At 61.5% G+C, this 57,671-nt stretch carries 47 protein-coding genes; 14 read left to right on the top strand and 33 right to left on the bottom strand.

The genetic code is table 11. The features are described 5' to 3' along the window. A partial coding sequence (locus tag ACQUQ1_RS09920) for a hypothetical protein (protein WP_435064131.1) occupies positions 1-762 on the bottom strand: 762 nt, incomplete at its 3' end. A 427-nt stretch (positions 763-1,189) separates the two neighbouring features. Here ACQUQ1_RS09920 and ACQUQ1_RS09925 point away from each other — a divergent pair. The 3 genes from ACQUQ1_RS09925 to ACQUQ1_RS09935 are packed head-to-tail and all read left to right on the top strand — an operon-like array spanning position 1,190 to position 5,084. After that, positions 1,190-3,631 (top strand): tubulin-like doman-containing protein, encoded by a 2,442-nt coding sequence (locus tag ACQUQ1_RS09925; protein ID WP_435064132.1) that lies wholly within the window; start codon positions 1,190-1,192, stop codon positions 3,629-3,631. Between the two features lie 50 nt (positions 3,632-3,681). Then, the gene (locus ACQUQ1_RS09930; RefSeq protein WP_435064133.1) at positions 3,682-4,488 is read left to right on the top strand and encodes a hypothetical protein; all 807 of its coding nucleotides are present in this window, start codon (positions 3,682-3,684) and stop codon (positions 4,486-4,488) included. 17 nt (positions 4,489-4,505) lie between these two features. Further along, positions 4,506-5,084 carry a hypothetical protein gene (locus tag ACQUQ1_RS09935; protein WP_435064134.1) on the top strand — a complete coding sequence of 193 codons (579 nt, stop codon included), beginning with the start codon at positions 4,506-4,508 and terminating at the stop codon, positions 5,082-5,084. Here the strand turns inward: ACQUQ1_RS09935 and ACQUQ1_RS09940 are convergent. From ACQUQ1_RS09940 to ACQUQ1_RS10005, 14 genes are all read right to left on the bottom strand, one after another. Then, positions 5,032-5,349 (bottom strand): lamin tail domain-containing protein, encoded by a 318-nt coding sequence (locus tag ACQUQ1_RS09940; RefSeq protein ID WP_435064135.1) that lies wholly within the window; start codon positions 5,347-5,349, stop codon positions 5,032-5,034. The two genes, ACQUQ1_RS09935 and ACQUQ1_RS09940, sit on opposite strands and share 53 nt — an antisense overlap. A 167-nt stretch (positions 5,350-5,516) precedes the next feature. After that, positions 5,517-6,059: an Lrp/AsnC family transcriptional regulator gene (locus ACQUQ1_RS09945; protein WP_435064136.1), complete on the bottom strand. Its 543-nt coding sequence runs from the start codon at positions 6,057-6,059 to the stop codon at positions 5,517-5,519. Between the two features lie 67 nt (positions 6,060-6,126). Continuing rightward, positions 6,127-7,230, bottom strand: a complete 1,104-nt coding sequence (locus ACQUQ1_RS09950) for a DUF917 domain-containing protein (protein ID WP_435064137.1) — start codon at positions 7,228-7,230, stop codon at positions 6,127-6,129. After that, positions 7,227-8,324: a DUF917 domain-containing protein gene (locus ACQUQ1_RS09955; RefSeq protein WP_435064138.1), complete on the bottom strand. Its 1,098-nt coding sequence runs from the start codon at positions 8,322-8,324 to the stop codon at positions 7,227-7,229. The genes ACQUQ1_RS09950 and ACQUQ1_RS09955 overlap by 4 nt, the downstream gene beginning before the upstream one ends. Next, complete coding sequence (locus ACQUQ1_RS09960; RefSeq protein ID WP_435064139.1) at positions 8,324-9,871, bottom strand: hydantoinase/oxoprolinase N-terminal domain-containing protein; 1,548 nt, start codon at positions 9,869-9,871, stop codon at positions 8,324-8,326. Before ACQUQ1_RS09960 ends, ACQUQ1_RS09955 begins: the two co-directional genes overlap by 1 nt. Further along, positions 9,868-10,953, bottom strand: a complete 1,086-nt coding sequence (locus ACQUQ1_RS09965; protein ID WP_435064140.1) for a DUF917 domain-containing protein — start codon at positions 10,951-10,953, stop codon at positions 9,868-9,870. Before ACQUQ1_RS09965 ends, ACQUQ1_RS09960 begins: the two co-directional genes overlap by 4 nt. Then, positions 10,950-12,092 (bottom strand): ABC transporter ATP-binding protein, encoded by a 1,143-nt coding sequence (locus tag ACQUQ1_RS09970; protein ID WP_435064141.1) that lies wholly within the window; start codon positions 12,090-12,092, stop codon positions 10,950-10,952. The genes ACQUQ1_RS09965 and ACQUQ1_RS09970 overlap by 4 nt, the downstream gene beginning before the upstream one ends. Before the next feature lies 1 nt (position 12,093). Continuing rightward, positions 12,094-13,284, bottom strand: coding sequence for an ABC transporter ATP-binding protein (locus ACQUQ1_RS09975; protein ID WP_435064142.1), 1,191 nt, complete (start codon positions 13,282-13,284; stop codon positions 12,094-12,096). Further along, complete coding sequence (locus ACQUQ1_RS09980) at positions 13,281-14,207, bottom strand: ABC transporter permease (protein WP_435064143.1); 927 nt, start codon at positions 14,205-14,207, stop codon at positions 13,281-13,283. The genes ACQUQ1_RS09975 and ACQUQ1_RS09980 overlap by 4 nt, the downstream gene beginning before the upstream one ends. Before the next feature lies 1 nt (position 14,208). Continuing rightward, a complete protein-coding gene (locus ACQUQ1_RS09985) occupies positions 14,209-15,234 on the bottom strand; it encodes an ABC transporter permease (RefSeq protein ID WP_435064144.1) in 1,026 nt (341 codons plus the stop codon). Continuing rightward, entirely contained in the window at positions 15,231-16,973 is a 1,743-nt protein-coding gene (locus ACQUQ1_RS09990; protein WP_435064145.1) for an ABC transporter substrate-binding protein, read from the bottom strand. Before ACQUQ1_RS09990 ends, ACQUQ1_RS09985 begins: the two co-directional genes overlap by 4 nt. A 524-nt stretch (positions 16,974-17,497) precedes the next feature. After that, complete coding sequence (locus tag ACQUQ1_RS09995) at positions 17,498-18,826, bottom strand: hypothetical protein (RefSeq protein ID WP_435064146.1); 1,329 nt, start codon at positions 18,824-18,826, stop codon at positions 17,498-17,500. Between the two features lie 87 nt (positions 18,827-18,913). Beyond that, positions 18,914-19,234, bottom strand: a complete 321-nt coding sequence (locus tag ACQUQ1_RS10000) for a hypothetical protein (protein WP_435064147.1) — start codon at positions 19,232-19,234, stop codon at positions 18,914-18,916. Further along, positions 19,231-19,362, bottom strand: a complete 132-nt coding sequence (locus ACQUQ1_RS10005; protein WP_435064148.1) for a hypothetical protein — start codon at positions 19,360-19,362, stop codon at positions 19,231-19,233. Before ACQUQ1_RS10005 ends, ACQUQ1_RS10000 begins: the two co-directional genes overlap by 4 nt. Positions 19,363-19,832: 470 nt before the next feature. Here ACQUQ1_RS10005 and ACQUQ1_RS10010 point away from each other — a divergent pair, with 470 nt between their 5' ends. From ACQUQ1_RS10010 to ACQUQ1_RS10020, 3 genes are all read left to right on the top strand, one after another. Beyond that, on the top strand, positions 19,833-20,318 hold the full coding sequence (locus tag ACQUQ1_RS10010) for an Lrp/AsnC family transcriptional regulator (RefSeq protein ID WP_435064149.1): 486 nt from the start codon (positions 19,833-19,835) through the stop codon (positions 20,316-20,318). After that, positions 20,311-20,643, top strand: coding sequence for a HalOD1 output domain-containing protein (locus tag ACQUQ1_RS10015; protein WP_435064150.1), 333 nt, complete (start codon positions 20,311-20,313; stop codon positions 20,641-20,643). Before ACQUQ1_RS10010 ends, ACQUQ1_RS10015 begins: the two co-directional genes overlap by 8 nt. A gap of 223 nt (positions 20,644-20,866) precedes the next feature. After that, positions 20,867-21,253 carry a hypothetical protein gene (locus ACQUQ1_RS10020; RefSeq protein ID WP_435064151.1) on the top strand — a complete coding sequence of 129 codons (387 nt, stop codon included), beginning with the start codon at positions 20,867-20,869 and terminating at the stop codon, positions 21,251-21,253. 299 nt (positions 21,254-21,552) lie between these two features. Here ACQUQ1_RS10020 and ACQUQ1_RS10025 read toward each other — a convergent pair whose 3' ends face one another. Genes ACQUQ1_RS10025 through ACQUQ1_RS10045 form a run of 5 tightly spaced genes read right to left on the bottom strand, consistent with a single transcriptional unit; the run spans position 21,553 to position 24,829 of the window. Then, positions 21,553-22,251 (bottom strand): DUF2270 domain-containing protein, encoded by a 699-nt coding sequence (locus ACQUQ1_RS10025; RefSeq protein ID WP_435064152.1) that lies wholly within the window; start codon positions 22,249-22,251, stop codon positions 21,553-21,555. Beyond that, on the bottom strand, positions 22,248-22,664 hold the full coding sequence (locus ACQUQ1_RS10030) for a helix-turn-helix domain-containing protein (protein WP_435064153.1): 417 nt from the start codon (positions 22,662-22,664) through the stop codon (positions 22,248-22,250). Before ACQUQ1_RS10030 ends, ACQUQ1_RS10025 begins: the two co-directional genes overlap by 4 nt. 58 nt (positions 22,665-22,722) lie before the next feature. Then, the gene (locus ACQUQ1_RS10035; protein ID WP_435064154.1) at positions 22,723-23,196 is read right to left on the bottom strand and encodes a DUF6691 family protein; all 474 of its coding nucleotides are present in this window, start codon (positions 23,194-23,196) and stop codon (positions 22,723-22,725) included. Continuing rightward, the gene (locus ACQUQ1_RS10040; RefSeq protein ID WP_435064155.1) at positions 23,193-23,657 is read right to left on the bottom strand and encodes a YeeE/YedE family protein; all 465 of its coding nucleotides are present in this window, start codon (positions 23,655-23,657) and stop codon (positions 23,193-23,195) included. Before ACQUQ1_RS10040 ends, ACQUQ1_RS10035 begins: the two co-directional genes overlap by 4 nt. Further along, positions 23,657-24,829 carry an MBL fold metallo-hydrolase gene (locus ACQUQ1_RS10045; RefSeq protein WP_435064156.1) on the bottom strand — a complete coding sequence of 391 codons (1,173 nt, stop codon included), beginning with the start codon at positions 24,827-24,829 and terminating at the stop codon, positions 23,657-23,659. Before ACQUQ1_RS10045 ends, ACQUQ1_RS10040 begins: the two co-directional genes overlap by 1 nt. Positions 24,830-25,052: 223 nt before the next feature. Between ACQUQ1_RS10045 and ACQUQ1_RS10050 the strand changes: the two genes are divergently transcribed. Both ACQUQ1_RS10050 and ACQUQ1_RS10055 read left to right on the top strand, forming a co-directional pair. After that, the gene (locus ACQUQ1_RS10050) at positions 25,053-25,304 is read left to right on the top strand and encodes a sulfurtransferase TusA family protein (RefSeq protein ID WP_435064157.1); all 252 of its coding nucleotides are present in this window, start codon (positions 25,053-25,055) and stop codon (positions 25,302-25,304) included. Next, complete coding sequence (locus ACQUQ1_RS10055) at positions 25,301-25,891, top strand: DsrE/DsrF/DrsH-like family protein (protein WP_435064158.1); 591 nt, start codon at positions 25,301-25,303, stop codon at positions 25,889-25,891. The genes ACQUQ1_RS10050 and ACQUQ1_RS10055 overlap by 4 nt, the downstream gene beginning before the upstream one ends. 627 nt (positions 25,892-26,518) lie before the next feature. On the opposite strand, the gene ACQUQ1_RS10060 is transcribed toward ACQUQ1_RS10055, so the two are convergent. From ACQUQ1_RS10060 to ACQUQ1_RS10080, 5 genes are all read right to left on the bottom strand, one after another. Beyond that, the gene (locus ACQUQ1_RS10060; RefSeq protein WP_435064159.1) at positions 26,519-26,860 is read right to left on the bottom strand and encodes a PemK-like protein; all 342 of its coding nucleotides are present in this window, start codon (positions 26,858-26,860) and stop codon (positions 26,519-26,521) included. Continuing rightward, positions 26,857-27,216 (bottom strand): MarR family transcriptional regulator, encoded by a 360-nt coding sequence (locus ACQUQ1_RS10065; RefSeq protein WP_435064160.1) that lies wholly within the window; start codon positions 27,214-27,216, stop codon positions 26,857-26,859. The genes ACQUQ1_RS10060 and ACQUQ1_RS10065 overlap by 4 nt, the downstream gene beginning before the upstream one ends. A 159-nt stretch (positions 27,217-27,375) precedes the next feature. Then, complete coding sequence (locus tag ACQUQ1_RS10070; RefSeq protein WP_435064161.1) at positions 27,376-27,978, bottom strand: HD domain-containing protein; 603 nt, start codon at positions 27,976-27,978, stop codon at positions 27,376-27,378. Between the two features lie 38 nt (positions 27,979-28,016). Beyond that, a complete protein-coding gene (locus ACQUQ1_RS10075; protein WP_435064162.1) occupies positions 28,017-28,634 on the bottom strand; it encodes an SIMPL domain-containing protein in 618 nt (205 codons plus the stop codon). 77 nt (positions 28,635-28,711) lie between these two features. After that, on the bottom strand, positions 28,712-29,626 hold the full coding sequence (locus tag ACQUQ1_RS10080) for a metallophosphoesterase family protein (RefSeq protein ID WP_435064163.1): 915 nt from the start codon (positions 29,624-29,626) through the stop codon (positions 28,712-28,714). 207 nt (positions 29,627-29,833) lie between these two features. On the opposite strand from ACQUQ1_RS10080, the gene ACQUQ1_RS10085 reads away from it, so the two are divergent. After that, on the top strand, positions 29,834-35,227 hold the full coding sequence (locus tag ACQUQ1_RS10085) for a carboxypeptidase regulatory-like domain-containing protein (RefSeq protein ID WP_435064164.1): 5,394 nt from the start codon (positions 29,834-29,836) through the stop codon (positions 35,225-35,227). Positions 35,228-35,261: 34 nt separating this feature from the next. On the opposite strand, the gene ACQUQ1_RS10090 is transcribed toward ACQUQ1_RS10085, so the two are convergent. Both ACQUQ1_RS10090 and ACQUQ1_RS10095 read right to left on the bottom strand, forming a co-directional pair. Continuing rightward, positions 35,262-35,933: a hypothetical protein gene (locus ACQUQ1_RS10090; protein WP_435064165.1), complete on the bottom strand. Its 672-nt coding sequence runs from the start codon at positions 35,931-35,933 to the stop codon at positions 35,262-35,264. Positions 35,934-35,987: 54 nt separating this feature from the next. Next, the gene (locus ACQUQ1_RS10095) at positions 35,988-36,272 is read right to left on the bottom strand and encodes a hypothetical protein (protein ID WP_435064166.1); all 285 of its coding nucleotides are present in this window, start codon (positions 36,270-36,272) and stop codon (positions 35,988-35,990) included. A gap of 105 nt (positions 36,273-36,377) precedes the next feature. Here ACQUQ1_RS10095 and ACQUQ1_RS10100 point away from each other — a divergent pair, with 105 nt between their 5' ends. Continuing rightward, a complete protein-coding gene (locus tag ACQUQ1_RS10100; RefSeq protein WP_435064167.1) occupies positions 36,378-36,695 on the top strand; it encodes an RPA12/RPB9/RPC11 RNA polymerase family protein in 318 nt (105 codons plus the stop codon). Positions 36,696-36,897: 202 nt separating this feature from the next. On the opposite strand, the gene ACQUQ1_RS10105 is transcribed toward ACQUQ1_RS10100, so the two are convergent. After that, positions 36,898-38,244, bottom strand: a complete 1,347-nt coding sequence (locus ACQUQ1_RS10105) for a hypothetical protein (protein ID WP_435064168.1) — start codon at positions 38,242-38,244, stop codon at positions 36,898-36,900. 265 nt (positions 38,245-38,509) lie between these two features. Here ACQUQ1_RS10105 and ACQUQ1_RS10110 point away from each other — a divergent pair, with 265 nt between their 5' ends. Further along, on the top strand, positions 38,510-38,734 hold the full coding sequence (locus tag ACQUQ1_RS10110; RefSeq protein ID WP_435064169.1) for an antitoxin VapB family protein: 225 nt from the start codon (positions 38,510-38,512) through the stop codon (positions 38,732-38,734). A 487-nt stretch (positions 38,735-39,221) separates the two neighbouring features. Here ACQUQ1_RS10110 and ACQUQ1_RS10115 read toward each other — a convergent pair whose 3' ends face one another. The 3 genes from ACQUQ1_RS10115 to ACQUQ1_RS10125 all read right to left on the bottom strand — a co-directional run bounded on the left by ACQUQ1_RS10115 (position 39,222) and on the right by ACQUQ1_RS10125 (position 41,981). After that, complete coding sequence (locus ACQUQ1_RS10115) at positions 39,222-39,407, bottom strand: hypothetical protein (protein ID WP_435064170.1); 186 nt, start codon at positions 39,405-39,407, stop codon at positions 39,222-39,224. Positions 39,408-39,444: 37 nt separating this feature from the next. Then, entirely contained in the window at positions 39,445-39,858 is a 414-nt protein-coding gene (locus ACQUQ1_RS10120; protein ID WP_435064171.1) for a PadR family transcriptional regulator, read from the bottom strand. A 140-nt stretch (positions 39,859-39,998) separates the two neighbouring features. Further along, a complete protein-coding gene (locus tag ACQUQ1_RS10125) occupies positions 39,999-41,981 on the bottom strand; it encodes a pentapeptide repeat-containing protein (protein ID WP_435064172.1) in 1,983 nt (660 codons plus the stop codon). 537 nt (positions 41,982-42,518) lie between these two features. Between ACQUQ1_RS10125 and ACQUQ1_RS10130 the strand changes: the two genes are divergently transcribed. From ACQUQ1_RS10130 to ACQUQ1_RS10140, 3 genes are all read left to right on the top strand, one after another. Further along, on the top strand, positions 42,519-45,584 hold the full coding sequence (locus tag ACQUQ1_RS10130; protein ID WP_435064173.1) for a hypothetical protein: 3,066 nt from the start codon (positions 42,519-42,521) through the stop codon (positions 45,582-45,584). 240 nt (positions 45,585-45,824) lie between these two features. Then, positions 45,825-48,419, top strand: coding sequence for a PD-(D/E)XK nuclease family protein (locus tag ACQUQ1_RS10135; RefSeq protein WP_435064174.1), 2,595 nt, complete (start codon positions 45,825-45,827; stop codon positions 48,417-48,419). Then, the gene (locus tag ACQUQ1_RS10140; RefSeq protein WP_435064175.1) at positions 48,416-51,259 is read left to right on the top strand and encodes a UvrD-helicase domain-containing protein; all 2,844 of its coding nucleotides are present in this window, start codon (positions 48,416-48,418) and stop codon (positions 51,257-51,259) included. The genes ACQUQ1_RS10135 and ACQUQ1_RS10140 overlap by 4 nt, the downstream gene beginning before the upstream one ends. A gap of 151 nt (positions 51,260-51,410) precedes the next feature. Here ACQUQ1_RS10140 and ACQUQ1_RS10145 read toward each other — a convergent pair whose 3' ends face one another. After that, positions 51,411-55,913, bottom strand: a complete 4,503-nt coding sequence (locus ACQUQ1_RS10145) for a HEAT repeat domain-containing protein (RefSeq protein ID WP_435064176.1) — start codon at positions 55,911-55,913, stop codon at positions 51,411-51,413. Further along, positions 55,910-57,661, bottom strand: a complete 1,752-nt coding sequence (locus ACQUQ1_RS10150; protein ID WP_435064177.1) for a vWA domain-containing protein — start codon at positions 57,659-57,661, stop codon at positions 55,910-55,912. Before ACQUQ1_RS10150 ends, ACQUQ1_RS10145 begins: the two co-directional genes overlap by 4 nt. Between the last annotated feature and the right edge of the window lie 10 nt (positions 57,662-57,671).

Consider the following 57,671-nt stretch of genomic DNA (forward strand, 5'->3'; position numbering starts at 1 on the left):
CTGGTCCGCTAACTCTCGGTCATCGTTGGTTTCGACAGAGTCCAACAACTCCTCAAAATCCTCCGTACTATTGTTATCAGACTGGGATACAGACTCAGTCGATTCACTGGAGGTTGGCCAGTCCTCGAGCGTCTCAGCTATCTCTGCGATCGTCTCCGCATGCGAGTGAATCTCCTCCAGAAGTCGTTGAGAGATCTCCTGATCGCCCTCTTTCACCTCTTGCTGGATTCGGTCAGTGATCGTATCCAACCGCCAGACGCACTCATCGAACAGATCTTCGACAGGCGCCTGCGTTTCATGTACCGAGTCGACCCCATAATTCACCGAATGGGTGGCGACGAGTCGTCCATCTGACCGTCGGAATTCGATCTGCGTTTCTGTCCAAGGCTTATTCGGCCGATGGGCACGTTCATCGAGGAACGCCTCGAGCCCGTCGGCGATCCACTTCATCTCTGCCCACCACGTCAGAAATCGTTCTCCAGCTTTCTCTGTGAGAAGATCTGCCCCCACAGCCGCATCTATCACCGTTCTGATGTCATGCTGGTCGGTCACAAACGCGACCGTTACCAGGGGAGGACAGTTCCCATAGACCTCTGATAGTTCTGACTGCACGTGCTCGCCCCGCAGCTGCTGTTCACGAAGGGCGGTGAGCGTCTGGGTCAACGACTGTCGATTAACCAGACACCACCTGACTGCGCGAACGATGTGCTCGAGGCCCGATTCAGTAAGGGTGTCTTCCAGTTCTGGCTGGTGGTCCGTCATCCTTCTGTTGTCTGATTGCCAGGGTAGCCTACCTTGTCCTCACCTCCTGATTGTCCCGCAATACTATTAGCCACAATTCTGGGCGACAGTATTTGTTCAAACGGGCTCTTCAGTGTGTTCTCTCAGTTACACTTCCTACACACGTTGTTCAGTAATACTGCCCAAGAGAAGTGAACAGGGTTCTTAATTGCAGCTCAAATACGGGTCTGGCTGTGTGTTCAGTTATTATAGACAGTATGACTGCACAGTATTACTGGTCAGTTTGAATATTTGCTCAACTCTCTCTTGAGGGAAACCACCTCACGGAACTCGCGGCAAGGGTAGCGTGAGGAAGCCAGGTCATGCAACGCACCCAGCACGGGGAAGACTCCGCTGAGGAATCCGGACCGAGCAACCCGACCGAAGCAGCGATACCCACCACCATCCCATGAGCACGACCACTCACAAGTCCCGACTCGACACCACGCCGACTATCGTAATCGCGATCGGAGACAGCGGCATCCGCGATGCCCGAGAGATCTACCACAAGGCGAAAAAGGAGGGCGTGGCGGACCAGCTCCTCGTCATCTGGATCAACAGCCGAAGCGAGTTTCCCGAACACGACGCGGACGGGATCAGAACCTTCCGTCTCGAAAAGCCGGGTACCGAACACATCGAACGAGACCGCGAGGCACGAGCGTACGTGAGTGCCGGACGGGAGATCCGGGACATCATGGGTGCCAAGCGCTGGCGAGAGGTCGCACGATACTACCTGGACACCGTCGAGAACATCAGCCGGCTCGAGGGGTTCATCGAGACCCGGATCACTCGGTTCATGAAGGAGTTCCTTCAGGACCAGAGTATCAAGGGCCCCGACGCGGCGAACGTCATCCTCACGGCGGGTGCCGGAGGGGGAACCGGCAGTGGAGGGATTCCGATGATCTCGGCGATGGTCGACACCATCACTGACGAGCTCAGCGCCGACGGTGCGCTAAGTTCGGTGAACTTCCACCTGTGGGGGATCGTGAGTGTGGCCACCGTCGATAACACCGTCAGCAACGGGCCGGTCCCGGATGTCAAGCCGCGATACCTGTCAAACACCGCCGCGCTGCTGTCCGAACTCCGGGCGATGGCCGGACAGGGGGACGCCTCGTATCCCCTCGAGATTCCGCTCGTGTCGGCACAGGAGGGTGCAACCATCCGGCGCGACTCCTACACCATCGAGGAGAACCCGTTCGACGGTGTCTACCTCGTCAGGTACGTCCAAAACCACGACGGTGACGTCGAGGCCTACCGGCGGGGCGTCAATCGGACTGCAGCGGCGATCGCCTACCGCTGGATGCGACAAGACCTCGAGCAGGATGACGTCGAGAACGCGGCGGACGACCTGAACAGCACCTTCTTCGAGGCCCGTGCTGTGACCTTCGAGGCCCCGACGGACGTCATCAACGAGCTGTTCGAGGAGCGGCGTCGGATCGAGTCCCGCGAGACGACGCTGGAGCAGCTCACGTCCACGCGTGACAACTACCGGGACGCGGCTCAGCAGATCCAGCGCCTCCAGTCGCTAGCCAACATCGACCTGAATCTCGATGAGTCCGAGGTGGCGACGGCACAGTTGGATACCGAAGAGGGTGAGCCTGTCGAGGCTGACGGCGGGAACCGCACCCCGCCACGCCAGGCGCATGAACTCGCGCTCAAGACCGCCAACAGCATTACCCCCGGACAGGTATCCGAGGAACTGATCGAGGACCGCGTCGAGACGGTTCAGATCCAGCTCACCGACAAGTTCCACGATGCTGTCCCGGCGAACGAGCTGATCGCGGCCGTCACGCTCTCGGCCATCGTCGACACCTTAGCCGAGACGCGGGAGGATCACGCCTTCCCCGAAGCAGTCCGTGACTTCGTGGACTCCCACATTGACGCCCTGGAACAGTTCAACGGGGCCTTCGACCAGACCGCACCAGTGAGAGTCCTGTACTCGGAGATCGTCCGTCCTTTCCTCAAGGACCGACTGTCCACGCTCCGATCGAAGCTGGACGCGACGACGCCGATCGTCGACTACGGGGAGCGCTCGACGCTGAAACAGAAGATCGCGAACACGGAGCAGACGCTCGAGCGGCTGGACCGGCTCAACGCCGAACACAGGCGGATCGTGGAGGCGCTCGAGTCGACTCAGGAGCGACTCGTGACCGCTCGTGAATCCCTTCGGGAGGTCCTCGAGACATTCCACGGCGACTTCCAGTCGGTCCAGACGCGCATTGAGTCGACGGAGACGAAGCTCCGGAAGGCCCGCTCCCGGAGTGAGCGCCTCCGCTCGGAGTTGCTCAATCCGAGTATGGGCCGCTCGGTTACGTTCCCGGTTGTCGACCCGGAGCAGCTGGACCCGTCGATGTTCGAGGGGTCGCCCGGACTCGCGAAGTTAGTCCGGGAAGGCGTGATCGACCAGGACCGGGCCGCTGCCAACCTCAACACGGCGCTTCGGGCGGAGGAAGGGAGTGCTCCGCTCGACGATAAGTTGATGACGGAATCGGGGGCTCGGTCGCCCGCCCGCGGACGGCCCATCGTGTTTGCGAGCGACGACGCCATGGACCCGCTTTGGGCCAACGCCGCTGCAAGCGATTCCGTGACTGCGACGGCGAACTCCGAGTTCAGCCTGGCTCCCAAACGGATCACGCATCAGTCGACGGATGAACTCACCATCCTGGTCGAGTACGGCGACATCCACTTCGAGAATTTCCTCCATCCCGTCGGTGCGGATGCGATTCGGGATGGCGTCTCCGACCTTGTGGGGCTCGATGTGGACCTGCGTGAATCCGTGGCGTATCACGAACTGCTGGGGCTGGAACCACAGCCGGATAGCACTGACACCACCACCGACTCAGACTCATGAGTAGAGACAGACGGCCAACCTTGACGCGGCGTCGAGCACTCCTCCTCGGAGTGCTCGTTGGAGTCATCGGTATCACCGTCATCCTGGCACTCGGCGTCGGATCGGGGATGGCAGTCACTGCTGATTCCGAGGCCCCCATCACCATCGACTCAGAATACAACGGAACAACCACGAGTGCAGATCACGTGTTTGTGGTCCGTATCACGCTCTCTCCGTCGAAGCGAGCACTCAATCGGAGTACTATCGACATCTCGGCCACCGAGGGGGCCTTCATCAGTACGAGTAGCGTCGAAACCTCCCAAAGCACCACCGACGGCCGACAGGTCATCTCACGGGTCGAGGACCGAGCGATGAGGTTCGAGATCGACCGACTGGGAACCGGCGAGTCGGCGACCATCGAACTCCGAGTGTACCCGAAGAAGCTGGTTCCGGAGGGGGAGCCCCTCGCGATCGTCGAAACTACGGTCCAGTACCAGAACAACAACGAGATCGTCACTCAACAACGGACGGTAGCGCCTGCTGTGTCCGACAGTGAGGTGGGGATCGTCTCAACTGGCACTGTTCCCGACGCAGTCTACGCTATCGGGGGCGCCGTGGCCGGCGTCCTCTTGACGGGGCTTGCGACTGGGATTATCTGGCGCCGTAAGCGGGCGCGACTCCGGAGCATCGCACGTGACCTCTCCGGTGCGGTAGTGAGTAGTGAGGCCCGCCAACTTGTCCAGGACCTCCGCGCGCAACTCGGCGAGTCCACCGGGGAGGATCGGGACGATCACGGTGACGGTGGGTCGTCCTCGGTTTCGTCCACTGAGACTGAATCTGACGAGGACGACGTCCATCTCGAAATCTCGCTCGAGTAACCTCAGAACACCGACCAATGCCATCCATTGGAACGCATCTTCGTGTTGCCGGTGCCGTCCACTGTATCGTGGTTCTCCCGGCCGGTGCGTACGTCCTGGCGACAGTCGTCGCATGGCCACTCGCCGTCTCGTATGCGCTCACTGCTCTTCCAGCGACGCTGGTGGGTGGGATCGCGCCGGACGTCGATCATCCCTCGTCGCACGCATACAATTTGGCCCACCGCTGGCTGCCTGTTCTGGTCGGAGGCTCGGTTCTATGGGCGTCTGTCCTGGCGACTGGGGTACTACAGGACGGATTTACACAGACGAATGTGAGTGACACGTACGCGCTAGGTGTTGTTTCGGGTGTCGCAGCCGTAAGCACGTGGTATACGACGAGAGAGAGTATTCCGAAGCTCCGTCCACCTCATCGGGGAATCGTGCATACGGCACGCGTGGGGATCCTGTTCGGGACCGTATTTGGAGCGTATATCACGTGTCTCCTCTGGACGACTCACATGTCATCAAGTCCAGAGATCGGGACTATGTGGGGCGCTGCGTTTGTTATCGGCTACCTGAGCCATCTCTGGAGAGACGGTGAACTGTCGTACCAATGATGCGACGTGGACGGTTGACGAAGCAGATATCGCCATTCGAATTCGAATCGGTTCCGTCGCCGGTATGGAGTCTCCCAGTCCCGCCGGCTGTGAGTATGTAGATATCGGTGACTTGATTCTTGTGTCCGGCTTCTTCCGCGACGGTCCAACCCGTCAAACCGATATCCGCAGTCGTCGTATCTTCGAGGTCGACCCACTCGGCGTTGAGCGTCGTCCCGTCCTCGTTGACCTGTGTGACCGGTACATCGGGCCCAGAACTCGACAAGGAGGGGCCATCCGAGGCGATTGAGCCTCGTTGTCGTCTAGCTAAACTGTATCGAGCGTTGGAATCTCTAACAGGTCTTCCATCCGGGTAGGGGGGTCTCGTGCCTGACTACCGATGTATTGGCGCGATAGGATAGCGATAGCTCCCGAGGAAGCCGAGTGATCTTCTCAGTCCTCAGTCGGCCGGTCCAGTTTCCGATTCCAAGCCTTCCAGGTTTTCACGACGGGGGTAATGTCGTACGCATCGACAGCCGGATCGTCGTCGAGTAGGTCCCACACATACGATTTCACGTCGTTGAGCGTGCTATGCCAGGTGCGAACGAACAGGTCATAATCTCCCAGGCAGGAGTCGACCGAGTATACCAGCTCGGCGTCTATCAGGCGCTCGATGAGCTCGTCCCGCTCGGTCCGGTCGACACTTTGGTCCACCGATACACGAACATCAGCGTATGCGAGATCTGCCTCCTGGAGGACGATAACCGCCAATATCTCTAGGATACCGGAGTCGGTCAGGTTCTCCCGTCGTCGTCGGACCGCCGTTCGGGAGAGGCCGACCCGGTCTGCCAACTCCGTGTCGGACATCCTGCCGTCCTCGTTCAGTGCCTCGAATATCTGGTAGTCGTGGTCATCGAGATGTGCACGGAGGATGGCCTCCGGGGTGTCGGCCGCGGGTTGATCAGTGTCGGTGTCCGTTGTGGTCGTCCCGCTCATATTGTCGGATCCCATGGTTCCGGAACCTTGGCTGCATCGTTTCCACCGATTCGGACAGTGACCCGCATCACTCCACCCGCAGCGGTTCGTACGTGAGGTCGTAGCCGAACGCCTCCGGGCCGATGACGTCGAGTGCGTCATCGGTCCGGAGTAACGCCGGTGCCGGCACGCCCAGTACTGTCACCCGCTGTCCGTACCGGAGTGCATCAGTCGTGATCGGGAGGCCGGTATCCTTGTCGACGAGACAGATGAGGTCGGGGACCGATGCCAGCACGTCCCCCTCGTCGTTGCGGGCAACGAGGAACTCGTTTTGGAACTCGATCGTGATGTCCTCTGTCCCGTCAAGTTCCGCCAGCGTGACCTCTCCGTTCGCGAACCCGGCCTCGTTCCGGCGGTACACGTCTGTCACCTTCCCGGTGAACAGCTGTGTCCCCCCGACCACCTCGCACGCGGTTTCGATGGGATCGCGGCCATCGGTCTGAGCGGCAAGCACCGCCGTCCCGAGCTCGTGCGCCAGCGACAGCGTGTCCAGGATGCTGTAGTCAGCGACGAAGGAGCCGTCCATCAAGGGGAACGCGTAGCCCGCTCGGCCGCCCATGTCGACGGTCGCTGCACGGGCGAACGATTCCAGGCGTTCGGCGCTGTCGACGTCCTGGTACGTGATCGTGTTGCCCCGCTCGTCGCTGATCGCGGCGTAGTTGACGGGATGGCCGTAGATGAAGAACGTATCCATCTGTAACTCGGGGAAGGCGCGGCCCATCCCGTCGGCATCCAGGACGGGCAATCCGGTCATCGCCCCGACACACAGCGGCACGATGCTGTTGACCCCGCCGATCTCGCCCGGGATGAGCGCATCGACAGTTCGCCCGCTTGCGGTCTCTATCGCATCCAGCGACCGGATCTCTTCCCGGCCGTTCGGGAACTTCTCGACGCCGATGGTCGGAGCACCCATCCCGCCGACGCTGGCGACGGTTGCATCCGCGGACAGGTCCTCGGGACGGATCACCTCGACCGCGTCGGGATACGTCGGGTCCTCGAAGATCGTCCGGAGACGGAGCTTCCCCACGCGTGGGTGCCCGCCCCCGCCCGTTCCGAGTATCCCGGCGCCCACGCCGAGCGCTTCCAGATCGTCGATCGTTACCGTCTCCAGCGGTGGTGCGTCGAAATTCATCGTGCAAGTGGAACGAACTGCGTATCCAGGCCGAACGTCTCGGGGCCCCAGACGTCGAGGGCCGCGTCCGTGCGCATGATCTCCGGCGTCGGAATCCCCAGTACCTGAACCCGCGCTCCGTATCGCAGGGCTTCGGTCCTGACCGGGTCGCCCGTCTCGCGGTCGAGGACGGTGATGAGATCCGGGACGGTCGCGACCCACTCCCCGGGGTCGTCGCTGCCGGCCGCTCGAACACGGGCTCCGAGGTTCTCGTTCTGGAACTCGATCGTCATCTCGGTCCCGTCGTCGGGACCGAGTCCGTCGATCTCGACTGTCCCGACGACGAACCCGCCCTCGGTCCGGCGGCGCACGTCGACGATCTTCCCCTCGAAGAGCGTCCGAGCGTCTCCGTAGATGGAGTTCGCCGTCGCCGACCGTATCGCCGCGACGGGATCGGAGTCGGCGGTTCGGATCGCCCGGCCGATGTCCATCGCGAGCGACATCGTCCCGTGGATGGCCGTGTCGTTCACTTCCCGGCCGGACATCGGGTAGTCGGTCACGTACGCGACGCCACCCATTCGGATGGTGATCCCCCGAGCGAGCCATTCGAGCCGCTCGTTCGTATCGGTCTCGAGGAGGGTGGTGTTGCCGTGTTCGTCTCCGACAGCCGCCGGTGTCCCGTCGACGCCGTAGACGTTGAACGTCTCGTGCTGGAGTTCGGGAAAGGCTCGCCCCATGCCGTCGGCGTCCACCAGCGGGATGCCCTTCCGCGCCGCCACGGCGAAGGGGAACGTGGAGTTGATGCCGCCACACTCCATCGGCATCGCGTAATCGGCCGTCCGACCGAGTTCCTTCTCGACCCGCTCGACGGAGGTGACCGGCTCGTGCCCGCCGGGCAGCTTCTCCACTGCGACAGTGGGAGCACCCATCTGGGCGGAAACGAGGACGAGTTCGTCGTCGTCCACCTCGCCGGGGTGAACCATCTCGACCGGGCCACAGTCCTCGATCGCCTGCTCGGCCACCAAGCGCCCGACGTGGGGATCGCCACCCCCACCCGTCCCGAGGACGGTCGCCCCGAGCGCGATGTCCGCGAGTTCGTCGGTTCCGACCCGCATCAGTGATCGAGTTCCCCGGCGGCCTTGACTTTCATGCGCACTGCGTTGCCGGGCAAGTACGACAGCGGTACCTCCTCGATATCGACGATGTCGACCGTTCCCTCGTCGGCACCTGCCTTGACCGCCTTGGAGACGGCTTCGCTCTTGGCGTCGTCGAGTGCCTCGTCCCGGCTCTGGTCGTCGAGGCTGTAGATCCGGTCGACCTCGCCGGAGACCTGTGCGATCGCCACGCCGACGGCGTTGGCTACCTCGTAGTGCGACGGCTTGTACACCTCGCTCGCTCCCTCGAGGTCGGACGGGACGAGGATGCTCCCGCCGCCGACGACGACGACCGGTACCGGCTCCGGACTGGTCTTCATCCGGTCGACCGCGCGTTCGACCTCCGAGCGGACGTACGCCCGCGCCTGTTTGACCGTCTCCGGGTCGACGTCGGGCGTGTGGGTGCCGATGTCGATCGTCCCCGCGGAAACCTCGAGATCCGTCGCTGTCAGCGTGGCGCCGCCGAACGAGAGCGCGTCCTCGGTGAGCCGGTACCCGACGCTCGACGGACCGACCGTGACGCCGTCGTCGTCGTGGGCGACGTGTGACCCGCCGCCGATACCGATGCTGATGAGATCCGGCATCCGGAAGTTCGTCTTCACGTCACCGATCTCGACGGCGACGCTGGACTCGCGCGGGAAGCCGTCGGTGACCGCCCCCACGTCGGTGGTCGTCCCGCCGACATCGACGATGATGCCGTCTTCGATCCCGGAGAGGTAGGCGGCGCCCCGGACCGAGTTCGACGGGCCGGACGCGACTGTGAAGATGGGATACTCCAGGGCGTACTCGACGGACATGAGGGTCCCGTCGTTTTGCCCGAAGAACAGGTCGGCGTCGACGTCCCGCTCCTCCATCGCATCGAGGAACGCCTGTGCGGCCTCCGCGGCCACGCTGGTCAACGCGGCGTTCATCGTCGTCGCGTTCTCCCGCTCCAGCAGGCCGACACTCCCGATCTGGCTGGACAACGAGATGGGAACGTCCTCGGAGATCTCCTCACGGATCAGCTCGGCGACGCGCTCCTCGTGGTCGTCTCGAACCGGGGAGAACACGCTCGTGACCGCGAAGGCGTCGACGTCGCTGAACTCGCGGATCTGCTCACGGACTTGCCCCTCGTCGAGGTCGTTGAGCTCTCTGCCGTCGAACTCGTGGCCGCCGTCGAGGATCGCGACGTTGTCGCCGATGGCGTCGGCCAGGTCGTCCGGCCACTCCAGGAGGGGCCGAATACTCTCGGTGGCGGGCGCGCCGAGACGGAGCACTCCGACCTCGTTGAGCCCCCGCCGTTCCGCGATGGCGTTGGTCGCGTGCGTCGTCCCGAGCATCACCGAGTCCAGGTCGTCGGCGCCGACGTCGCTCTCGCTGAGGACGTCATCGAGCGCGTTGACGATCCCCGAGGAGATGTCCTCGGTCGTGGGAGTCTTGGTCTTCGCGATCGGTTCGTCTTCGTCGTCGAGGACGACGGCGTCCGTGTTGGTGCCGCCGACGTCGATACCGAGTCTGTAAGCTGTCATTTGTGGAGTTGTTCGATCGGTGTGTACTCGATGTCGTACTCGAAGTACTGCGGGCCGACGAGTTCCAGGCCCGCGTCTGTACGCCACTTCTCCGAGCAGGGCATGCCGACCACCTGGACACGCTGCCCGTAGGTCAGGCCCTCGGTGGTGATAGGGTCGGCCGTCTCGGCGTCCAGGACCGTGATCAGGTCGGGGACGCTGGCGACGACGCCCGCTTCGGAGTCGCGGGCGACCAGGTGTTCGTTCTGGAATTCCAGGGTCAGCTCCCGACCGTCGTAGCCGTCGAGCCCTTCGACGGTCGCTTCACCGACGGCGAACCCGCCTTCGGTCCGACGCTCGACGTCGGTAACCTTGCCCCGGAACAGCGCGTACCCGTCCGTCAACGCCAGCAACTCGTCGACCGGGTCGACGGAGCGGTCGTTCGCGGTCCGGATCGTCTCTCCGATGTCGCGCGCAAGCGACATCGACCGCAGGATGGCGTGCTCGCGCAGTTGCTCGCCCGTGTGCGCGTAGGTCGCGATCATACACGACCCGCCCATCTCGATGCTGGTGGTCCGTGCGAACTGCTCGGCCCAGTCGTTGCTGACCGTCTCGAGGTAGACCGAGTTGCCCTTCTCGTCGGCGATGCTCATCGGCGTGGCCGAGATCCCGCCCATCGTGAGCGTCACCATCTGCACCTCGGGGAACGCCCGGCCCATGCCGTCGGCGTCGACCAGCGGCAGGTCCAGCTGGGCGGCCACAGCGATGGGGACCGTACTGTTGAGGCCGCCCGCCTCGATGCTCATCGTGGCGAAGGCCTCCTGTCCGATGCCCCGTTCGAGCGATTCGAACGCGGCCAGCGACTCCGTACCGCGGGGCATCTTCTCGACCATCACGGTCGGCGCGCCGAGCATGGCGCTCGGCACGACCAGAGCGTCCGCGGGGACGTCGCTCGGGTCGAGCAACTCGACCGGGCCGTGGTTCTCGATCGCCTGTTCGGCCATCAGCTTCCCGACGTACGGGTCGCCGCCGCCGCCCGTCCCGAGGACGGTCGCACCGGTGGCGAAGTCGTCGAGGTTGTCTGTCGTGATCTGTTCTGTCATTGTTCGGGTGGCTCCGTATCGTCGTGGGTCGGTCCGCGGGCACGCTCCGTTCGCTCGGCCCGCTTCCTCTCGGCTGTCCGTTCTCGCGGGTTCTCATCGCCTCGACTGCCGCCGTCGGCGACGGCGGTCACGTCGGGTACCTCGTCGAACTCCCCCCGATACGCGTCGTCGTAGATGTGACAGCGAACGAGCGGTCCGCCGTCCGACTCGACGAAGCTCGGTTCCGTTTCGGCACAGGCGTCGGTCGCGTAGGGACACCTGGTCCGGAACCGGCACCCGGAGGGGATATCCCGCGGACTCGGGATCTCACCCTCAAGGGGCTCGCGTCGGGGTTTGTAGGCCTCTTCCTCTTCGGACGTCACCGGGATCGCCGACAGGAGCGCCCGAGAGTACGGGTGTCTCGGGTGGTGGAACACCTCCTCGGTGTCGCCTTTCTCCTGGATCTGTCCGAGGTACATCACCGCCGTCTCGTCGGCGAAGTTGCGCACGAGCGAGAGGTCGTGGGTGATGAACAGGTAGGTCAGGTCCAGTTCGCGCTGGAGGTCCTCGAGCAGCCCGATGATCTTCGCTTGGACTGAGACGTCCAGCGCGCTGGTCGGTTCATCGAGCAACAGCAGGTCCGGCTCGATGGAGATGGCACGGGCGATGTTGATCCGCTGTTTCTGCCCCCCGGAGAGTTCGTGGGGGTACTTGTAGAGGTACTCGTCGTTGAGTTCGACCAGGTCGAGGAGCCCGCTGATCCGTTCCTCCCGTTCCGCGGCGGGCACCCCACGGGCCTTCATCGGGACTTCCATCGACTTCCCGACCGTGCGTCTGGGATTCAGACTGGAGGTCGGGTCCTGGAAGACCATCTGCATCTTGCTCCGCATCCGGTCGAGCTGGTCGGACGACGGGTCGGTGATGTCCTCACCGTCGAAGTGGACGCTCCCGCCGGTCGCTTCGTGAATCCCGATGATCGTCTTGGCCACGGTGGATTTGCCGCTGCCGGACTCGCCGATGAGTGCCATCGTCTCGCCGCGTTCGATCTCGAAGGAGACCCCGTCGACGGCCTTCACGTGGCCGATCGTCCGTTTGAGGACCCCGCCTTTGACGGGGAAGTACTTCTCCAGGTCGTCGACTTCGAGTAGCGTCTCTGCCATCTCAGGTCCCTCCAGCCCCGTCGGAGACGGTCGGATCGGTGCCGTCGTTCATCACGCTCGATTCCACGGCCTCGGGTGGCTCGTCGGACCCCCTGTCACTGATCGTGCCCATTCGTGAGCGGGTGTCTTCCAGCGTCGGCTGCTCGTACGGTGACGTCTGCATGTCGTCGTAGAGCACGCACTCGACGCCGGTTTGGCGGTCCAGCGGGAGCATCTCCGGGCGCTCGCTCCGGCACGCGTCGTGCGCGTACGGACAGCGTGGGTGGAACCGACACCCCGTCGGCGGATCCAGGTACTCCGGGACCGACCCGTCGATGCCCTCGGCCATCGCGTCGCCCGTCAACCGAGGGATCGAGGCCACCAGGCCCTGCGTGTAGGGATGCTTCGGGTCGTCGAACAGCCGCCGCGTCGGAGCCGTTTCGACGATGCGCCCGCCGTACATCACGTAGATGCGGTCGCTGACCTGCCTGGCGACGCCCAGGTTGTGTGTGATCATCAACACGCTGAGGTCGTGGTCGTCGATGAGGTCGTGGAGCAGATCCAGGATCTGGTCGTGGATTGTGACGTCCAGTGCGGTGCCGATCTCGTCGGCGATGAGGAGATCCGGGTCGTTCAGCAGCGCCTGCGCGATGAGCACGCGCTGGCGCATCCCGCCCGAGAGCTGCGTCGGGTAGGAGTCCATCACGCTCTCGGGGTCGGGCATCTGCACCTCGTGGAGCATCTCCAGCGCGCGCTCGCGGGCCTCGGCTCGTTCGGAACCGAGGTAGCGCCGGCGTGCGTACTCCAGCACCCCCGTGTCGCTGCGACCGCCGAACTGAGCGGTGTCGACGAGCTGTTCCCCGACGGTGAACGTCGGGTTGAGACTCGACATCGGGTCCTGAAAGACCAGGCTCATCCGACGGCCCTTCAGGCGGTTGAACTCCTTGCGTGGGAGGTCCCGCAGGTGCGTCCCGTCGAAGACGATGTCGCCCTCGATACGGGCCGGCGGTTCACTGAGCAGTCGCAGGATGGCTTTCATCGTCACGGACTTCCCGCAGCCCGTCTCGCCGGCGACGGTGACGACTTCGCCTCTCCCGACGGAGAGGCTCACCCCGTCGACGACGTCCGCGAAGCCGTCGAACGACTCGAAGCCGACGTGGAGGTCGTCGACCGTGAGGAGCGGATCGTCAGCGACCGGCTCCCGGAGGCTCATCGGTTCACCTCCACGTCGAAGACGTCGCGGAGCCCGTCACCGAGCATGTTGAAGCCCATCACCAACACGAAGATGGCCAGGCCGGGGAAGACGGCGAACCACCAGGAATCCGGCAGGTAGCCGGTCCCCTGACTCACCATCGTCCCGAGGCCGGGACGCGGCGGCTGGACGCCGACGCCGATGAACGACAGCCCGGCGCCGATGAGGATGACGAACCCGGCGTCCAGGGTCACCTTCACCAGGATCGGCGACAGGGTGTTCGGGAGGATCTCCCGGAACATGATGTGGACGGGTCCCGCCCCGGACAACTCGGCGGCCTGGACGTACTCCTCGTTGCGCTCGCTGGAGACGATACTCTGGACGAGTCTGGTGTGCCAGGTCCACCACAGCGCTGCGATAGCCAGCATCGCGTTCCACAGCGTCGGCTGGAGCGCCGAGGTGATGGCCAACGCCATCACGAGCGGCGGGAGCGCGAGCGCGGTGTCGGTCATCCGCATGATGATCGTCTCTACCCACCCGCCGTAGTAGCCGGCTACCAGCCCCAGAACGACGCCGACGGGAACGCCGAAGCCCAGCACGACGGCGACCATCATCAGCGAGAGGCGGTACCCGAAGAGGATCCGCGAGAGGATGTCCCGACCGATGTGGTCGGTCCCCAGCGGGTGTGCGACGCTCGGTCCCTGCAACGCGTTGGCGAAGTCGGTGAACTTCCCCGCGTGCTGGGGATACGGCGCGATGTACGGCGCCAGGATAGCCGAGGCGACGACGACGATGATGATCGCGAGGCCGACGACGCTCATCGGGCGGCTGATGAACCGCTTCCAGGCGCGAGCCCACAGCTCGCGGCGCTGTTCGGAGACGACGGCATCGAGCACCGACCCGGAGGTGGCCTCGGCTCCGGTATCCGCAGTTTCGGTGCTCATATCAGGTCGCCTCCTCGACCTGCAGCCGGATGCGGGGGTCGACCCGTCCGAGCAGCACGTCGATCAGGAAGTTGATCGAGACGAACGCGACCCCGATCGTCATCGTGACGCCGACGACCGCGTTGAAGTCGTTGTTCATCACGGCCGTCACCCCGTACAGGGCCAGCCCCGGCCAGGAGAACACCACCTCGATGAGGAAGGCGTTTCCCAGCAGCGAGGCGTACAACAACCCGAGGATGGTCAGCGTCGGGATGAACGCGTTCTTGAGCGTGTACTTGTACGTCACGAGCCAACTGGGGAGGCCGAACCCGCGCTCGGCCTCGACGTAGTCCTGATCCTGGACGTCGATCATCGAGGACCGAGTGATGCGCATCACCTGGCCCATCCCGGCCATCGACAGCGCGAGCCCGGGCAACAGCAGGTGGATCCACACGTTCCCGTGGGCCGCGAGGTTCCCGGCGAGCAGGGTGTCCACCAGCAGGAACCCGGTCTCGCGTTGGACCGTGAATCGACTCGCGATCCGGCCGGTGATCGGGAGCCACTCCAGCAGGTACCCGAAGATCAGCTGGAACATCACCCCGATGAAGAATCCCGGAACGGAGACGCTGACGAACGCGATCATCCGGGTGATGTTGTCCACAGTGCCGTCCTTGTTCTGGGCGGCGATGACGCCCAGCGGGATGCCGAAAACGATGGTGAACAGCATCGCGACGGTGATCAGTTCCAGCGTCGCCGGCAGGTACTGGAGGATGTCCGTCGACACCGCTCGCTTGGTTTCGAGACTCCGGCCTAACTCACCCGTGAGCAACCCCTGCATGTAGTCGACGTACTGTGCCCACAGGGGTTTCGTGAGCCCCATCTCCCGGGATAGCTCCCGGACCTGCTCCTCGCTGGCCATCGCGCCCAGCGCCATCCGAGCGGGATTACCGGGCAGCACCCGGGAGACCGCGAAGATGATGATTGACAGCCCGAGGAGGCTCACAGCACCGCCGCCGAGCCTCCGAACGAGATACTGCCAGTACTTCATCCGTGCGTGTAGTCGTGGAACCAGTAATCGAAGCTCATCGCCGGACGGAACGTGTAGCCCTGCACTTCGTCGGCGAACGCGTGCTTCTTCGCCTGGACGAACACGAACAGGTCCGGGTAGAGCCCGGCGAGTTCGGACTGGAGATCGGCGTAGATCTGATTGCGCTGGTCCGTGTCGACGGTGGAGCGAGCCTCTTCGATGAGGCTGTCGACCGTGTCGTTCTCGAGGTGTTCCATGCTCATCCAAGTCGAGGCCGCCTCCGAGTGGTACTGGTTGTAGAAGACGGTGTCCGGCGAGGGGTAGACCGGCCCGTAGAACACCTGGTTGACGTGCGGGGTCTTCGCGACGCTCGTCGCGAGCTCGGTCATCGTCCCCCACGTCTGGGGGTTGAGTTCGACGTCGATCCCGATCTCGGCCATGTTCTGCTGGAAGAGCAGGCCCATCTTCTCCTCGAGCCCGAAGTCCTTCACGTAGGTGTTCTGGATGGTGATGTCCCCCTCCTCGTAGCCAGCGTCCGCGAGCACCTGCCTGGCGCGCTCGGGGTCGTACGTGGGCTGTTCGATGCTGTCGTCGTGTGCGCCGAAGGACGGTGCAAGCGGCCCCTGTGCCTGCATCGACCCGGGCGCGATCTCGTTTCTGGCCGTCTCGTAGTCGAACCCGTAGGCCAGCGCCTCCCGAACGGCCGGGTCGTTCGTCGGCTCGATCTGGGTGTTGATCTTCATATAGAAGACCGTCACCGTGGGAATGGACTTGACCCGGACGCCGTCCTCCTGTTCGAGGGCCTGGTAGGTCTCCTGGCTCTGGTACTGGCTGGTCATATCGAGCTCGCCAGTCTTCATCAGGGACCGAACTGTGGGGTCCTTCGTGATGATCCGAACCTCGACCGTCTCGAAGGGGTTCCCCTCCCACCCCATCCAGTAGTCGTCGTACTTCGAGAAGGTGATCGACGACTGCCGCTCGAAACTCGCCAACTCGTAGGGGCCCGAGCCCGCGTCGTTGCTGTTGAGCCACTCCTGCCCGTAGTCGCCCCGGTCACCGAACTCCCCGTCGCCGGCGTGCTCCAACACGGCCTTCTTGTCGACGACGAACAACAGCACCAGCGTCGCGAGGAACGGCGAGTGCACGCGGTCGAGCGTGAACTCGACGGTCCTGTCGTCGACGACCGTGACGTTCTCCTTTGAGAGAACGCCCGTCAGCAGGGACGCGTACCCCTGGTTGATGTCGAAGAACCGTTCGACGGAGAACTTCACGTCCTCCGCGCGGACCGGGTTCCCGCTGTGGAACGTCGCGCCGTCCCGGAGTTCGAACGTGTAGGTCCTGTTGTCGTCGGAAACCGACCAATCCGCGGCCAGGTGCGGCTGGAGGTTCCCCTCGCTGTCGGGGAACACGAGCGGGTCGTAGAGGTTCACCAGCGCCATCACCTGCGTGTAGTCCGTCCCCTTGGCGGGATCGACGGTACCGAAGCGCTGGACCGCATTCAGCCGCAGCGTATTGTCCCCGGACGACCCGCTGTCGTCCGTCGAGGTGTCGTCCGAGCCGTCGCTACCGTCCCCGCCCGGCTCGCTCGTCTCCGTCGACTCGTCATCGCCACCGCCGGTACACCCTGCCAGACCGGCGATGCCTGCTCCACCGAGTCCCTTGAGGAACGTCCGCCGGGAGCCTGGGTTCTGTAACGCCTCTGCTATCGAGTCCGTCGATGCCAGTGTCGATCTCAACTGGTCGTTGCCTCCATCTGCCATGGTACGACATAACGTGGTTCCGTATAGGAACATAAGTTTGACTGTTTAACACATTTTCTATGTACAGCAATCAAATCGAAGATCTATGTTGCCATATCGTTCACCCAGTTCGCAATCCTGGTTCTGGTACTAGTTGAAAACGCAACAATTCTATTCGTCCGGGACACTCGCAGTCGAACACGAGATGTCGCGTGCGGGATACCACATCCGTCGAGGGCGCGGCAGTCAAGAGAGAAGTCTATTCACGGGAATAGAACGCGAAGGGCCTACATGAGTCGATGCGAACCTGTGTGGTCCGCATTCGCAGTTGTTGTTATTCTCGTGTGCTCGCGTTTGCAGGCAGGGGGACGGAGAGTCGCCCACAGCGTCCCACTCACGTCCTAATTATCCTAAACCGGCACATTGAGTCTTCCTACCGCGAGAATCTCGAATTGGAAATTGGAACACTACGGCGGACCATTCCCCGGCGGTGCCCGAACGTGTTAGAATCGTATGGTGCGCTATCATATGACAATTGTTTTGATTCATATTCTCATATGGAACCGTAGCGGCGACAGTCTCAGTCTCGGTGTCGGTGGAGGGACTGTCGTCGACCGTGTGGAACTCCTCGTCGAGGTCGTCGGGATCCAATTCGCCACGCTGGAGTGCGAGATAGTCGGCGTCGGTGAGATCGGTGCAGACGACGTCCGGGTGTGGTCCACCCGATTTGCCGCCCGACCAGCGTCCAGACGGAGGGGGCTGCCAGCGACGAGATAGCCGATTCGCTCGACCCCGTGGAACGGCTCTTGGTCACCTGTGCTGTACCGTTCGTCCTCCTCCTGCAAGCGGACGAAGAAGGAGTGGTCGTTGACGCCGAGTGTCCGACTCTGTCGGGTCACGACCGGATCGCCTCCTTGCTTCGTCTGACAGCGGGTGATGATCGGCGGGTCCTCCCTGACCGGGGAGTCCGCGACCGCCTCCGGGTAGGTCGCCTCCGCCCACGACCGATCCGTCTCCAGCGTGTCCACGTGGACGAGCATCCCGTCGTCCAACTGGTGGGTCCCGGCCTCCAGAACGACATAGCCGATCACTTCGCGGGTGTGATGATCGTCGCACTTCCACCCTCCCCATTCCTCGATAGCCACCTTCACCTTCGAGCGCCCCCCGTCCCAGTCCAGCCTCGTATGACAAGATTGTCCCCCGTTGTCCGTCAGGACCTGCGCGAAGGCGACTGGGTTCTCGAGATGACTCGTGTCTATCTCGATGTAGTTCGAGCCCTGTTCGGGTAACCGGATCGAACCGGTCCCAGCGAACCCGATGTCGGCCCCGTCGGTGTCGGTGATGGCTCCCCGCTCGAGTGCCACGCACCCAACTGCCTCCTCGTTGGAGTGTCTGAGTGGTGACGAGGTTCCGTACGGTTCGTCTATCCTGGCCGTGACACCGTAGGGCCCCCACTTGTCGAACCGGACGGTCGCCGCGTCGGACCCGTTGTACGTCTGGATACTCGCGAGCGTGACGGGTGACTCACCGAACGCCCGATTGAAATCGATCCACGTCCACTGTTCGTCCATCGTCTCCTCGGTCATCACCGCGTCGGTCTGCAACGCGTTACCCACTGCGAGATACCCGACTTCTTCGGTCCCGTGTTCGGGGTAGCTGCCGACTCCCTGTAGTCGAAGAGCAACCTCGGGCGGGTCTCTCGGGTAGTTTCGCACCCAGTACGGTGGCGCCTTCTGGCGGGTGACGACCGGGTCGCCGTCCCGATACGTCTGACAGTGGCTGATGACTTTCGGGTCCTGACCCCATCTCGAAGAGAGCGTGACCGAGGACCAGTCGTCGTCGTCCATCTCCTTCGTCCCGGCCTCGACGAGCATGCCGTTGTCGAGGACGAAGGCGCTCTCGTGGGCATCGAAGACGACGTAGCCGATGAGTTCCTCGTAGTGGACCTCGTCTTGGGTCTCTCACTCCTCCACCTTCACGTCGAGGGACCCCGATCCGACGTCCTTGAGTCGTGTGTGGCATGGCTGAGGGCCCCGATGTGTCATCACCTGTGCGAACGCGACGGGGTCTTCGTACCTGCCGTCGAAGTCGCACGTCTCCCACGTGTCAGGGGACGACTGGTCTACCCATTTCGTGCCCGCCTCCCCGGCGATCCGGCCGAGCGTGTCACGGATGTACCCCTCTTCGGTGGCGAGGTAGACTAGTTCGCTCGCGAAGTCCCCCACGTCGTCGATCGTTATCTCGAAGTCTGTGCTGTGGACGTTCTGCAGCCGCGGGCTCACCGGTTTCGCTCGTCGAACGTCTGCACGTTCGCGATCGTCACCGGCTGTTCGCCGAAGTCCGGTTCGAAGTAGACCGTTTCCCACCGGCCACCGACCCGGTCGTCGATTCGCTCCGCGTTCAGTTGCACGTGTTATCACACCCCGGTTCGTATCGTTGACCAGAACGCCGACGCCCACTGGCGCGAACGCTTGGGACATCGAGATGGTAATCGTTTCGAGTATCGTTACACTCGACACAATTGTATCAGAGTGAGGTCGGTATCCGATATGCTTCGTAACCAGTAGATTCTATACATACAGTACTCCAACACGCATGCGTAATTACCACCGGAATATCTCGACTTGCCACCCACAATCCGAGTAGTCTACAGATGAACGAGGCGAGCACCTCGGGGCTTGACCTGGAGGTGGTTCACTAATCTAATGGATATTTCACCTGAAGTGTTGGATATGTGATTGAACAGATCGGATCTAAGTTCTACAAATCAAGAAGCAAAAAGAAATATATTCACTCATTTAGTTGCGATATTTATAAATTTCTCCGTTTTCAACTGCAGAATCTATAAATATTGACCAGGACAACTGTGTATTAGCCAAAATGGAGCTCGATGAGACGAATCGGGCCATCCTCTATCTGTTACAACGAGATGCCCGCCAACTGACAATGAGTGAAATGGCAGAAAAAATCGGCGTTTCAACCAGCACCGTTCGAAACCGGATCAAACAGATGGAAGCTGATGGTATCATCCGGGGCTACCATCCGATCGTCGATTATGACAAGGCTGGCTTGCAGCTACACATGGTGTTCATTTGTAGTGCGCCCAGTCATGAACGCGAAGCGCTGGCACACAAAGCCAGGGAGGTGAGTGGTGTTCTCTCGATCGCTGAGGTCATCGACGGTGACGACAACCTCCAGATCGAAGCCGTCGGTGTCGACACTGACGACATTGCCCGCATTAGCGACGAATTAGAAGCGTTAGGGCTCGATGTTAAAGATTCGAAGATTCTGAAGAGCTATTACACACAACCGTTCGACCACTTCGGTCGAGATCTCGTAACTGAGGAGGGTGATCCCGATGACTGACTACGGAACACCGGTCGAGTATCTCCCCGACCTGGACTGTTACGAGACTACAATCGATCCCGCTGAAACACGGCCAGTGAAAGGCGCCATCTCGCTCGTCGAGACTGTCCAGGAAGCGGAGGACCTCGATCTCCCACCGCTCTACGACGTGATTGACTGTGATGCACTGGATACTCTTTTTATCGGGGGCGAACGGAGAGCGCTCGTAGATCGCATCGAGCTAGCGTACGAGACAGAGGGATTCGAATTGGAGATCGACTACACCAATGGAGCCGCTACGATGCGTCTCTACCCTGACGCAGCGTCATCACTAACGACCAACTAGTCTCCCCGACTTTCTTGTAGTTGGCACTTGTGCTTCTCCGTCCGTTGTTGTGGATCGAGCACGACGACGCCGTTATCGACGCCAAAGAGAGCGAACCAGCCCGCCAATTGACTCTATCATATTCTCTACCGATTGACTAGCAGAAAATCAGCAGGTAGATGATGAAATATCAGTTTGATAGTGAGCCACCACAACTATGCTAATTCGTGAGCGACACAGCGATATGGCAACGAGGATGGTGTCCCGCCTCGAGGAGTTCTTCGAGCAACGGACGGACGGAAATCTCCGCAGCATCGTCAAGTACGAGTCGGATTCCTTCGACATCGTCTATCTCCGCGATGACGTGGCAGAGCACTATTCCGACTCGGAGATCGAAGCCGCGATCGACGAGTCCCGGATGGAATCGCTGTCCGCTCCGATCTACGAGGACACGTACGCGGGGGACCACGGGGAACTCACCTGTCTGGTTCAGTGCTTCGAGAACGTGGTCGAGATGAACTTCGTTCTCGAGGACGGCGTCGGAGCTGCAGTCGCGCTCGATATCGAGGCGATGACCGAGGCTCACGGGCTCGTCGCCGACGCGAGAAAACTCGTCGTCGAAGAGCGATAACGACGGAACAGAGCCATCCTCACCCTCCCCTCTGACGTGGCTTCTGTCGGACTCCCTTAGTACAATCAGATCGTGTCTCACGTACCGCCTGTTGTTCGTCGAGGATACTGAGAAGCTTATCCACGGTCCGGTTTGTGCGACCGAGAATAGGGTATTTTGAGATACCTAATTTTGAACGACCTCCTTCGGAGCTTCCGGTGAGGGGGTCAGCACGCGTTTCACAACTACCTGTCTCGGTCTCTTGTGCCTACCAAACAGAATCCCGATTCTGTCTCACGTCACGCACGGCGGATGGGTCGTCACTCGTGGGGGTTTCTGAGGTCCTCTGTCCGAAGTTCATCGTGGGCCCGCCACCTCCGGGGCTTCACAGCGATGAACACCGTCCCGGCGAACGCCAAGGCGACCGCCCCGGTGACGACGGCTCCGGGAATCATCCCCACCCCTGCGCTCGCCGGCCACTCGGCCGGGCCGAAGGCCGTCACCCGCAGCACCCACGCACCGTTGAGGATGGCAAGCAACGGGAGATACACCCGTCGCAGCCGGTGGGCGATCGCCTCCTCCGCGGAGATCTTCAACGCGGGCTGATGGTAGTCGGCGGCGAGCCGGCGGCGCCAGTCATCGGCCGGCTCCCGGGTCGGATCGAGGCCAACGGCGAAGACGTTCCGCTGGAGCGTCCGCACCCGCGAGCGCCACATGTCGTATGCGCGGTACCGGCGGGCCTCGATGACGAGGAAGAGCCCGACGGCGAGGTTGCCGATGAGCAGGACGTAGTGCGGATTCGACTCGTTCGTGAACGCCCACGTCAGGATGGCCGCGAGCAGGAGCACCGCCCAGTTCGTGGTCCGGTCCAGCCGTTCGCGCCACAGTTTCATCCGGTGGACCTCACCCCGATAGAGGTGTGCCATCGCACCCGACGGACCCATCTCCTCGTCGAGGAGCCCGCGACCGACGCTCGCATCACCAGCCAGCTCGTCAGCGTCGGTGGGTTGCCGGCTCATTCGTGGTCAGGTGGCGCCGCTGGGTCACCGTCGGTTTCTACCTCGTCGTACTTCTCGCGGAACTCGGCGATGAGTTGCCCCATCATCGCGTACCAGTCGTTGAGCAGCCGCTGCATGTCGTCGGCGATCTCGTCCGGGTCGGCCGGCGAGAACACGTGGTAGTAGCTTCCCGACTCGAAGCTTCGCTGGTCTTTCTCGACGATTCCGGCCTCCTGTAGCCGCTTGAGCGACCGATACGCGGTGGTACGTTCGCGGTCGATCTCATCGGCGAGTTCGTCCACCGTCAGCGGCTCGTCGGCGTCGACGAGGAGCCGGAACACCCGGCGGTCCAGATCGTTCAGGCCGTGGAAACAGTCCAGCAGCGACTCACACTCGAGATCCCGCCCCAGCATCTCGGCCATCGAGTCAACCATTACCTGTCACCTCCGGGAGCGGCGCCAAAGACGTTTGTGCGCCCCGACTGCGTCGGCATCACGTCCCCACCTCGGCGGTCGTGCTGGACTCCGCCAGGACAGTCCTGAGCCAGCCCTGGAGGTACGCGCCGGCGAACATTCCCCCGATCGCCCACAGGATCGGCAGGTTGCCGACGCCCAGGCTGGCGTATGCAGCACCGGGACAGATACCGGACAGCCCCCAGCCCACGCCGAACACCGCGCCGCCGGCGAGGACGTTCTTGTCGAACGTCTTCAACCGTCGGCCGTATTTGCGCCCGGTCAGCGGTGCCCGGCGACCGGACCGAACGGCGAGGGAGATCGTCACGGCGGTCACGGTCGCGGCACCGCCCATAACCAGCAGCAGGCCGAAGTCCTCGAACTGGAGGAACTCGAGGACGACCTCCGGCCGGGCCATCCGCCCGACTGCGAGGCCAACGCCGAACACGAGGCCGCCGACGAAGACGACCGGCAGGAACAGCGGATGCTGTTCGTGCTCCGGCCCGCTGCTCACGGCACCACCCCCAGGGCTGCGACGAGTTGGGCGGTCCCGATGGCGATCGCCAGGAACGTGACGACACCGATGATCGAGGTCCGGGAGCCGGATCCCACGCCACAGACGCCGTGGCCCGAGGTACATCCCTTCCCGATCCGGGTGCCGACGCCGACGAGGAGGCCGCCGAGGGCGAGCCGCCACGGCTGGACGTCGGTCGTCCACGGCCCGTCACCGAGCGTGAACGCGTACGCCGCGGCGCCGACGACGATGCCGACGGAGAAGACGACGCGCCAGTCGCGGGACGCCCGATAGCGGCCGAACCGCGACCGGTCGGACACGTACGACAGCGTGGACTCGAGGAACGTGCTCGCGCCGGCCGGGATCGCCGTCGCGAGATAGATGACGGCGGTGCCGAGCCCGATGAGGACCCCGCCCAGCAGGTACGGCAGCCAGCCGTTCGGGAACAGCGCGTCGAGCATCACTCCCCCGCCGCGCAGTTGTTCGGCCCCAGTTCCATCGTGAACGCCTCGTCCTCGTCCGCGCTCGCACGCCCGAGATTCGTCGCGATGATGTCCTCGTAATTGGCCGGGCGCGGCGGCATGTCCTCGAGGACGCGCTCGACGAACGTCTCTCGGTCGAGCCCGAGCAGGTCCAACTCGCCGTGAAGGGCTTCCAGCGACGCGAGGTACGCGCCGTCCGGGCGGGAGGCGGTCGTCTCGCCGAAGTGCGCCGGCGCGACGAGGGTATCGTCCGGCAGAGTCAGCAAACGCTCGTGGAGCGTCTCGTACAACTGCTCGGCAGCCGCCCGAGCGCCTGCATCGCCCTCCTCGAGATCGGGACGGGCCACGCTGTCGATGAAGAGCGTATCGCCGGTCAGCGCGAGTTCGTCGTCGACCCGGTACGCCGTCATCCCGGAGGTATGGCCCGGCGTCGCGCGAACGGACAGCGTCGCCCCGCCGACGGCGATCGTCTCGCCGTCGCGAACAGTCGTCACGGCCTCGGTGTAATTCACGCCGCGGTCGGCAGCCGCCGCCGGTAGTACGGCAGTCGCGCCTGTCGCGCCGGCCAGCTCGCGCAGCCCGCTCACGTGGTCGGCGTGGATGTGGGTGTCGAGGACGTATTCGATGTCGGCACCGAGGTCGGCGGCGTCTGTCTCGTACCGGTCGAGGAAGGCACGAAGCGGGTCGACGACCGCAGCGGTGCCGTCGCTCACGATCATGTACGCCAGACAGCCGGAGGACGGTCGACGGTACTGTCGGACGAGCGTGCCGGTCGGTAGCTCGACGTCCGTGTGTTCGTACAGTCGAGCCCATCCGCGCATCCCGTCCGCAAGGTGTGAGGTATCGTAGCCGGCATCGGCGAGCAGTCCGGCGACGAACTCGCTGGACCGGCCCTTCGCACACGTCACCACGACGGGCTCGTCGGCCGGAACGTCGGCGACCAACTCGTCGTCGACGCCGTCGAGGAACTCGAAGTACGGCACGTTCACCGTCGTGACGCTGTCGCCACCGATGTGCCACGCCTCGAACTCGCTCCGTGCGCGGGTATCGAGGAGGGTGACGTGGTCGCCAGCGTCGATGCGCTGTTTGAGTGATTCGGCGCTCGTCGGCTCGACGTCCGCCTCGGTTTCGGGGAACTCCGGGGTACTCATACCTCCCGCTTACTGACCGGCGTCTAAAAGTGTTGTGTTTATTCTGCAATCTATCTGCACCACTGGATCCCAGCCTTGCCTAGCAAGAAATACGAAGGATAGCGAGAAAGCTATCTATAGTCCCGAAGTAGTGGCTATAGGCGATTTTCTTCTCAGTAAGCAATCACGAACGTCTCGAAATACTCTTGTACTATCGGTCCAAGATTGCAGGTAGAGCGCAATAATGACTTCCGACACACCGACAGAAACGCTGGACGTCACTGGAGAATCGTGCCCGATGCCGGTCGTGAAGACCAAGCAGGCCGTCGACAACCTCGCCGTCGGAGCGCTGCTCGAAGTCCGTGCGACGGACGCGGGGAGTGTCAGCGACATCGACGGGTGGGCGGCCGGAACGCCGGGCGTCGAACTGGTCGAGCAGTCCGAGCACACGAAGGACGATGAGACGGTCTACGTTCACCGGGTGCGAGTTGAATGAGCACAGACACCGAGGCGGACGTAGCCGAGGAGTCACCCGACGATGCTGCGGAGCGCGTTGCAGAGCTGGAGGCACGTATCGAGCAACTGGAAGCTGAATCGGGCAATGCTGCAGTCGCTGAGAGGGACCAGAAGTCGATGGTTATCATCGCGACCCAGGGGACCCTCGATATGGCGTATCCGCCGCTGATCCTCGCGTCGACCGCGGCAGCCTTCGACTGGGACGTCACCGTCTTTCACACCTTCTGGGGGCTCGATATCCTCCACGAGCAACGGTCGTCGGACCTGAAACTGTCAGCGGTCGGGAACCCGAACATGCCGGTTCCGAACGCCGTCGGGGCGCTGCCGGGGATGGACCGGCTGGCGACGACGATGATGGAGCGCCGTATCGCCGACAACGACGTCGCGACCATCGGTGAGTTGCTCGAGACGTCGCTGGAGATGGGTGTTGACCTCCAGGCCTGTCAGATGACGATGGACCTGATGGACTACGACGACGATGCGTTCCACGACGGCGTCACCGTCGGCGTCGGGGCAGCGACGGCCCTCTCACAGATGGCCGAGGCCGATGTTCAGTTGCTAGTCTAGGGCCTCCACGGCTGGGGGATCCGGACCGTCGGTGCTTCCTGATACTCCGTTCACATTTATTCCCATATTAACAAAATATCCGTAGCGCGTACGTCCACGCGTCCGTGGCGGCCTCCAACCCCTGAATCGGTAGCCTCCATCCAGACGGTTTGCATTCCCCCCTGAACCGTCCAACCCGCCGCGGACGGTTTTTCGACGTCCCGTTCGATGGCCGACCCACAATTTGCAGCAACAGGGTGAATTTTGTATTCTCCTGGGAGTGGTCCGGAGTGCCGCGGGGCTCTGTGTCATCGTGGGACCGATACACTTCACCTCCCGCGGCACCCTACTCCAGCGTTCAAAAGGACCTCGGAGTCTACTCGAAGTTCCTCGAAGAGTTGCCTGGCGACTCGAGAGTCACAGTTCAATGTCTGGTGCGCCTCGTCACTGGCTTCGGATATATTCCATCACCCACTGGTGCCGCGGATGCACCAGATCCCACTCCCAAACTCGGCGTTCTTCAGGTAGTCACTCTACTTCACATACCCGTCTCGACGGACTCAACGTCGGAGATCGGTCGACGCCGTCGGCGCCGAACGCGCCCTCCACGAGGACCCGCCGGATGTGGTCCCAGTAGACATCGGGAATTCAGGGGGATATGTGGCCGATCGTTTGCATTGCCACGTCTTCAGTGCGTTCGTCGACGAGCGACGTCATGTGAAATTCAACGTCTGCAGAGTTGTTGAGCGTCGCGAGCGACCACGGGAGGACGTGACTCCGTTTCCCGAGTGGCTCGCCTTCGTAGTCTGCATCTCGGAGCGTGAGCGACTCCTCGTGATAGGTCTTCGAAGAGATCAAGACGGTGATGAGCTGGACACCGTGGGCCGGAAACCGTGGGGCTCCCAGGATGAGCATGGGGCGACCTTTTTCGGAAAGCGGATCAGTCCCCCAGACGATGTCGCCGCGTTCTAAGTCATCGAACGCGGTCACTGCACCCGATCCATATCGTCAGTCTGGAGCTCCTCGAGTCGCTCTTCACCGTACTCCTCATCTGCGGCCTCCTGGTGCTGGTGCAGCCGGTAGGCGGCCTCCAGCCTCTCTGTGTCGTCCGTGATCGCCCAGTACGGCCGCTTGTGGCGGACGAGCCCGCGTTCTTTGAGCCGTGAGAGAATCGCACTAACGACGTCAGTATCGAGTCCGAGCTCCGAAGCGATCGTCGCCGCCTTCCACGCACGGTCATCGTTCTCATCGAGGAACAGCACGATCCGTTCTGTGTCGGTCCGCTCCGCGAACTCGTCGGGATCTGCGTTCTCGAACTCGTCGATATCGATCGTGCCGCTCGACATGCCCGTGTGTTGGTCTTGTTTGGAAATAGCTGTTTGGATTGTTAGGATGTTGGGTCGGGGCACCACAGAGAGTGTCGCTCCGCTTCGGAGCCTCCCTCTCGCGGTCGAATACGTCCTCACGGTGAGCCTTAGTGGCGCCGCCGCAGCGCTCACCGGAAGTCACTCATCGAGGCCACCGTCCCGGGACTCGCGATACGATCGAATCTCCTCTTGAAGCCTGTGCTGCTCGTTTGCGATTTCGTCCTCGTCGAGTTCGGCTTTCGCAGTCCGCACTGCATCGATACAATCGTTCAACGCTGCTTCGTCGATCGGTCGCTGCGGAACCCGGCCGCGTCTGTCCGCGATCACCAGATCGCGCATCCGCTCGGCAGTGACCCCTGCCTCGTCGAGCGTCGTGACGAGACGGATCGCTTTCGAGGCTCGCATTTCGGGGAGTTTTTTGAACCGCATATGCTGCTCTGCGGCCAGCGTTGCGATCTGTCTCGCTTCCGCAGACAAGAGCGGATCAGGCAGTGCAGCGATGACCTCTGCTCCTCGCTCATCGTGACCGTAGTGGTTCGGGAGATCATCGGTGGGAGTCGCGATCTTCCCGATGTCGTGGGTGACGGCCATCAGTGTTGCAACCGGGTCGTCGGGGTTGAGGTGTGCCATCTCCTCAGCGACGAGCAGGGTGTGTTGAAGAACGGACCCCTCCGCGTGATACTCCTCGGGGCCGGCTGGCACGTCGGCCATCTCGCAGAGTAGGTCGAGAACTGAATCCATACTAGCATCTACCTCGGGGCCGCTCCAAATCGGGGCGCTCACTCACGTGCCTGAAGTTCGTAGACGGTGTCGACATTGACTGACAGTTCGACCGGGCCTGTACTGAGGTCGGCACCGCTACTCGCGGCTAACGCGTCATCGACGATACTGTCGAACGTGCCGGTTGTCGACGCGTCGAACGACTGCACGTCACCCAGCGTTGCTCCGTGCGCGGACGCGATCGCAGTCGCCCGCCGTCGCGCATGCTCGACAGCAGCTTCCAGGAGCTGCGAGTCGATCTCCGCGCGCCGATCCTCATCGATTCCAAGCTCCACCGACTGAATTACCCCGCCGGCGTCGACGACGACACTCCCGAGCCGATCGAGCTCCACCGGTGTACAGCGAAATTGCAGTTCGACGGTGGCTTCGACGTCGTCTGCTGGTTCCTCGAGGAACTCGGTGGCCTCAGACACGGTGAACTCCGTCGTCGTGATCGACTCGCGCGAGATACCGTGCGACGCCAGGGCATCGACGACACCGGCTCGTCGCTCGCTCGCCCGGTCGTGGACCTCGCTGGCAGTCTGCCCGCCGGCACTCACGCTCACGGTCAGCGTGGCGTAATCGGGATCGAGTTCCTCGGATGCGACGCCCGTCACCGCGACCGTCTGGTCCGACATGTATTCGATGGTATTCGAGAATTGTCTTGAAGATTGGTAACAGATGCCGGTTGAGCGATCCGTCGATGTAGCAGCGTTCATCCCTCCCCCGGCAACCAGTCCGGGTCGTGGAACGAGAAGCTGAATCCCTCAGCGCCGACCTCGACGGTGGTGATCCCACGGAAGCCGCCATCGAGAACGTGTGTCGATGAGGAATCGTATCGAGCATACCCCCGGACGTGACTGTGCCCGGCCACGGCGACAGTCGGGGCGGCCTGTCGGATGGCTGCCGCCAGTGCCAGCCACCCATCGTGGAGGCCGTCCTCGTGACGGTCCTCCTGGGAGTGGTGGACGTCCAGGTCGGTCCCGAACGGCGGGACGTGCGACAGCAGGATGGTCGGTCCGTCACAGCTGAGCCGGTCGATGAGGGACTGAGCCGTCGCTGCGACGTCCTCGATCGCATCGATGGCCGTTGGCGGAAGGCCAACCTCCTCGTACATGTCTCGAGACGACTGCGTTCCTGCGACGACGTCGTCGAGCAGACGCAGGATCTGATCGACTGCACGCGCTTCCCGGTAGTCATCAACGCGACCGTACTCGTCACGAAACGCGAACGCCAACGCCTGCTCGTATGGGATCTCTCTGCCCGCATCGAACTGGGTACACCCGATGCCGACGACTGCGACATCCGCGAACGGAGTTGCTGGCCCGGGGAACGAATCGGCTGTCAGCGTCCGCTCGTGGGCGAGCTGGACGCTTTCGTACTCCGCTATGAGCGTCCGCGTCGCGTCGAGCGGATCGTGATTCCCTGGGACGATGGCTGTGGGGACCGGACTCTCGTCCAGGCGGCGAAGGAACTCCCGACCGTGGTCGATACTCTCGGGATCGGCACGGTCGAGCAAATCGCCGGCGATGAGGACTGCATCGGTCTCTGCCGGCAGGGTTACGTCGTCCGCGATGCCGGTGTAGGCCGGCTTGAGATGGAGATCAGTGAGAACAGTGAACGTCGGCATACACACGGTGCTCGGGTGTGTTCACAAGAGTGTTTCATCGGTGTGGGAGTTGAGCACACGATGCTCCGGACACGGGCCGACCCTGCCACTCTATTTTCGAATTTTTTACCGACCCTCGCCGGAAGCAACAGACACCGTCCTTCGGGACAGCAAGAACCGGTCGAGCCCAACATTTATCGATTTATCATCAATTGGTTACCAATATCAATGGCCGCACTGTTCTCGTCCCGACGAGTGACTCGCGTGGGGGCTGTGATCTGTGCTGTATTGATGGTCACGAGTGTGAGCGTCCCGTTCGTCTCGCTAGCAGACGCGGCCAACGAGAACCCGGATCCGTCGATCGAGCGTGTCGATGTTCCCGACGCTGTCACGGTCGGGGAGTCGTTCCAGGTGACCGTCGAAGGCCGCAATAACGGCGGTCGTGGCGGGCACTACTCGACGATCTCGATCTCCTCTCCGACGTTGGACAGCTCCTCTGATGGTGACCAACTCTCCGTCGTGGATGGGTCGGATCATGCCTACGCCACCGTCGCGACAGCCGGCGATACGATCTACACGAAGGCAGGGAATCAGAAGGTCGCCGAATACGCCCTTGCCGAGGCCGGGGCAGACGGCTCGACGTACTGGGGCGCGGGCGAGTCACGCGACTTGACTGTCGAATTTACGCCGGAGCAGACCGGCACGTTCGTCATCTACGTCCGAGTGACGATGCCGGACGACGACGACCAGGAGGAGAAATTCAACGCCCCCGGTAGTTCGGCGACCGAGGACCAGCAAAACTACGAGGTCCGTCGGTACGAAGTGGAGGTCCGTGAGGAGACGAATGTCGACGCGCAGATTGAGTCGTTCCAGGTCGATACTGGGACGTACACGGCCGGCGATACTGTCACTGCAGAAACTGAAGTGACGAACATCGGGAACAGAGAACACACGTTCTACGTCGGTTACAGCTTCATCGGGCCCAACGGCGAAGCATACTCCAACGACGGGTCGACACACGAGCCAGTAACACTGCAGCCGGGGGAAACTGACACCGTCCAACTCGAATGGACTGTTCCGGAGGGTGCACCGACGGGTGAGTACGAGGCAATCACCTCCGTCTGGAAGCGAGAATCCGATGGAAAACTGTACGACCGATACGACTCCGCCTCCGAACAGGGGGTGGAAGTCGTCTCCGGAACGCCAGAGGCATCGATCACCGGGTTCGATCCTCCGTCTGGTGAGTACACCCCCGGCGACCGCGTCACCGCGTCGGTGACCGTCGAGAACACCGGGAACGTCGAGTCATCGTTCTGGGTCGACGGCAGCGCGTATACCCCTGATGGTACGTGGGCGCTTGGCATCGGCGAGACTATTCAACTCGGTCCAAACGAAGATCGAACGATCCAGGTCTCCTGGACCATCCCTGAGGACGCTCAGGCGGGATCGTACGGATTCGGGGCCGCGGTGTATGCATCCGATGCGAAGGAGTCTGTCCTCGATACCATCGGACGCAACGACCAGTTCGAGGTGGTGGCGCCGGAACCCACAGCTGAATTCGGAACGACTGAATTCGCTAGCGGGACATATCGACCAGGAGACCCCGTCACGTCAACGGTCGTTATTCGCAACACGGGCGAGGTCGATCACGAGTTCATCGTCGGGTACTCGGCCATCGGCCCCGAAAACGACGAGTACACGAACGACGACTCGACACATGAACGGATCTTCGTTCCCGCCGGTGAGGAACGTGAGATCACGCTTCGCTGGGATGTCCCCACTGGGGCACCGGCCGGCTCGTACGACCTCGTCGCCAGCATTTGGAAATCGGAGACGGCTGACGGGCTGGAAGGCCGCGTGGACCGAGCGAGCAGATCCGATGCGATCGAGGTCACCACCGACGCACAGGGTCGGATCGGATCTGTCGAGTACCCAAGCGGGACGGTGGAACCGGGAGACGTTGTCGAAACGAACGTCTACGTCGAGAATACCGGGACCTCCGAGTCGACGTTCTACGTCGGGTATGCTGCTGTCGGACCGGATGGAGACGTCTATGATAACGACGCTTCGACACACGAGGAGGTCACGGTCGACGGCAACGATGGCCGCTGGGTGACCGTCACGTGGACGGTTCCCGCCGATGCCCCGGCCGGCGAGTACGATCTTCACACGGGGCTGTGGCAGTCACAGCAAGGTGACGATCTCGTGGGAAAACTTGACCGTGACACCTCCACCGATGCGATTGCCATCCAGAGTACCAGCCTCTCTGTAGTCGACGTCACCGTCTCGCCAGAGAACCCTCAGCCAGACAGCGAGGTCACGGTTGCAGTGACACTCACCAACGACGGAGAGACCGATGTCAGTGGTAATCCAGTCAAGTTCGAACTTGGCGATCGGTCGACGACCCGGTCGACAGATATCCCGGCGGGTGAGACAACAACGGTCGAAGCAACGCTGGATACCGGTGATGTCGACAGCGAGACGCTGACGGTCACCGTGGACCGTCCGTCCGATGAGCCACTCACAATAACCCGAGAGCTCACCTATACCGCTGAATCCGCGGTGGTACGCGGGACAGTTCACACGCCCGATGGTGACCCGATCAGTGATGCACGCATCACCATCGGCGACACGGAGACACGGACGGACGTCGATGGCACGTTCGAAGTGACTGACCTGCAACCCGGAGAGTATACGCTGACAGTCGAAACCGGTAGGGAGAAACGCACGCGAGAACTCGAGATAACGGCCGGGGAAGAACGCGATATCGAACTTACGGTCGGCACCGCCGCAGCGATCGAACGGATTCAGGCGCCTGAATCTATCCCGGCAGGCGAGACAGTCTCCATTCAGGTCGTGGTTCGTAATCTGGGCACGACGAGTGAGACATTCACCGTCGGGATTTCCGACATGGCTGGTGTGGAGCTTCCAAACGGTGCGTCCGAACGGACCATTTCCGGAGACAGTACGCGGACTGTGAAACTCGATGTCCGCCTCACTGATGCGTTTAGTGGCGAGCCGCTCCAACTGGTCGTCACCGATGACACTGGAGATGTTGTCGCCGAGGGAACGCATTCGATCGCCCGTCGGCAGACTGGCCTCGTGTTGACTATCGAGTCGGAGGATGGAACCCGCCTGTCCGATACTCGGGTGCGTATCGGTGACTCGACGTACCGAACGAACGTTTCGGGGATGGTTACGATCACCGAACTCGATGCGGGCGAGTACTCGGCGGCGATCGGTCCCGACGCGGACCCGTACGCGACTGTCGATGTCACCATCCCGGCGGAGCGGACCGCTAGCCGGACGATTACGGTCACTCAGGGACGGACACTCGAGGTTACGCTCGTAGACGGGGATACACCGATCGCTGATGCCTCAGTCGAGTTGTTCGGCACCGACCGGGAGCTCACGGCCCGAAGCGATAGTGACGGGACCGTCCAGTTCTCCGGGTTGGAGCCCGGCACGTACACCGTGTACGTGACCGGTGACAGCGTTCGAGACGATGTCCTGCGTGACGTCACTGTCCGTGAAGACCGTACCGTCGAAATCGAAGCCGAGGCGATGCCCGATGCAGAGCCGGTTGCGATCTCGGGACGGATCATCACCGAATCTGGTGACCCCGCCAGCGACGTGACGGTCGATATTCAGGGTCGGACCGGGGGTGACACCCTCACGACGAATTCGGATGGGACGTTCGAGTCCGAAGCCATCTTCCAACCTGGCGTCAGACTGTCGGTCCGCGTCAAGGTGGATGGCGATCTCTACAAATGGCGTCATCTGACGCCTGACAGGGCAGGTGGGTCGTACACTATCACGATCCCGGATTCCGCGCTTGCAGGTCGGAAGGCTGACGATGCGGCCGATGAGATCACGGACGCGTCATCGCCCCAGGAGACCCTCAACATCTACGCTAGCTACGCATCCGCTTCTGTGAAACAAGCGGTATTCAGTGGTGTGACGCCGGACACGTACCGGTTCGACGAGCTGTATGGGGTCGATTCCGAGTCGGACTCGACTGTCGATTACACGTCGCCATGTGCGGATATGGCCGTCACCGCATCGACGTCCTGTCTGGCGTATTCGAACCAGGTCAAGCACGACCGGTCGATCAGCCACTACGGGGCGATGCTCGGTGTCGCGAAGGGCCTGACCGACAGCATCGACGCCATCAAAAACCTTCCACAGGCGTTAATCGCCTTCGCGGAGGCGATCACGAATCCGATCGAGACTATCGCCGGCGTCATCGAGGCAGCGATCTGGCTCGGAACCCATCCGGAAGCGCTCGACGACATCGTCGATCAACTACCGCAGTCAGTCATCAACGCCCAACAAGCGGACAACCCGTTCCCGGAGGGCACAGAAGATCACAGACAGTTCGCGGATGCCTGGTACACAGGGTACGTCGTCTACTTTGCGACGGAGTTAGTCGCAACCGGCGCCGCCGGAAAGGCTGCCAAAGGTACGAAAGCAGCCTCCAGGTTCGGAGATAACCTCGGAACGGCGAAAGCATACCTAAAGACTGTCGCGGGGCGCGACCGGTTGACCACCTATATCCGGAACCCGCGGCTCCTGGACAGTCCCAGGGAGATGGATAGCTACACGAAGGTGATCAAGGGGACCGGCTCGAAGGGGCAGACGTTCCGGTCGACGCTCTCGAAAGAGGAGCTCGCACTGTTCCTCAAATTGGAGGATACTGTCGGCATCCCACGCGGTCGGCTCGAACAGTTCGTAAGGCTGTCCGGACGAGACGGCGCCGAATTCGTCTCACAGGTGCTCTCACGCGGCGATAGTGAGATGTTGCGGTGGCTGTTCAAGATCGATGAGACGGACGGATCCATCGATTGGGACGAGTGGCGCCGCAGTGTGGCAAGCAAGTACGCCGTTTCCAAACCGAACAAGGAGAACATCGACCGCCCGCCAGTCGGCGCGTCCCACGACGAACTGAAAGAGTACGTCGGTGCGGTCTACCGAGTCTCCGAAAGCGACAAGATCCGAGGCCACGAGGAGTACGTGCGTCGCTTCAATGACGAAGAAGTCTCGCGCGACGGTCGTGAGGGATACACGGATACCATGTCCTCGATCACGAGCGAGGCCAAGACGGCCCTCGACTACGCCCGGCGTGATGACGTGGACGATATCATCACGGAACCCGAACTCCAGGGAACTGACAAAGATATCGACGTGTATGTGCGGTATGCCGACGGCAGTTCCGATTACATCGAAGCGAAGGAATGGACCGTGAGACTGGATAGCAGCCGGGGAGAAAATCTCGAGGACCACCTCTTCAGCTCCGGGAACGCCGTGAACAAGAAGTTCGACGCCGCGACCGATGTCGATGGAAATCGGGTTGCCGAACTAGTCATCAAAGGGGATCACTCCCGAGATGACGTGCAGGCAGTCATTGAAGAAGTGATCCGTGAGCGAGACGGCGATATCAACTTCGATGAAATACGGATTCGATACCGAGGTACCGACCGAGACGTCTGGACCGGAACGATCGATGGCGACACCGTCTCGTGGAGTCGTAGGAGCGACAGTTCATCGTCGCTGACGGCCCCATCGGAGAATGACCTCTCACAGCCGTCGCTTGGCGGTCCGACTTCGGTAGCCCCAGTGTGAGAAACCGGACGACTTCAGGTCTGTAGGGCGGAAATCACTCGCGTGGGGCGTCGGTGACCATCGCTGCGAAGAGTTGGCGTGTGACTGTTGGATAGTACTCTTCCGGATCTGATGTGACTACGTAGTAGACAACGTCTGCCTCCCGCCGGATGTACAGGACGTTATAATCGCCGCGGTCGTTTTGGAAGCGGGCGCGCGTCGAGTCATACCCCGAAAGGACTTCTCGGTCCTCGACCGTTCCCCCACTCGACTCGATTGAACTCAGAAGTGACTCCTGTGCCTGTTGGGCGGTCGATTCGTCGGTGTGCACGGTTACTGAACACAATACGATCTGTGGTTCGTCCGCTGCTGTCCCACTGCGCTGAAACGACCGTTCGTGAAGGAGTCGAATCCCGTTGTCGACAAGTTCCTGCCGCTGGTCACCGGATGCCGATGACAACGACCTGATCGTCTCGCCGACCACCTCGTACTCCGGGCCCACTTCCGCGACTGCGAGGATGACATCACTGACGGGAAAGTCGACTGCGGTGGTCGTGGGGGTTGAAGTTACGGTCGGCGTATCAGTTGACCGGTCGGTAGCGGAGGGCTGCGTACGGGATGCGGTCGTCTCATCGCCTAACTGAGGTCGCTCGGGCAGGAGTCCATTGCAGCCAGCCAACCCGGCGACACAGCCGACAAGCACACTCCGGCGATCCATCCCGACCATTAATACCGAATTCCTACACGTCCATCAACAAATAATTGCATAGTACCCACCAGATCAGGCTGGCGACGTGTCCTCGATTGCACGCTCCAGTCTGTCCAGAACTGCCGGGTCGTATTCCTCGTCGACGTACTCGCTGTTCCACGGGCCTGCCTGCGGAATGTCCGCTCGTGGGCTGTCTCTTCCCAACCAGTCATCGGTTCGGGGATCGATAGTCTCACTGGCGTAGTTGCTCACCAGCGCGATCGTGTTGCGCTCGATGTAGGCGCGGTCACTCTCCGGGCCTGGCTCGTCGTCGGCGGCGACCCACAGGAAAGGCAGGTCCCGAATGTACTCGCTCACGCGCTGTTCAAACTCGAGTTCCGGGATTCGCGGCGGTCGCCGCGTCGCTCGTCGACGGATCGAAAATTAATACAGTTATTCGACACCCGTGTATTCGTACATAATATGCAATTCTGTGACGAGTGTGGCTCGATGATGCACACGGAGGGCGACACATGGGTGTGTCGCTCCTGTAGGAACGAGGAGCCGCGGGACTCGCACGCGGAAGCGGCGATGACGACCCAGGATGGACAGCGGGACGACGGGGGTCCCGACGTGGCCGACGCGACCCAGGGCTCCACCGAGACGATGCAGGAATCCTGTCCGGCGGACGACTGCGACAGCGACCGGGCCTACTACGAGATGATTCCGAAGCCGGGCGGCTCCTATGAGGTTCGCCTGTTCACCTGCGTCGAGTGCGGCCACAAGTGGCGCGAGTCCTGACGGCGCATTCCGCGAACCCCCCGCATAAGATGGACAGACCGCCACAGGAGACTCTCAACTCCCGGGGTATTCGGTCTCACGTGGAGCCACACATGGACTCGAAACCAACTCCCACACCGTTTTGAGGCTCTCACCGACCGTTGTTCACCAGAGCCAAAGCGTCTTGCTGCAAACTGCGTCCGGCTCAACACGGAGACAACAATCACATCGTCTGCTTCGTGATACGGTATGACCGCCCATCGTACTGGAATTGGGTCGCTTCAGTGTCGTAGCCAACAGTCCAGTCGGCCGTGCGATCGTCTGTGCGAAGGACGACTCGGTCGATGTCCAAACCAGTGAACGCGAGCGTGTTCCGGTAACCGCGATATCGGCGACGCATCACTTGTTCGGCGATGAGCTGCCGATCAGCGTCGGCTCCGGGTTCCAGCACGAGCGACACTCGCGAGCGGTGCTCGGAGTCGGGGGCGGTGCGCCAGCGCTTCGAGGTCGCCGTCACCGTCGCGCCGTCACGTGTCGTCGTGATATCCTCAGTCGGGACGACAGTCACCGGCGGCGCCTCAATCTCGACGAGTGCCGCGCTGGTGGCTGTCGCGTGGCCGTAGCCTGCGACGGCAGCGTACTGCCCGCCACCGAGGAACGGGTAGCTCTCTGCTTGACAGGGTGCCATCTCGCCGGCTGCCGCCCGTATCGGCCATGTCTTCACATCACCCGGCGCTACGAACCGACAGTCCGCCGTGTGGACGTAGGGTCCGAGGTGGAACCACGCACCATCCTGTAATTTGTAGACGTTCCAGTGCCCACAGCGTGTGGGCTCGCGGGACCGATTGATGAACGTGAACTCGATGCGCGCCGGCAGATCCGTCCGTTCGACACTCGGTCGGACGAACGTGGGAGTCTCGGCGTCGGCATCGTGGAACCAGGCCGTCTCGCCGTCGCCCGGTAGGTCGGGAACTGAGACCCCAGTGAATGTAGATGTGGAGTCCGGCCCGGGAGCGTCGGTCGGCCACACGGTGACACGAACCGGTCGCTCCCCGCCGCGGGAGAACTCGTAGACCCCAGGTGGCCGGCCTCGATCGATACCCTCTGCACGACCCACGAGTGCGTACGCTCCGTGGATGGTCTCTCCCGGCGCGAGGCGAACCCGCTCGGGAAGGTCCGGCGTCCTGTCTGCACTGAGTCGCCAGTACCCGGCCTCGTCACGCTCAATCTCGGGCGGGTCCTCGACGAGGTCGTGATTCGCCGTCGGGGCGAACACGAGTCCCGCACGGTAGGTGGCGTCACCAGTTCGCTCACCCATCGGATGCGGGATATCGCCGGCCAGTCGCCCGAACGGCGGTGTCCACTCTAAGCGGAACGTGTTCTCGAAGGGGTTCTCGTTGGTGAGTCGCGCCTCGATTGTCGCAGGCCCCTCGGATGTCGCCGTCGAGGTGAATCGCATCCGAATACTCGCTCCATCGTCGGTTCGATACCGGAGCGGTGCGAGTGCGTAGGTCCGATTAGCAGTCTCAAGGTCGATGAGACTCGCTGCACCCAGGTCCCACTCGTCCACCTGCTCGGGAGGGGTCGACGATGTCGTGGACGAAGGAGGCGATTCCGCGGTCGGTGACGTCGATGGTGCCGTCGTCGGCTCATCGGCTGCGGTGTTACACCCGGCTAATGCACCGATGCCGGCAGTGAGGCTGGCGAGGACCGTCCGGCGACGCATACTGATTCACGCTCATCCTACTGATAAACGTTTTCTGGAGAGTCAAACAGCCGTTTGTACAGCCACGAGTACCAAACCACTACGTAAGTACACAGCTACACGTACACGTATGGGAACGAAGAGTCTCACTATCACTGACGAAGCGTACGAGCGGCTAAAGGCAGACAAGCGGGAGGGGGAGAGCTTCACGGATACCATTCTCCGATTGACGGGGGAAAACCGCGACCCGATGAAGGGCTTCGGAGCGATGCAGGACGTGGATGGGTTTCGAGAGGCAGTCGAAGACACGAGCGATGCGTTAGACGCGGATCTCCGCTCGCGTGGCGAGCGATGATCGTCTTCGATACCAGCTTTCTGCTGGATTACCTCCACGACAGCCAGCTTGTGCAGATGTATTCCTAATAGGAAACCTATGCCCAAACGGAATGGATCGACGACTATCGCGTTCGAGTTTCCGTAGCCCGAGGACCGAGTGTTCCGGTATCAGGCGATGCGGGATGTTCTCTCGGTGCTAATCGGAGACCCCTCCGAAGAGTTCACACTCAGTGACCCACGACTGAAGTCGTGGGCTTCTTCCTTGCGTCTCGATGAACCTGCCACCCGATGACAGCCCGATCGGCACCGTCGCTGCAACACACACCGCCGCCGACCGCCGCGCTTCTCGACGCACCCCACGGTAGTCGATCCCCGAACGAGGGGTCGACGGGGGCGAACACACCGCGCGTGGAGTGGTGCTGGGGTGCGTGAGGCGGACGCCGTGACCGGTCACCCGCCGTGGCTGTCAGGGGGGCCGCCAGGTGGGGCTGTCACCACCCGACAGCTCACGTGAGGCGTTGCACCTCCGTGTCCGTCAGGTAGATGACGAGGCGGTTCTCCCCCGTCCCGCCCGTGTCGGCGGTCACCTTTCGTGGGGAGTCGGCGGCCAGTTCCTCGAGTTTCTCGAAGACACGCCGGATTGCCGTCGACGTGAGTGACTCCCCACGCGCCAAGCCAAGGCGTTCCTTCACGGCCGACCCAGTGAGGGTGATCCGCGTTCCCAGTCCGTCACTCGTCGTCCGGACGGGGAGCGTTCTCGTATTTGACCATCTTTTCGGGCTTGTCGGAGATGGTCTCGTAGATCTGTTGGAGCGTCTCCTCAGCAGCGAGTAGGTTGTGATCCTTGAGGAACTCCTGCCCCGCCTCAGTAAGCGTGTAGAACTTCCAGGGATACCCCTGCCGGCGCTGGTCGTCGTCCAGAGCGACCTCCTTGACGATACCGGCGTCGATGAGCTTCTGGATGTGCTTGTAGACGGTCGCGTCGCTCACGCTGGGGTTGAGTTCCTCGAGCTCGTACATCGAGGGGAGCTGCTCGGGGTGCTGGAGGATGTTGTTGATGAGCGCGAATCGCGTCTGCTGGGTCACGAAGTGGACGAGTTCACGTGTTTCCATTCCCCCAGTCGTCCCGAAGTCGGTGCTCATACGACACGCTACACGTCCTGGCGACATGTAGTTTAGCCTTGGGTGAATCACTCTAGAGTAAACTAGTTCCGAATTAGGTAGTACAGCGGGGCGACCAAGCCCAGAGGTATTCTCAGACGGGGTTCGGAGTACACTGACTCTCACATGGTGGTGGCAGCGACAAATATCGGGATCAGTCTCCCGTGAACCACCGGATCTGAATCGACCTGATCATCGAAGTGCATCGCCCGGAAGAGCTCGTGGCGAACCATCGCCTTATGCAATTCAGTTGCCGTCGCCACTTCCGCCCCGGAGCTGAACGCATCATCGGATGCAGGAATCGGGATGAGATAGTCCGTCTCGATAAATGCTGGGTCAAAATGCCCGAATACGACCGACTCGTCGTGCTTCGTATAGACACCAGCGAGCATCACGCCGGTGATGCTCCCGCTGCCAAAGTGCCGGGCGTGAATGTCCACTCCGAACACCAGCACAGCGTCCTCACTCTGTGGGAGTCGTGCGACAGCGGTCCGGGCCGTTCGTAACGAGTCTTTGACCGCGTCGTGCCAAGGTCGCCTGTCGAACGCCATCAACGCAACCACGACGCCTTTCGTCTCCTCGATGCCGCCTTCCACGAGATGGGACGCATCGGCCGGAATCGGGAACTCCCCCGTGATCGCCTCGTTCGGGAGTGTCTTCCCCTCGTGTTGCAACGACTCCGGATGTGCCAGAATCATCCGAGAGCGACGGTCATCGAAATCGATCGTCTCCGCAAACGGGAATTCAGCCACACTGAAATCAGGGTCGACGGCGAAGCGAGCGTCTGTGAATGTAGGGTCAACGAGAAACTCGGTCCCGTCGAGCGTCACCTTCCCAGTGAACCGCGTATCGGTGAAGTCGGCATGCCCGGCGAACGATACGTCAGTAAACCAGACTCGGTCCCCGAAGGTGCTGGATTTGAAATAGGCTTTCTCGACGAATTCGGCACGACTGAAATCGGCCGTTCCCTCCACCGTCGCCGAGAACTGGAAGTGTTCGAACGACGCGTCTGTACAGTCGAAGTCGCCGTGGACGACGGACCCATGCAAGAAGAACTGCCCTGTCGTTCGTACGTTTCGGAGGACGAGTTCGGCTTCAAAAACCGCATCGCGAAGATGAGACATCCCCTCGAATACGCTCCCAGAAAAGTCGGCTACCTCACCGATCGTCGCATGTGTGAACCACACCTCGCCACCGAACGTCACGTCGGCGAACGACACGCGACTCTTGGGAACCGAGACAGTCGCGAAATCAGCCGTCCCATCGAACTGTGACCCGTCGAATACCATCGCCGTACCGTCAGTGTCGATATTGTTGAAGATCGCATCACTCCCGAAGTCAGTGTCGATATTGTTGAAGATCGCATCACTCCCGAACTCACAGTCGGGCGCGATGATGTCGCCGCCGACAGTCGCGTGACTCCAGTCCGTCTCACCGTTCACGCGTCCCTTGCGCATCTCAGCACTCCCCTGAATTTCGGCTGCGATCGCGTCGAGATCTGCATCCACAGTCGTGCCGGTGAGCGTGAGTTGGCTCCCGACTGTGATAGCTGTCGCATCGAGATTCCAGTCGAACGTAGACCCCTCGATAGACAGTTCGCCGTCAATCTCGGCTTGGGCCAGAATCAGATTCGACGTGAACGACGCCTGATCGAAGACAGCTGCACCGTCAATACGTACCTCTCGAAGATCGACATATCCCGCGTCCATTCCGGTGGCGTTGACTCCACCCGCAATTGCTGCATTGTGTCCGTGAATCCGTCCCTGAATATCGGCATCGACGAGACTGACCGGCGCCTGAAATACCGCGTCGTCCATGAGAATCGACCCGGTGACGGCTGCATTATCGAGCAGCAGTGGCACATCGACTGTCGCGTTCGTCAAATCGAGATCCCCATCGATAACGGCCCCGCGTAGATCGAGCGGTTCCTGAGACGCCGTTGTCACAACATCGTCACTCAGCTCGAGACCAGGAAGGTGCTCGCCGGCAAACGTCGGCCGAGTGTCTGTTGCAGCGAGTGTCTGTGAAAACCGGTCTGTGAAGCGGTCACTTGGGAAATCGCTCTCCTGGTGGTGATACAAACACCGGCTTGTCTCCTCATCCACGACCGGATGTGGACAGCGCTCGTGTTCTGGACGGTTGATGGCGACTCGGTCGTCCGGCGTCCGCGTGTCCGCAGGGGCGTACGTGTATTCACACCGACCGGGGGAGGAAGTTGGCATAATTGTCACTGAAGATATCACTCTATCGGCTAATATAGACTGGGGCGTCCCCGGGTGGTGAGCTCCCAGAGCAGGAGAAACCATATCCAAACCCCACCGGCAGCAACTGAATACCGAGAATTCTCGATGTAGCCTCGAAGAAGTTACAAAATCGATAGTGACCGATACGTCTTTATTGTGTCCGGTCTGCGTGGTTTCCATGCTACGACGGAGCCAGGTCTATTTCGACCTGACCGCGTGCGGTCGGCTGTTTCAATTTTGACCCGCGCAGGCACCGTGTAATGTGACACACCGCGGTGCCTGTTCGGACTCCTCAGTGAGCCAGAGTAGCGGAGCACCTGAACGACCAGGATCAACAGCCGTAGCCGTGCTGTTACCACGTAACAAAACACATTTTCTTGTCGTATGTGAACTACCACCATGGCCACTCGCCGATTCACACCACCACAACTTCCCGAGTACATTGACGAACGAGGTGACCGGACGAACCTCGTCATTCTCGGGGGTCCGTGGGTCGGGAAAAGCGACTTCCTCGATGACAACGCCAACCGATATACATATCTCGGCTATGAGGCTGACCTCGGTCTCGATACCCTCGATGACAGTACTGACGACACACCAGTCGTCATTGACGATTTCTATCGGTGGTATCGCAGCGACGCGAACGCTACACAGTGGGACTGGCTCTTCCGTGCATCGAGCGGGATTGTTCTCGTCACGCGGCCGCGACGATTCGATTGGCTCCTCGAAGAAACCGACCTGGACAACCGGCTCGACGATTCGTTCGAAGTCATTCACGCTCGATATCCGAAAACGTCTGCAGACGTGCCACTCCAATATGAGGGAGCGGTCGAGACATGCTGCGATCACTCCTCGTATTCCGAAGCGGAGATCGAACGGAACATCTCGAAACTCCACTACGAGTACGAGTTCGACCACGATTACGAAGTCTATGACTCATATCTCCCGTTCTTAGTGTGTCACGACAGTCTTCGAACTCTCGATTCGTCTGGTGGCGTCTTCGAACAGGTCACCGCAATCAGTGACCGGATCACACAGACTGGCTTCCTCCAAACCGTTCGCGACCGTGCTTCTGAACTTGCCGTCGGTACCTCGGGAGTAACGGTCGCGGGGTTCACAGGCCAGCCGGTTTTCCTCGGGCTGACAGTCACCCTTTTGTTAAAACTCCGTGAGCGACACAACGACGGTCGGCCCCGGTCGAACGTACAGTCATTCCTCGGGCCGCTCGCAGATGATCGATTGCTTCCACACACGGCGGCGGTATTCGAAGAGGAACTCGACGTTCCACCCGGCACGATCGAGGTTCTTCAGGAGGCCGTGCATGATACGGAACTGTTCGAGTCGCTCGAAACACTGTTCGATTTGGACCCAGAGGAGATCGACGACCTCGCAGACACAGTCGCATCACTCGAGGATGACCTCAGCGAGATCGAAGCAGAAACACAGCAACTCTCAGAGTGGGTCGATGGACTCGTTGCCGACGCAGTCCGCGATCCCGAGTGGCTCATCAGACAGAACCGCCGGACGAGGGTCTCGATGCTCCGTGAACAGGGCGTCCCATCCGAAATGGCCGTTGGGGTTGCACGTCCATTTGGCAGGCAAACGCTACGCCCGACACGCCTCAAGGAGGTTGCGACCGCTCTGAAGGACGCACTCGACGAAGATTCCAATAGAGCGGCTGGGGACCTCCCGCCGTGTCTCATTGTTCGGGGCCCACGTGGAGTCGGCAAGACGTCCTTCGTGTGTCGCCTCATTCACGAATTAGATGGCGTCGATGCGGGCGTCCTGGATGAGACACGGGACCCGGGGTTGATTCGCACCCGAGTGCGGGAGAAAGCCGGATCCGACCAGTTCGTCCTGGTGTACAAACACACCGGGCACTCGATTACAACCGTCAGCCGACTGTTGGGTGAGACACTCGTCGCTGATGTCGACGCGATCGTCATCGAAGTCACAGACTCACTGTACCCAGACCTTGCGCAGGCCTGGGAGACGAGTCCAGAGGGAGGCCACGACGACATCGCAGATCGGCTGGAACGCATGGTCGATCTCCCTGTGGACATCGACAATCCAGTCAGCCTCGACCCTCTTGACGACGATACCATTGCGGGGTTAATCGAGCCGTTCGAACTCGACCCGGACTCGGAGGAACACGAGGATATCATTCAGGCAAGCGACGGGTTCCCGCTGCTCGCCATCATCGCCGGCTCACTCGTCGTCACTGGAGAGGACGTAGGCGAGCTCTCCCAACAGCGGATCTTCGTTCGCCACCTCGAGAACGCACTCACTCAAATCGAAAACCACCCCACAGACATCGAACGGGTTCTAGAGACGCTCGCAGCGGTGCGATACGTCCCGGATATGGCGACCCTGTTCAATGCAGCCGAGGTCGAACCACACGAGCGTGAATCTGTTGAGCGCCTGCTCAAACGGTATCTCCGTGGATACATCCGTGAAGCCAACCAGGGATACCAGCTTACTCCAGAGATATATACGCGGCTGCTGTTCCAGCGGAGTTGGTTCAGCGGAACCGATACCGATCTCGAAACAGCTGGAGAGAGACGGCAAGCAGTACTTGCTGACCTCTACGATGAGTTCCCGGAAGGACTCACCGGCTGCGCCGCCAACTTGGGAGGCGTCTGGTATCACGATATCCCATACTCGGCTACAGACGACGGGGCTGGGACGATTCCTCAACCAACTGCAGAGGATATCATCGCTGCGGCGACCGAACTCATCGCCGTGGAGTTTTCGCCTGATACTCCAACGACAGCTGATGAGCTTCGAATAGCCATACAAACGCCGTCGACGGACACAATGATTCGACGAGAGATGCTTCGACGTCTATTGATAGCGGGGATACCCCTGTCACCGAACGACCTTCCGTTCGAGAACTACCTAGTCGACTATCTCGTCTTGATGGAACTCACTGCGTTTCAGGCGAATCGATACAGTTCGTCAGGAGAGTCGATCGACATGGGTCTCGACCGCTGGCTGAGTGAACAGCTCGGGGTTCGCCTCCGACAATGGATCGCGAACCACATCGCGAGTAGCATCAAACCAGGGCTTGCTGTTGCTCATGAAGACATTGTCAGGCAGCTCTGTGAGGTGACGCAAGCCTGTGCGATGGAGCTGGAATCGAAAACGGGAACGACTGACCCCGTCGCATTCGTAACGGGTGTGTACGGACTTGCGATTACCAGAGCTGTCGAATATGAGCCACTGATCATGGGGAATACATTGGACGAGTGGTTTGAGATACTTGAGGAAGAATTGACAGCTTCGAGTGAGGACTTCACCGAGTGGATTCAGGAGGACGAGCGTGGCTCAGACTCTGTCGATGAGTATCTGCTTCGGCTCTTGTATTCGACCGCATTTGATTCTATCCCCGATGAGCTCGATACGGAAACAGCGAATCGCTTGAGAAATCAGATCAGTGTTCAAGCGCATATCCACGGGTTGTAGTGAGGCAGAAGATAGAACCGGTCAGGTATCGAAGTGGTTTTGATCGGCCTCTTCAACTCGGACGGTCGCGTCACATTGGACGATCACAGTATACTTTGGCACTTCGAACTCAAGCTCCCACTTGTCACTCTCGTGGCAATCAGTGAATTTACTACGTCGAGATCCACAGAATGTCGTGCGGCGTCCAGATACCTTTCCTGCGGTGAGATTAAGTAGACTGACACACGCTTCTTCGAGAACGTGGTCTTCTCTCGAGCCAAATCGATCGACGATATTTACGACGCTGTCGTCGACCACGACCTCGTTGTCGTCCCTGACGCACCACTTGCCAGCGCGATCAACCGCCGACTCGACGAACCTCGATTAGGTGCGTTCGCGATCACCCCGCGTCGATTAGCTGCTGGTCGACGTGAACAGGCCGAGGACCGTCTGGCGTTCCTTGAGATCATCGACCGCATCGACCGTGCGTGGTCACGAGTCGCCTACGAAGTGGGGAACATCCTCCAGTGCTGGGAACACCAGGCCGACCTGGAGGCAATCTTCGAGTACGACACATACGTGAGCGATGCGACTCACGAGGCAGTCGCAGCCATCGACGACCTCGATACGACCTCCGCCCGATTGTCCGAGTACTCGATCGACGAGGAGCTGTCAGTCGCTGTTGTGGGCGAACCACAGTTGACCCCACTTGAGCGTTCAATTCTCCCTGCGGAGTATACGTCGGTCAGTCCGTTCCACAGTGAAGCGTACGATCCCACTCCGTTCCACGTGTTCGATTCAAAAACGGACGTGGTTGAGACAGTCATCGATGCCCTCTCGACGGAAACCGCAGATGATGTCGCCATTGTTCTCGACCAGGCAAGCGCGTATTCGTCGTTGATCGAATCCGGCTTAGAATCCGCCGGGATCCCGTTCTACGGTGGCCCGGGATTCATCGATAACACCGACCATCGGGCATATCTCTCGCTGCTTCGAGTACTCAACGCTGGGTCGGACACACGTGTGCGCGAGATTCGACCGCTTCTCACTCACCTTGGAGAGCCTCCGGCACCGAAACACGACGACAAGCGTGTCTCGGAGCTGAACGGTGGAGCAATTTCATGGGTGCAGGACCTGCGGTCGACCACAGATGACCACACCTTCGATGACATTCTCGCGGCGTTTGAGCGGCGGGTCGGTCGGTCGCTGGATGCATTTCGGACAGAACTCCAAGCGTTGGGAGTTGCAGAAACGACGGTCACCGACACCGCTGTCGACCAATTGGCGTTCTATCTGCAATCATACGAGGTACCCGTCGACCGCGAGAACACGGGCGTCTTACTCGCAGACGCAACCAGTGCGGCTTACGTCGGCCGTCCGACTGTCGTCCACCTCGGGCTCGATGATGGGTGGACCGCCTCACCACCGAACCGTCCGTGGGTGGGGCGAGAGGATCAGTACACTCGTAACATCGACGATTTCCAACTGCTCTTGCAAAGCGGCCGGCAACAGCATTATCTCGTGACTGATGCGGAAGGTGGGTCGCCGGTTACACCGGCGCTCTATTTCACCGAACTCCTGGAGTCCTCTTTCGAGCGGTTCACAGACGTCGAGCACGTTCGCCACACAACACCCGACTGGACTGACGGCAACGGGTTCGACCGCGACCCGACGGTGGTCGATACCGACATCGAGTCAGTCGAGACGATCAGCCAGAGCAGTCTGGCGACGTACGTCAATTCTCCACGCGACTATATGTTCTCGCGATTGTTGGACAGCCCCGACCGAGAGTACTTCATGAAGGGAAATCTCCTCCACGACTTTGCCGAGTTCTGTGTTGCCCACCCGGCATTCGTCGATTCCGACGTCGTCGACGACGCTGTCGAACTCATACTGGACGCGACCCGTCCATTCCGCAGGCGCGTCGATGAACCGACTCGCCGAACGGAATATCGTGTGGCACTCGAGACGATTCACGAATACATTGCTGAAACCGATCCTGTGGGCGATCCCGCACTCGGGACCGCCGACCGATGGGGCGAGAATACGTTCGCTACCCATTACGGACGACCGATCGGTGACGCTCCAACCGAGGTGTGGTTCGAGGAGCAGGATCTAGGGATGAAAGGCAAAATCGATCTGGTGGCGTCGCCCACAGAATTGGTCGATCACAAGAGTGGCACCACAGCACCCACAGAAACCGAGATCGTCCGGAAATCCGCTATCGAGCCGCCACACGACAAACCCGATTTCCAGGCGCTACTGTATCTCTCCTATTGGCGCACACAGCGACCGAATGAAGATCTTGAGTTCACGTTCTTCCACCCCCTCGCAACGCTTGATGAGGCAGTCGCAGGCGAGGCTGCCCTGGAAGCGACGCGGACCACAGTCTCTGCGTATCCCACGTCATTCCCAGACCACGTTCGCTCGGAGGCGGTTTTCGCGGCCCTGCGTGACGACGGGGCGGGGGATTGCCAGAAGACACTCGGGAAAACGACCTACAGTGAGTGGGCGGCTGTCTTCGAGCGTGCCACCCCACCGACAACGAGTGCCAACGACGAGATGATCGACTCAGCCTTCGGCCAGACGTTGATCGAACACATGCGGGACACCGTGGGAGAGTACAAGTACGTGACCAGCGGTTGTGAGCAAGCACTCCGGGAACTCGCACGCATCTACGGCCGGAATTACTTCATCGAGGACATGGACGCGTTCACAGACTTCGTCGCCGACCAATTGACCGAACTGAACGAGTATCGGAGAGGCGCTGCGCGGTTCCCCGTCGAGGGTCGTAGCGGCGAACCGAACGCCCGGCGACTCGACCATGAGGACTTGCTGTTGGAGGGGTCCCGATGAGCGAGCTGACCCCAAACGAACAGCAGAAATCTCTCATCACCAACACCGACGGACTCTATCGGGTTGACGCCGGTGCGGGGACTGGAAAGACGTTTGCCGTCACACGGCGGTATGCGGAGATCGTCAAGCAGGCCAGCATCGCACCGGAAGACGTCCTCTTGGTCACGTTCACGCGGAACGCTGCAGAGGAAATGCGGACCCGGATCGTCGATCACTGCCAGTATGGCCTGAAGGACCTGGATGATGCGCCGATCCAAACCTTCCACTCACTGTGTTCTGATTTGTTACGAGAGTATGGGCATACGGCACCCCAATATCTCGATCTTGAGGGGCGGATCACAGGTTCGACACAGATCATCGAAAACGAACTCGTTGAGGAACGGTTGTTCCGAGAGTTCATCGACCGATTCAGCGATGACCATCCCGACCATGCCGACCAGCTCCGGGCGCTAAACGACCCCACCGAACTGCTGGAGTTGATCGGCAAGCTCGCTGCAAAGGGTGTGTTCCCGACAGCGGAGGGGTGGTATCGTGACGGCGAAGCCCACCTCGACGGTGATTTCGAGGGCTTCCGCGACCTGTTCGACCAGGCAAATGAACCCCGGAACGACGGTACCGCCCAATCGCGATTGCGGAGCAGACTCAACAAGTATGGACAGGAGAAACTGTATCAGCCTGATGCACCGTCGAAAGCGGAGATTCGAGGCCAGGGCAAACAGGTGCCGGCAGACGTCGCAGAATTGGCCTTCCACCAAGATCGAACCGCCCTGAAGTCATTTGTCCACGATGTCTATCATGAGTATCTCTCGTTCGCACTCGGCCGAAATTACCTAAATTTCGGATTCTTGCAGGCGTTCGCCTTCGTTCTCTTGTGCGAGGATCACACCCTGCGTGAGTCGGTCGGGTTCGAGTACGTGATGATTGACGAGTTCCAGGACTCCAGCGAGATCCAGTTCAAACTCGCACTCTTGCTCGCTGAGACGGACAACCTCTGTGTCGTGGGCGACTGGAAGCAAAGCATCTACAGCTTCCAGTACGCGGACGTCGACAACATCCTCGAGTTCGACAGCCGGCTCTCGACGTTTGCGGCCGAACTCAACCGAGACACCACGCGAGTCCACTGGGACACCGACTCCGTCGAGTCGATCTCGCTTCGTCGAAACTACCGTTCGACGGAGTCGATCCTCGAGTTCTCGACGAACGCACTCTCGGTCCCCGCGACATCCCGCGAGCAGTCCGACCCGGTCGATATCACACCGCTGACCGCGGATACCGACCGCGACGATTCCGTTATCGAGGCGATCCAACACGAGGACGAGCACGAAGCGGTCTTGGCGAAGATCCAAGCCATCGTCGATAACGACGAGTATCTCGTCGAAGACGAGGACGGAGAGCTGCGGCCACCAGGCTACGGCGACATCACCGTGTTGACCCGGACCCGAGATTTCGGCCGTGAACTGCTCGCGGCAGCCAGCGAATACGACCTCCCGGTCGCTTACGAAGGCGGCATCGAGCTGTTCCACACGGATGAAGCGAAGTTGCTGCTCGCGTGGCTTCGAATCCTCGAATACGACGCCGATCGTGGCTGGGCGGTAGTTCTTGAGGAGGCGGGGTATCTCCTCGATGAAATCGACGCGATGCTCGATGCCGATAGCTCCCCGACGTATCCTGAGGAGATGGTCGCGTTCCGGGCTGAGTTAGCATCGATGGAAACCCTTGGCGGCGTTGCACGCCAGGTGTTTGCTCGGTATGGATTGACCGGCCCCACCGCCGACCACGTCCTGACGACGGTTCAGTCGGCAGCGGACTCGACGACGATGACGCGCGGTGACATCATTCGGTTCATCGAGCGAGGGATCGAACAGGACAGCACCCAAGAGATCGACGCCGGTGCGGGCACCGACTCGGTCACCGTCCAAACGATTCACGCGACGAAGGGACTCGAGCATTCGATCGTTATCCTGGCGAACATGAATCAGCGCCGCTTCCCGCCCAGTGGTGGGGGGAGCAATACGATCCAGTTCGAAGATCCGATCGGCCTTCGCCACCGCCAGGTGTTCGAACGGTCGGCGTACGACCTACCACACGTCCTCAGCGACTGGCGGATGGACGTCCTTCGTCACTGCCTCCCGCGTGGATATGATGAAGAGCGTCGATTGCTGTATGTCGCGATCACGCGTGCGAAGCGCCATCTCGTCTTTGCCGCAGGTGAGAACCCGAACGCGTTCCTCGAAGCGTTGCCGGTCGATGTAGAGACGATCGAACCGGATGTCAGTCACTACACCGGGGGCGGCCCTACCCGATCGACGTTCACGATGGACGTTCTCGAACCGGCAGGCCCGACAGCGCACACGCCGCACACGCTGATGAGTGCCGAGCCGTTCGAGGATGTCGAGGGCGGGATGGGGACCGAGTACGGGACCCAGGTCCACGACTTCGCCGAAGCGTATGCACGGGACCGAACGGCGGCCCCGACAAATGAGGATGAACGGCGAGTGGCGGCGTTTCTCGATTCGCTTTCGGGGGAGCTACTCGTCGAGGAAGACGCAACCCTCCCGCTGTCTGTGGACGGCGAACGCGTGACGATTTCGGGGGTCGTCGACCTGCTCCATGTCACCCCCGAGCGTGTGGATATCGTGGACTACAAAACGGACCGTGGGCGCCACGGTGAGGACGAATACCGGACGCAGCTGAGCGTCTACTATCACGTTGTGCAGTCTGTCTATCCCGAGCGCGAGATTCGGCCGAGTATTTTCTACACCGCAACAGGGGACCGCGTCGAGATAGACCCGTTGTCGCTAGCGGAGCTTTGGGACGTTGTTCGAGACAGGGAGGAATAGCGAACATCAACGAGCTTCTCCGTGCTGTATGTATTGCGTATCCGCACGAGTACCAGCATTCGTGCTCCGACGAGATCAACCGGAACCTCTCGAAGCTGAAGCGGGATGACTGAGGCGCACCTCGAAGGGTGCACCTCCCGTATGCGGGATATCACTGTTCGGATATGAGTGTCTCATACAGGTCATCGGCGATGGCAGCGACCTCCGGGACGCCGTCCTCGCGCCGTTTCGTGACAGGATCAGGTATGGGCGTGAGGAGGGCTGGCGATACATCTGCGAACGAGTGCAGCGCTTCTAGGGCGAACCGGCGTACATACCTATCCGGGTCATCAAGGCACGTGAGACACGCCTCCGTGGCCTGCCGTCTCGCAGTCGGCACTTGAGTTCCGATCGCACCGAGTGCGAGGGTCGCCCCTCGACGTCCAGTTACGGGTTCGGTATCGGCCGTTGCTCTCGTCACCAACGCCTCGGTAACCATCCCAGCATCCACGTATGAACGACGAACGAGGGCTGGGACTTGCTCAGCAGCAGCCTGTTGGACTGGCCGGGCGTGGTCTCGAAGCACTTCGAACAGCCGCGCGAGCCACTCGTCCGCAACGAGCGGTCCCCGCTCCCAGACTGGCCGAGCGAACTCGACCGCATCCTTCCGAACGTCCATATTCGACGCGTCGAGCGCGGAAAACACCACCTCGACTGCGGGCCGGCACACACGGTCCGGTGTGACCTCCGGCAACAGTGCTCCCAGCGCCGCGAGGCGATTCCGCCGCCACCTGATCGCCGCGCGGTCGATCGAAATCGCTGCGAGCGACCGACAGACTGATTCGATCAGTTCGGGGGCGCAGTTGTCCCGGAGCTGGTCGAGAACATCAGTCCGCGTCTCCGGTTCGGTGCGGAGGAGATACTGAGCGACCGCGTCGGGGTCCAGCTCTGGGCGACCCACCACCGTCGGGAATGCTTCGAGTGCCGCTTCGAACACCGAAGCTCCGGCACGCCCTGCTGCATCCGCTGCGGCTTCGCGGACGGCTGCCGGTGCCACCGTGAGTTCCCCCCGTTCGCTGGTGTTCTCACGGTAGGCTTTGTACGAACCTGCCGACTCGACGGTTGTCTCGATCGGCTCGCTGAACGATTCCACCAAGTCAGGATGGTCGGCAGCGACCTCCGACAGGGTGCGAACGAGATGATACTCAACGGCCAGTTGGTCGATCTCCCCGTCGACAAGCTCCTCAGCCGCTGACTCGTCGATCGCGGCCGCCACAATATCCGGGTCCGTCCGGGCAACCGACTGCAGCAGTCGGCCGGCCGAATGTATGGCCGACAGGTCATCCGGGTCTGTCAAGAGCAGGGATTGAGCGGCCTCAACGACTCCGTGTAGTTCTGTGAGGTCCTGTGGTTTGGCCCCGGCGATCGTTCGTAACAACAGTGCTCGATTCGCAGAATCGGTCTGCACTCGCTCCATGAGCCGGTCCATCGATGGAGCAATGCTTTCTGGATCGAGCAGGCCGAGTTCGTTTACTACCGACGCGGCCAGTTGCCGCGTCCGTTCGTCTTTCGCGGCGAGTGCCTGTTCGAGCGCACGGCGTTCATCGGACACAAGATCGGGACGCTCCGTACAGGCCCGACGGAGGGCATCACACGCGACCCGAGCGACCGGGAACGAATCCGTGAGTGCGTCCGCGATAGTCGGTGTAACCCGTTCGAGATCGACCGTCGAGGGATGCCTGTCGATCAGCAAGAGCAGTCGTTCGCGGATGCAGGGGTGACTGTCGATAAGCAACCTCGTGATGACTGCCCCAAGGCGGTCCGTCGTCTCGTCACCTCGGGGGAGCCCAACGATCGCGAGGAAGGACGCTGCAGAACGCCGAACAGCGAGACTCTCGTCCGTAAGACAGCGTGCGATCGCGGTCTGCGGTTCCTTGTGGGTAACATCCGCTCCTGCGTCGCCGGAATCCGCGAGGGGACCTTCGGCATCGATGTCGGAGTTTGCAAGGCGAGCAGCCGCAGCAAGCGTGTCGTCACGACCTTCCCGGTCGCCGACTCGCGATGCGTGTCCGAGCAGACAGGTGACCGCCGCTGTCCGGTCAACGGTCCCGTCGGCGACGCCACGCCTGAGCGCTCTACGAGTCCTATCCCCGTGGCCCGCGCCGAGGGCCTGTCGGCATGCTGGGATCGGTGACGCTGTCCTGGATAGCTCCGGTTCCGGTTCACCCTCACATGCAAGCGGGTGCGACCGATCGCGTAGTGTCTCGAGTGTCTCTGTGACTGCCGCACGGATCTCCGGGTCAGGATGGTGGTGCCACCGCTGGAGCGTCTCGTGATCACGGCCGCTCGCCAATCGGACGATCTTCAATCCATCACACACCATGTCAGTCACGCCGCCGAGATAGAGCGTACCCAGAACATCAGAGACGCCGGCGGCGGCGGCCGGTGTCCCTTCTGCAACCGTGACAAGCGCCGTGAGTGCGGTCGATGAACCCACCTGATTGTAGATGTCTTCGAAGTCATCGAACAGTTTCGATTGGAGCAGTGTCGTGGAATCCGGCGCCGCAGTAATGTGGGCCGCAGCGACCTCGGGGTGGGTCTTCATCACCTCACGACCCACGTCGAACTCGATCGTTCGGATCGCGTCAGTACAGGATTCATCGAGTGCCGACAGTGTATCGAGCGTCTCGTAATCGCGGTGGATCACGCTTCGAATCGTGCGAACTGCGCGGGTCCACTGTGCATCGGTCGGCGACCCCAGCAGGATCGCCACGGAGATGGGCACGAACAGCTCTTCGAAGACGGCTCTATCGAGCATCCCGACCAGTCGGTCGGTTACCCGCGGGTCAGGATCAGCTATCGACTTGCGGATCTCGATGAGAGCCCGGCTCGCTGCCTCAGCGTTGGGCCCCGCACGTGCGACGATGTCGACGACGTACTCGACCCGGTCCTGCGCGACAGCCGGCGCCTCAGTACACACCTCTTTCAACGCCGAGTCAAGCGCTCGTGATGCCGATCCGACGGTGATAGAATCGTCCGATTCTCGTGTCTCCTCAAAGATCCGTACAGCCGTTCGCATGCGTTGGAGAGCAGTGTGTACGTACTCCGGATGGCTGTCGGCTACCGCTAAGAGTGGTCCCGTCGTGGCCGCGCGTTCGGTCGTGTGGAACGGCCCCGAAAGCATGATGTCCGCACACCGCTGTTCGTACCCGGTTGTCTCGCTACAGATCCGATCCACCGAGCGGCAGATGGCTTTCCGCCGGGCCCGATCTGCGTCTTCGAGACCGTCCGCAATTGCGTCGAGCAACTGATCGACCGATATCGGCGGAGAATCGACTGTATCAGAGGTCCGTACCTGTAGGCAGACTCGAGTCAACAGCCCGATTTCACCGGACGTCACGTCGGTCGGGTCTGCACTAACGGCCCGACACACGTCAACGAGTTCGTCGTCGATCGCTTGCGTGGTGATCGCCCGGTCGGCCATGAGGTCGAGACACGCCGATTCGGTGTCGGAGAGATCTCGTGAGTCGATGAGTTCCTCGTCCCGGAGTGTTTCAAAAAGCAACGGGAGGATCGGACCGTGATCGTCGGGCTCCGGGACGTCATCGTTCGATTCGAGTAACGACACCAAGATGTCAACGGAGACGACATCGGAGAAGTCGTCCGCTGCGGCGAGTATCGTCCAAACCGGAGGGTCAGACAGCCTGCTGGCGATATCGACGGCCGTCTCGATCCGGTCGGGATCGTCGGTCGGGAGCGCCGACCGAAGGGCCCGGGACCGAGATTCGATCAGTTCGGGTGCCGTCCGGGAAATCCACGAGATCGTCGTCAGGGCAGCCGTTTGGACGTCATCGTTCGAACTGTCGAGACCATCGACGATCGCATCGATGACTGGTTCGGCGACGTCCGGCGCCGCGAACCCGTATGGCGCCTCTCCGATGGGCGGGCGGGAGGCGATGCGGCCGATTGCCTCGATAGCGGCAGCGCGAACATCCGGATTTGACGCTGACAGGTGGGGATAGAGGCGATCCACCGCCGGAATCTCGTCCGGGAGAACCCATCCGATAGCGCCCAAGCCGTGGAGCGCATCGGCAACCACCTCGGGGTCCGTCGCATCGAGTTGCCACAGCCGTTCTGCGATGAACGGGCGGACGACAGCGGGCTCGTCACGAGCGGCCCGAACGAGGATCCACGCGGCCCCTTTCGTCGAGTCATCGTGTGCGTCCATCAAGAACTCTGTGAGCGAGCCGACTGCGGGTTTGATCGCTCCGGGTGCGGCCGCACCGAGTCGGTCGAGAAACGCCATCGCGATCGGCTCCGGTGTCTCCGTCTCGGAACTCGGTGCGATGTCCGCCGCGAGCGCTGCACCGGCCTGCGCGAACGTGTGAGGGTACTCCGTGGCCCACCGCGAGAAGTCCTCGATCGTTCCCGGACTCAGTTCGTATCCGGTCGCGATCATCGCCCGAAACGCGTTTGCGACGTCGTCGGCGCGGTCCGGACACTCCTTGACGAGGGCTCGGAGATACCGACGTGCGTACTCCTGAAGGATCCGCTCGTCGGCCTCCAACGCCGGGAGCAACGTATCGAGGTGCTCCGAGGCCGGCTGGTCTCCAGCGTTGTACCGGCGGCGTGAGCGCATGACATCCGAAACCGGTACTGACGCCTCGCCCGTCACTGCCGGCCCCCGAACAAGCGGCGAGCGATCGAGGCGAGGTCCCTCCGGATGGAGCCGGGATCGGTGTGGACGATACGGTCGAAATATTCGCTGTGATCGCGTTCGCGAGCGCCGATGTATATCCCGTAGACCGGAACGGAACACCGCTCCAGTTGGCGTCGATAGCGCTCTTCGTCGTCGGGGGCACCGTCCGTGATGACGAGTATGAACGGCTCACTCCCTTCCCCGTGGTCGACCCGGCGACGGGCGACGGCGATCGGCTCGGCAAGCGGTGACCCGCCGTCGACGCGGCGGCTCAGCAGCCTGCCGGCGGACTCGCCCGGGTCGCCCTCGAAGGGATGTTCGAGACACACCGTCGATTTCCACACGGAGAGCACGCCCACCGAGATTCCGACAGCACTGAGCGTGTGTGTGAGGGCGGTCACCGCCTCCTCTGCCGCCTCGATCGTCTCACCGCGCATCGAGCCCGAGCGATCGAGCACGAGGAGGCAGGAATAGTCCCGTTCGGCGCCGGACTCGCGTCGCGAGAACACACGCCCCCGCCCGCGGGCGGCGGCAACGACCCGACGGTCGTCGAGCCGCCCGGATCGCGTTCCCCGAACGAGCTGCTGGCGGCGCTCCCGTCTCAACTGACTTCGAAGCTCGGACTCTAATTTCGAGGTACTGTCCGTGATACGGGTAAATCGAGTCTGCACAGCAGCGGTGTCCGCGGGGGGCGGAATACGAACCGCACCGACATCCAGATCGTCATCGGCCAGGATATCGAGATATTCCCGACCGCTCTGTTCGAGCGGGGTACCTCCGGAAACGGGTCCGTTCGAGCGGGCACCTCCGACCGTCCGCCGCCGGTCGGCGATCCAATCGTGATCGGCTGCCGTCTCGCCCGCCACGGAGCCATCGCCCGCCGGCACCCGAACGGCCGTTTCGGAGGATTCACCGTCCCCTCGTTCCCCACCCGGAACGCCTCCATCGCGTCCCGGGAGCAGGTGTGCATTCCGGGGGTTCCACGATGAATACCCGTTCGCATCGCTCGGCCTGACGGCCGCCGTCTGCACTCGCTGGAGCTGGATCGGCGCGAGCGTATCCAGGACCGGCCGGACCGACTCGTACAGTTCGTATGCGGAGTCGACGCGTTCGGTGGGATCCGCTGTCGAACACAGCTCCGTGGTAAACGACTCGATATCGGGCGCCAGATCGCGAACAACCTCGCCGCGGTCGTTCATGACGACATGGGTGTCGTTGGATGGATCACGGATCTTCTCGAACCGTCCACTCGTGACGAATCCGCCATCGAGGATCCCCTGCCTGAGGGCTTCGTATACGGTGTACGTTCGAGTTACCCCGTCGGAGGACCCCTCCTCGGGGTCGAACAGTTCGACATACTCGCGATGTCGGGACGCAGCGATCGTCGACAGGGTCCTGTTCAACAGTCGGAGTAGGTCTCCGACCCGAAACTCGTGGGCGATCTGCGTCTCGACTGCACCGTCCTCAGCAGCGTTGTAGATCATCCGAAACGTCGACCGCCAGCGGTTCGGAGTCTCTTCGAGGCGTGAGCCGAACGTCTCGAAGTCCGAATACAGCACGTGGCCGAGTTCGTGAAACAGGAGCGCGACCTGCATGTGGTGGTCCCACGTCTCCTGCGGAAAGTCGGTGTGACACTGGTCGTACTGCTTCGTCGGGATCAGTATCTCCAGTCCGCCGGTCTCTTCGTCGGGGCGACACAGCGCCCGCACCGGATCCAATCGCACCTGGACGTGT

This window comes from Halobaculum sp. EA56 (assembly GCF_051195075.1).
GTDB lineage: Archaea > Halobacteriota > Halobacteria > Halobacteriales > Haloferacaceae > Halobaculum.

What these genes read in the sequence shown, in the direction of transcription:
- ACQUQ1_RS09925 (WP_435064132.1), top strand. Translation starts at nt 1,190, where the DNA reads ATGAGCACGACCACTCACAAGTCCCGACTCGACACCACGCCGACTATC.
- ACQUQ1_RS09935 (WP_435064134.1), top strand. Translation starts at nt 4,506, where the DNA reads ATGCCATCCATTGGAACGCATCTTCGTGTTGCCGGTGCCGTCCACTGT.
- ACQUQ1_RS09945 (WP_435064136.1), bottom strand. Translation starts at nt 6,059, where the DNA reads ATGAGCGGGACGACCACAACGGACACCGACACTGATCAACCCGCGGCC.
- ACQUQ1_RS09950 (WP_435064137.1), bottom strand. Translation starts at nt 7,230, where the DNA reads ATGAATTTCGACGCACCACCGCTGGAGACGGTAACGATCGACGATCTG.
- ACQUQ1_RS09955 (WP_435064138.1), bottom strand. Translation starts at nt 8,324, where the DNA reads ATGCGGGTCGGAACCGACGAACTCGCGGACATCGCGCTCGGGGCGACC.
- ACQUQ1_RS09960 (WP_435064139.1), bottom strand. Translation starts at nt 9,871, where the DNA reads ATGACAGCTTACAGACTCGGTATCGACGTCGGCGGCACCAACACGGAC.
- ACQUQ1_RS09965 (WP_435064140.1), bottom strand. Translation starts at nt 10,953, where the DNA reads ATGACAGAACAGATCACGACAGACAACCTCGACGACTTCGCCACCGGT.
- ACQUQ1_RS09970 (WP_435064141.1), bottom strand. Translation starts at nt 12,092, where the DNA reads ATGGCAGAGACGCTACTCGAAGTCGACGACCTGGAGAAGTACTTCCCC.
- ACQUQ1_RS09975 (WP_435064142.1), bottom strand. Translation starts at nt 13,284, where the DNA reads ATGAGCCTCCGGGAGCCGGTCGCTGACGATCCGCTCCTCACGGTCGAC.
- ACQUQ1_RS09980 (WP_435064143.1), bottom strand. Translation starts at nt 14,207, where the DNA reads ATGAGCACCGAAACTGCGGATACCGGAGCCGAGGCCACCTCCGGGTCG.
- ACQUQ1_RS09985 (WP_435064144.1), bottom strand. Translation starts at nt 15,234, where the DNA reads ATGAAGTACTGGCAGTATCTCGTTCGGAGGCTCGGCGGCGGTGCTGTG.
- ACQUQ1_RS09990 (WP_435064145.1), bottom strand. Translation starts at nt 16,973, where the DNA reads ATGGCAGATGGAGGCAACGACCAGTTGAGATCGACACTGGCATCGACG.
- ACQUQ1_RS09995 (WP_435064146.1), bottom strand. Translation starts at nt 18,826, where the DNA reads ATGCTCGTCGAGGCCGGGACGAAGGAGATGGACGACGACGACTGGTCC.
- ACQUQ1_RS10010 (WP_435064149.1), top strand. Translation starts at nt 19,833, where the DNA reads ATGGAGCTCGATGAGACGAATCGGGCCATCCTCTATCTGTTACAACGA.
- ACQUQ1_RS10015 (WP_435064150.1), top strand. Translation starts at nt 20,311, where the DNA reads ATGACTGACTACGGAACACCGGTCGAGTATCTCCCCGACCTGGACTGT.
- ACQUQ1_RS10020 (WP_435064151.1), top strand. Translation starts at nt 20,867, where the DNA reads ATGGCAACGAGGATGGTGTCCCGCCTCGAGGAGTTCTTCGAGCAACGG.
- ACQUQ1_RS10025 (WP_435064152.1), bottom strand. Translation starts at nt 22,251, where the DNA reads ATGAGCCGGCAACCCACCGACGCTGACGAGCTGGCTGGTGATGCGAGC.
- ACQUQ1_RS10030 (WP_435064153.1), bottom strand. Translation starts at nt 22,664, where the DNA reads ATGGTTGACTCGATGGCCGAGATGCTGGGGCGGGATCTCGAGTGTGAG.
- ACQUQ1_RS10040 (WP_435064155.1), bottom strand. Translation starts at nt 23,657, where the DNA reads ATGCTCGACGCGCTGTTCCCGAACGGCTGGCTGCCGTACCTGCTGGGC.
- ACQUQ1_RS10045 (WP_435064156.1), bottom strand. Translation starts at nt 24,829, where the DNA reads ATGAGTACCCCGGAGTTCCCCGAAACCGAGGCGGACGTCGAGCCGACG.
- ACQUQ1_RS10050 (WP_435064157.1), top strand. Translation starts at nt 25,053, where the DNA reads ATGACTTCCGACACACCGACAGAAACGCTGGACGTCACTGGAGAATCG.
- ACQUQ1_RS10055 (WP_435064158.1), top strand. Translation starts at nt 25,301, where the DNA reads ATGAGCACAGACACCGAGGCGGACGTAGCCGAGGAGTCACCCGACGAT.
- ACQUQ1_RS10065 (WP_435064160.1), bottom strand. Translation starts at nt 27,216, where the DNA reads ATGTCGAGCGGCACGATCGATATCGACGAGTTCGAGAACGCAGATCCC.
- ACQUQ1_RS10070 (WP_435064161.1), bottom strand. Translation starts at nt 27,978, where the DNA reads ATGGATTCAGTTCTCGACCTACTCTGCGAGATGGCCGACGTGCCAGCC.
- ACQUQ1_RS10075 (WP_435064162.1), bottom strand. Translation starts at nt 28,634, where the DNA reads ATGTCGGACCAGACGGTCGCGGTGACGGGCGTCGCATCCGAGGAACTC.
- ACQUQ1_RS10080 (WP_435064163.1), bottom strand. Translation starts at nt 29,626, where the DNA reads ATGCCGACGTTCACTGTTCTCACTGATCTCCATCTCAAGCCGGCCTAC.
- ACQUQ1_RS10085 (WP_435064164.1), top strand. Translation starts at nt 29,834, where the DNA reads ATGGCCGCACTGTTCTCGTCCCGACGAGTGACTCGCGTGGGGGCTGTG.
- ACQUQ1_RS10090 (WP_435064165.1), bottom strand. Translation starts at nt 35,933, where the DNA reads ATGGTCGGGATGGATCGCCGGAGTGTGCTTGTCGGCTGTGTCGCCGGG.
- ACQUQ1_RS10100 (WP_435064167.1), top strand. Translation starts at nt 36,378, where the DNA reads ATGCAATTCTGTGACGAGTGTGGCTCGATGATGCACACGGAGGGCGAC.
- ACQUQ1_RS10110 (WP_435064169.1), top strand. Translation starts at nt 38,510, where the DNA reads ATGGGAACGAAGAGTCTCACTATCACTGACGAAGCGTACGAGCGGCTA.
- ACQUQ1_RS10120 (WP_435064171.1), bottom strand. Translation starts at nt 39,858, where the DNA reads ATGAGCACCGACTTCGGGACGACTGGGGGAATGGAAACACGTGAACTC.
- ACQUQ1_RS10130 (WP_435064173.1), top strand. Translation starts at nt 42,519, where the DNA reads ATGGCCACTCGCCGATTCACACCACCACAACTTCCCGAGTACATTGAC.
- ACQUQ1_RS10140 (WP_435064175.1), top strand. Translation starts at nt 48,416, where the DNA reads ATGAGCGAGCTGACCCCAAACGAACAGCAGAAATCTCTCATCACCAAC.